The organism is bacterium (assembly GCA_008933615.1).
Classification (GTDB): Bacteria; CLD3; CLD3; order SB21; family SB21; genus SB21.
In genome coordinates this window covers 1-54,087 of record WBUR01000030.1, presented here as the reverse complement: position 1 = coordinate 54,087, position 54,087 = coordinate 1, and the positions used below count along the sequence as shown (strand labels likewise).

The 54,087-nt window shown below is 45.3% G+C and carries 45 protein-coding genes; 16 read left to right on the top strand and 29 right to left on the bottom strand.

The genetic code is table 11. The features are described from left to right. Nucleotides 1-178 precede the first annotated feature (178 nt). From F9K33_11835 to F9K33_11785, 11 genes are all read right to left on the bottom strand, one after another. The gene (locus F9K33_11835; protein ID KAB2878835.1) at nt 179-841 is read right to left on the bottom strand and encodes an ABC transporter ATP-binding protein; all 663 of its coding nucleotides are present in this window, start codon (nt 839-841) and stop codon (nt 179-181) included. A 94-nt stretch (nt 842-935) separates the two neighbouring features. After that, on the bottom strand, nt 936-1,190 hold the full coding sequence (locus F9K33_11830) for a hypothetical protein (protein KAB2878834.1): 255 nt from the start codon (nt 1,188-1,190) through the stop codon (nt 936-938). A gap of 52 nt (nt 1,191-1,242) precedes the next feature. Next, nucleotides 1,243-3,645 (bottom strand): FtsX-like permease family protein, encoded by a 2,403-nt coding sequence (locus F9K33_11825; GenBank protein KAB2878833.1) that lies wholly within the window; start codon nt 3,643-3,645, stop codon nt 1,243-1,245. Between the two features lie 66 nt (nt 3,646-3,711). Then, the gene (locus F9K33_11820) at nt 3,712-6,120 is read right to left on the bottom strand and encodes an FtsX-like permease family protein (protein KAB2878832.1); all 2,409 of its coding nucleotides are present in this window, start codon (nt 6,118-6,120) and stop codon (nt 3,712-3,714) included. Between the two features lie 57 nt (nt 6,121-6,177). Beyond that, the gene (locus tag F9K33_11815; GenBank protein ID KAB2878831.1) at nt 6,178-8,577 is read right to left on the bottom strand and encodes an FtsX-like permease family protein; all 2,400 of its coding nucleotides are present in this window, start codon (nt 8,575-8,577) and stop codon (nt 6,178-6,180) included. 50 nt (nt 8,578-8,627) lie between these two features. Beyond that, nucleotides 8,628-10,997: an FtsX-like permease family protein gene (locus F9K33_11810; protein KAB2878830.1), complete on the bottom strand. Its 2,370-nt coding sequence runs from the start codon at nt 10,995-10,997 to the stop codon at nt 8,628-8,630. A gap of 31 nt (nt 10,998-11,028) precedes the next feature. Further along, a complete protein-coding gene (locus F9K33_11805; protein KAB2878829.1) occupies nt 11,029-13,380 on the bottom strand; it encodes an FtsX-like permease family protein in 2,352 nt (783 codons plus the stop codon). A gap of 33 nt (nt 13,381-13,413) precedes the next feature. Continuing rightward, complete coding sequence (locus F9K33_11800; protein ID KAB2878828.1) at nt 13,414-15,810, bottom strand: FtsX-like permease family protein; 2,397 nt, start codon at nt 15,808-15,810, stop codon at nt 13,414-13,416. Nucleotides 15,811-15,825: 15 nt separating this feature from the next. Further along, nucleotides 15,826-16,515 carry an ABC transporter ATP-binding protein gene (locus F9K33_11795; GenBank protein KAB2878827.1) on the bottom strand — a complete coding sequence of 230 codons (690 nt, stop codon included), beginning with the start codon at nt 16,513-16,515 and terminating at the stop codon, nt 15,826-15,828. Between the two features lie 65 nt (nt 16,516-16,580). Further along, nucleotides 16,581-16,931: a four helix bundle protein gene (locus tag F9K33_11790; protein ID KAB2878837.1), complete on the bottom strand. Its 351-nt coding sequence runs from the start codon at nt 16,929-16,931 to the stop codon at nt 16,581-16,583. A 58-nt stretch (nt 16,932-16,989) separates the two neighbouring features. Continuing rightward, a complete protein-coding gene (locus tag F9K33_11785) occupies nt 16,990-18,243 on the bottom strand; it encodes an HlyD family efflux transporter periplasmic adaptor subunit (protein KAB2878826.1) in 1,254 nt (417 codons plus the stop codon). 181 nt (nt 18,244-18,424) lie between these two features. On the opposite strand from F9K33_11785, the gene F9K33_11780 reads away from it, so the two are divergent. The 3 genes from F9K33_11780 to F9K33_11770 are packed head-to-tail and all read left to right on the top strand — an operon-like array spanning nt 18,425 to nt 21,593. Further along, the gene (locus F9K33_11780) at nt 18,425-18,820 is read left to right on the top strand and encodes a CoA-binding protein (GenBank protein KAB2878825.1); all 396 of its coding nucleotides are present in this window, start codon (nt 18,425-18,427) and stop codon (nt 18,818-18,820) included. A 36-nt stretch (nt 18,821-18,856) separates the two neighbouring features. After that, the gene (locus tag F9K33_11775) at nt 18,857-20,233 is read left to right on the top strand and encodes a sigma-54-dependent Fis family transcriptional regulator (protein ID KAB2878824.1); all 1,377 of its coding nucleotides are present in this window, start codon (nt 18,857-18,859) and stop codon (nt 20,231-20,233) included. Further along, on the top strand, nt 20,223-21,593 hold the full coding sequence (locus F9K33_11770) for a HAMP domain-containing histidine kinase (GenBank protein KAB2878823.1): 1,371 nt from the start codon (nt 20,223-20,225) through the stop codon (nt 21,591-21,593). Before F9K33_11775 ends, F9K33_11770 begins: the two co-directional genes overlap by 11 nt. A gap of 16 nt (nt 21,594-21,609) precedes the next feature. Here the strand turns inward: F9K33_11770 and F9K33_11765 are convergent, their stop codons facing one another. The 6 genes from F9K33_11765 to F9K33_11740 all read right to left on the bottom strand — a co-directional run bounded on the left by F9K33_11765 (nt 21,610) and on the right by F9K33_11740 (nt 28,097). Beyond that, nucleotides 21,610-22,605, bottom strand: a complete 996-nt coding sequence (locus tag F9K33_11765) for an FAD:protein FMN transferase (protein KAB2878822.1) — start codon at nt 22,603-22,605, stop codon at nt 21,610-21,612. A gap of 29 nt (nt 22,606-22,634) precedes the next feature. Next, complete coding sequence (locus F9K33_11760; protein ID KAB2878821.1) at nt 22,635-23,189, bottom strand: hypothetical protein; 555 nt, start codon at nt 23,187-23,189, stop codon at nt 22,635-22,637. Between the two features lies 1 nt (nt 23,190). Next, nucleotides 23,191-23,760, bottom strand: a complete 570-nt coding sequence (locus tag F9K33_11755) for an FMN-binding protein (protein ID KAB2878820.1) — start codon at nt 23,758-23,760, stop codon at nt 23,191-23,193. After that, nucleotides 23,760-24,539 carry a transporter gene (locus F9K33_11750; GenBank protein ID KAB2878819.1) on the bottom strand — a complete coding sequence of 260 codons (780 nt, stop codon included), beginning with the start codon at nt 24,537-24,539 and terminating at the stop codon, nt 23,760-23,762. The genes F9K33_11755 and F9K33_11750 overlap by 1 nt, the downstream gene beginning before the upstream one ends. Before the next feature lie 428 nt (nt 24,540-24,967). Further along, nucleotides 24,968-26,248 (bottom strand): hypothetical protein, encoded by a 1,281-nt coding sequence (locus F9K33_11745; GenBank protein ID KAB2878818.1) that lies wholly within the window; start codon nt 26,246-26,248, stop codon nt 24,968-24,970. A 463-nt stretch (nt 26,249-26,711) separates the two neighbouring features. Next, a complete protein-coding gene (locus tag F9K33_11740) occupies nt 26,712-28,097 on the bottom strand; it encodes an aldehyde dehydrogenase (protein KAB2878817.1) in 1,386 nt (461 codons plus the stop codon). Nucleotides 28,098-28,152: 55 nt separating this feature from the next. On the opposite strand from F9K33_11740, the gene F9K33_11735 reads away from it, so the two are divergent. Beyond that, nucleotides 28,153-28,374, top strand: a complete 222-nt coding sequence (locus F9K33_11735; protein ID KAB2878816.1) for an AbrB/MazE/SpoVT family DNA-binding domain-containing protein — start codon at nt 28,153-28,155, stop codon at nt 28,372-28,374. Between the two features lie 58 nt (nt 28,375-28,432). Here the strand turns inward: F9K33_11735 and F9K33_11730 are convergent, their stop codons facing one another. Together F9K33_11730 and yedA are read right to left on the bottom strand one after the other, a co-directional pair. Further along, a complete protein-coding gene (locus F9K33_11730; protein KAB2878815.1) occupies nt 28,433-29,824 on the bottom strand; it encodes a M20/M25/M40 family metallo-hydrolase in 1,392 nt (463 codons plus the stop codon). 38 nt (nt 29,825-29,862) lie between these two features. Continuing rightward, on the bottom strand, nt 29,863-30,816 hold the full coding sequence (gene yedA, locus F9K33_11725; protein ID KAB2878814.1) for a drug/metabolite exporter YedA: 954 nt from the start codon (nt 30,814-30,816) through the stop codon (nt 29,863-29,865). A 201-nt stretch (nt 30,817-31,017) separates the two neighbouring features. Here yedA and F9K33_11720 point away from each other — a divergent pair, with 201 nt between their 5' ends. The 9 genes from F9K33_11720 to F9K33_11680 all read left to right on the top strand — a co-directional run bounded on the left by F9K33_11720 (nt 31,018) and on the right by F9K33_11680 (nt 40,512). Next, nucleotides 31,018-31,452, top strand: a complete 435-nt coding sequence (locus tag F9K33_11720; GenBank protein KAB2878813.1) for a hypothetical protein — start codon at nt 31,018-31,020, stop codon at nt 31,450-31,452. A gap of 174 nt (nt 31,453-31,626) precedes the next feature. Next, nucleotides 31,627-32,259 (top strand): (2Fe-2S)-binding protein, encoded by a 633-nt coding sequence (locus tag F9K33_11715; GenBank protein KAB2878812.1) that lies wholly within the window; start codon nt 31,627-31,629, stop codon nt 32,257-32,259. Between the two features lie 105 nt (nt 32,260-32,364). Then, a complete protein-coding gene (locus F9K33_11710) occupies nt 32,365-32,670 on the top strand; it encodes a hypothetical protein (protein KAB2878811.1) in 306 nt (101 codons plus the stop codon). 18 nt (nt 32,671-32,688) lie between these two features. Next, entirely contained in the window at nt 32,689-33,114 is a 426-nt protein-coding gene (locus F9K33_11705) for a hypothetical protein (GenBank protein ID KAB2878810.1), read from the top strand. A 30-nt stretch (nt 33,115-33,144) separates the two neighbouring features. Next, complete coding sequence (locus tag F9K33_11700; GenBank protein ID KAB2878809.1) at nt 33,145-35,427, top strand: xanthine dehydrogenase family protein molybdopterin-binding subunit; 2,283 nt, start codon at nt 33,145-33,147, stop codon at nt 35,425-35,427. A 5-nt stretch (nt 35,428-35,432) separates the two neighbouring features. After that, the gene (locus F9K33_11695) at nt 35,433-35,792 is read left to right on the top strand and encodes a cupin domain-containing protein (GenBank protein KAB2878836.1); all 360 of its coding nucleotides are present in this window, start codon (nt 35,433-35,435) and stop codon (nt 35,790-35,792) included. Nucleotides 35,793-35,801: 9 nt separating this feature from the next. Beyond that, nucleotides 35,802-36,794, top strand: a complete 993-nt coding sequence (locus tag F9K33_11690) for a xanthine dehydrogenase family protein subunit M (GenBank protein ID KAB2878808.1) — start codon at nt 35,802-35,804, stop codon at nt 36,792-36,794. 56 nt (nt 36,795-36,850) lie between these two features. Then, on the top strand, nt 36,851-37,072 hold the full coding sequence (locus tag F9K33_11685) for a hypothetical protein (GenBank protein ID KAB2878807.1): 222 nt from the start codon (nt 36,851-36,853) through the stop codon (nt 37,070-37,072). A gap of 176 nt (nt 37,073-37,248) precedes the next feature. Beyond that, entirely contained in the window at nt 37,249-40,512 is a 3,264-nt protein-coding gene (locus F9K33_11680; GenBank protein ID KAB2878806.1) for a TonB-dependent receptor, read from the top strand. 89 nt (nt 40,513-40,601) lie between these two features. On the opposite strand, the gene F9K33_11675 is transcribed toward F9K33_11680, so the two are convergent. From F9K33_11675 to F9K33_11660, 4 genes are all read right to left on the bottom strand, one after another. Continuing rightward, entirely contained in the window at nt 40,602-41,216 is a 615-nt protein-coding gene (locus F9K33_11675) for a porin family protein (protein KAB2878805.1), read from the bottom strand. Between the two features lie 52 nt (nt 41,217-41,268). After that, nucleotides 41,269-42,438 carry a hypothetical protein gene (locus F9K33_11670; protein KAB2878804.1) on the bottom strand — a complete coding sequence of 390 codons (1,170 nt, stop codon included), beginning with the start codon at nt 42,436-42,438 and terminating at the stop codon, nt 41,269-41,271. Continuing rightward, nucleotides 42,363-42,809, bottom strand: a complete 447-nt coding sequence (locus tag F9K33_11665) for a hypothetical protein (GenBank protein KAB2878803.1) — start codon at nt 42,807-42,809, stop codon at nt 42,363-42,365. The genes F9K33_11670 and F9K33_11665 overlap by 76 nt, the downstream gene beginning before the upstream one ends. Nucleotides 42,810-43,117: 308 nt before the next feature. Next, nucleotides 43,118-44,320 carry an aminotransferase class I/II-fold pyridoxal phosphate-dependent enzyme gene (locus tag F9K33_11660; protein ID KAB2878802.1) on the bottom strand — a complete coding sequence of 401 codons (1,203 nt, stop codon included), beginning with the start codon at nt 44,318-44,320 and terminating at the stop codon, nt 43,118-43,120. A gap of 277 nt (nt 44,321-44,597) precedes the next feature. Between F9K33_11660 and acs the strand changes: the two genes are divergently transcribed. From acs to F9K33_11645, 3 genes are all read left to right on the top strand, one after another. Further along, nucleotides 44,598-46,508: an acetate--CoA ligase gene (gene acs, locus F9K33_11655; protein KAB2878801.1), complete on the top strand. Its 1,911-nt coding sequence runs from the start codon at nt 44,598-44,600 to the stop codon at nt 46,506-46,508. Nucleotides 46,509-46,657: 149 nt separating this feature from the next. After that, nucleotides 46,658-47,161 (top strand): hypothetical protein, encoded by a 504-nt coding sequence (locus F9K33_11650; protein ID KAB2878800.1) that lies wholly within the window; start codon nt 46,658-46,660, stop codon nt 47,159-47,161. A 74-nt stretch (nt 47,162-47,235) separates the two neighbouring features. Continuing rightward, the gene (locus F9K33_11645; protein ID KAB2878799.1) at nt 47,236-47,565 is read left to right on the top strand and encodes a hypothetical protein; all 330 of its coding nucleotides are present in this window, start codon (nt 47,236-47,238) and stop codon (nt 47,563-47,565) included. A gap of 42 nt (nt 47,566-47,607) precedes the next feature. Here F9K33_11645 and F9K33_11640 read toward each other — a convergent pair whose 3' ends face one another. The 6 genes from F9K33_11640 to F9K33_11615 form a co-directional block, all read right to left on the bottom strand. Further along, complete coding sequence (locus tag F9K33_11640; protein KAB2878798.1) at nt 47,608-49,089, bottom strand: peptide MFS transporter; 1,482 nt, start codon at nt 49,087-49,089, stop codon at nt 47,608-47,610. 139 nt (nt 49,090-49,228) lie between these two features. Further along, complete coding sequence (gene msrB / locus F9K33_11635) at nt 49,229-49,720, bottom strand: peptide-methionine (R)-S-oxide reductase MsrB (protein ID KAB2878797.1); 492 nt, start codon at nt 49,718-49,720, stop codon at nt 49,229-49,231. Nucleotides 49,721-49,777: 57 nt separating this feature from the next. Next, nucleotides 49,778-51,832 (bottom strand): hypothetical protein, encoded by a 2,055-nt coding sequence (locus tag F9K33_11630; GenBank protein KAB2878796.1) that lies wholly within the window; start codon nt 51,830-51,832, stop codon nt 49,778-49,780. Further along, nucleotides 51,819-53,027, bottom strand: a complete 1,209-nt coding sequence (locus F9K33_11625) for a hypothetical protein (GenBank protein ID KAB2878795.1) — start codon at nt 53,025-53,027, stop codon at nt 51,819-51,821. Before F9K33_11625 ends, F9K33_11630 begins: the two co-directional genes overlap by 14 nt. A gap of 13 nt (nt 53,028-53,040) precedes the next feature. Beyond that, entirely contained in the window at nt 53,041-53,565 is a 525-nt protein-coding gene (locus tag F9K33_11620; protein KAB2878794.1) for an SRPBCC family protein, read from the bottom strand. A gap of 40 nt (nt 53,566-53,605) precedes the next feature. Then, entirely contained in the window at nt 53,606-54,073 is a 468-nt protein-coding gene (locus F9K33_11615; GenBank protein KAB2878793.1) for a GNAT family N-acetyltransferase, read from the bottom strand. Nucleotides 54,074-54,087: the final 14 nt, after the last annotated feature.

Here is a 54,087-nt window from a genome sequence, read left to right as displayed (position 1 = left end):
AAAAGTGTTGTCCTTTAAAACTTAAATTTGAGGTTTGTGTTTCCATGATAAGTTCTCCATTTTAAATTTAGAAGAAACTTATCAAAACACCGACTCATTAACATAAGGTCTCAGACTGAAGGGTTCTTTTCCATTTGTGAGCCAACCCGATAAGCAACGTTAAAATAAGGATAACTTATTACGCCTGTACCCAACCATCTAAAAGATGAACAATCTTGTTGCCGTACGAAGCGTTCTTTTCCGAATGCGTGACCTGAATAATGGTTGTTCCTTCGTTGTTAAGTTTTTTGAATAGGTTCATGATCTCCTCACCTTGTTCTGAATTCAAATTTCCCGTCGGTTCGTCTGCAAGAATAAGCTTCGGCCTTCCAATGATGGCGCGCGCGATACCTACAACTTGTTGCTGTCCGCCGGACAATTGATTGGGAAACAGATCTTTTTTTCCGACAATATTAAAACGATCTAATATATCCGAAACCATACCTTTTCGCTCCGACGCGCTGATTTTTTTGTATAATAGCGGCGTCTCAATGTTTTCATACACCGTTAATTCATCTATCAAATGGTAGCTTTGAAAAACGAAACCGATGTATTCTTTGTGAATCTCGGTTTTTTGTTTTTCTGATAATTTATGTACGTGCTCATTGAGAAAATGGTATTCTCCGTTGGTCGGCTCATCTAACATTCCTAAAATATGTAACAGCGTAGATTTACCTGAACCGGATGGCCCCATAATGGAAACAAACTCACCTTGTTTAATATCCAATGTAATCCCTCGAAGAACATACGTCTTCACAAATCCGGTTGAATAGGATTTTTCGATCTTGTTAAGTCGAATCATGTAAACATTCCTTATCAATTTTGTAATGTTTTCAATTCAATTACAAGCGCCGTTCCAACAGAAATTATTATAGCTTGTGTTGTTTACAAAGGCCTTATTCTTGTTTAAAAATTACCTGCACCGATTTTTCCGTTGCCGCGCCAATTTGAGATAACTTCCAATTCTCGTCATAATGCGCAAGGTGCTCTTTCAGACACAATGCCCGATCGGAGTAATGCGGTTCGCAATCCTCCCAAGCAAACATTTCTACACGATAGTGATACACGCGCGTTTCGCCGTTAACTCTCGCCTCGATCTCTATCAGATCATGCGGCTTTACATCCGGAATATTGATAACGATCTCTGCCATAACGACTCCTTCAGTTAATAGTTAGATTCTATTTTATACTCCTAATCAATCATTACTCATACTTCAGCGCTTCCACGGGATTGGCAGAAGCGGCTTTCGTCGCCTGAAAACTGACTGTGAAAAATGCCAGCACAACTGCAATAAGTCCGGCTAATGGAAAAATCCAGATGGCCATGTCCGTTCGATATGGAAAGTCCTGTAACCATACGGTGAGTACATAATAGGCCAGGGGCATCGCTATAATCATTGCAAGTACAACAAGCTTAATAAAATCCTTACAGATCAGAACGACGATATTTGAAACCGTTGCCCCCGTGACTTTTCGTATACCAATTTCTTTTGTTCTTTGCTGAGCAGTAAAAGATATCAATCCTAATAACCCCAAACATGCGACGAAGATGGCGAGGCCTGTAAAAACGAACAATATCGTGTTGAATCGGTCGTCCGCACGATACAATTTATCAAAATCCTCGTTTAAAAAATTATATTCAAAAACCCTGCCCGGAAGAACCGATTGAAACAGTGTTTTGATCCGTTCTACCGTACTGTGATAATTATCTGTGGAGACCTTGATCGACAGATATTCAGCGTTGTGACCATTGGCCATAACAGCAATAAACGATTCAATCTCATTCTGGAGCGACATAAAATGAAAATCCTTCAGCACGCCAATGATTCTTCCTTTCTTCCTTTGCCATTGCAGAGGCTGGCCAATGGCTTGAGCCGGTGATGTAAAACCGAGGCGCGATACCGCCGATTCGTTGATTACAAAAGCCTCATTTTCGTCCGTGGTAAATTGCCTATCAAACCATCGCCCTTCCGTCAACTTAAGATCGTATAGTTTCAAATAATCATAATCGACCGACAAAAAACGCATGTCGTTCCACGGCGCCTTGTCATCCCATCCCAAACGAACGACGTTGTTGCCCATCTCTTTACCGGGAACCTTGGAGGCCAGACTGGTCTTTATCACCTCGGGCATTTTTTCGAGTTCGTTTTGAAGTGTTTGATAGGATGAAAGAACCGATCGGTCGTCGTGCATCGGAATCACTACAACCTGATCTTTCGCGAACCCCAATTCTGCATGGCGCATGAACTGGATCTGCCGGTGAACAAGCAATATTCCAGCAATCAAACCGATCGACACGGCGAACTGAAACGTGACGAGGCTTTTTCGAAGAAGCGCGCCTTTGGATGAACTGCGGAAGCTTTTGAGTATGGAGAGCGGGGCAAATGACGAAAGGAACAGAGCGGGATACATACCGGCTCCCACGCCAGTAATAATCACGATCAGCAGGATCGTCGTCATCGCCATTGGATTCTGGATTATATTCAGAGTCAATTTTTTATCGGTGAGATCGTTTAACCACGGTAAACTCAGTTCCGAAAAAATCAGGCACAGAATCAAAGCAAAAAAAGTGATCACGACCGACTCGGTTAGGAATTGCCGAATGAGTTGGGATCTGAAAGCGCCAACGACTTTTCGAACACCTACTTCCTTGGCGCGAATGAGCGAACGCGCCGTCGAAAGATTCATGAAATTAATACACGCGATCATCAGGATGAGCACACCGATTCCGAAAAAAGTATAGACATAAATGCGCTTGCCGTTAGACGAAAATTCATTTCTCAGATGAGAATCAAGATGTATGTTTCTTAGATTGATCAGCGAATATTCCTGTGTGTAACCCGACATCTCTTCCTGCTTCGGAATATAACGATGAGAAATCCCCTTCATTTTTTCAGCGAAAGAACCAATATCGGTCTTCGGCTTCAGCAGGACGAAGGTGTAGGTGTTGAAGTTCCACCAACCATCCATGCGAAAGTGCAAACTCCGTAACGTTGAAAAGGATGCGATGAAATCGTAGTGGAGATGGGAAGGTCTTACCGGATCTTTCAGTACGCCCATAATGGCAAATTGGATGGAATCTTTCGGAAGTACCAGCGTCTCACCAACAACATTTTCGCGGCCAAAATATTTCAAAGCCATTGCTTTGGATACAACCATGGTGTGTGGAGCGTTCAGCGCCGAGTGGGCTTCGCCATAGGCCAAAGGAAGTGTAAATACTTCCAAGAGAGTGGAGTCAGCAAATACTACGGTCTCATAAAAGTTTTCAGAACTATTCGGTTTCTGAATAACGTTGTCATGCTCAGGGCGTATTCGTACCACCGATTGGATTTCTGGATAATCCGGAGCAATGGCCGGAGCGACGCCCGGGCCTGTCACCGCATACGATTCGGAACCGCCATTCTTTGGAAGGAAATATTTACAATTAAGCCGGTAGATCCGGTCTGCATTGGTATGCTGATCCTCATAACTCAGTTCGTCCCAAACATACATCACGATCAGCAGACAAGCGGTCATTCCGACGGCCAATCCCAAAATATTAATTAGGGAGTATGTTCGGTGTTTGATCAAATTGCGTACAGCGATCTTCAGGTAATTTTTTAACATAATCCTCCGTGAATCGTTATTGGTAATGACTAACTATTCATTCGCTCTTAAGGGCACTTTTTTTATCTACTCATATTTCAAAGCTTCTACAGGATTTGCCGTCGCGGCTTTGACGGCTTGGAATCCTACCGTACTCAATGCGATTACAAGCGCTACCATTGAAGCCAAAACAAATGTGAAGTAATTCATTTCAATATGATATGCGAACAAACTTAACCATCGGTGCATAGCGAAATAAGAAATACACCACGCAATAAGACTCGCAACAATAATAAATTTCATAAACTCTTTGGAAATCATCACAGTAATATTACCTACAGATGCTCCATGCACTTTACGAATACCGATCTCTTTTGTTCGCAACTCTGTCATAAATGCGGCCAAACCAAGCAATCCCATACATGCGATAAAAATAGATAAGCCCGCAAAAAACCCGAACACCTGCCCTAATTTTTCCTCGTTACGGTAAAGTTGATCAAAACGATCATCCACAAAAGCATATTCAAACGGATAGTCCGCACGATATTCCTGCCATATTGATTGTAAAAAACCAATCGTCGATGGAATGTCTTGCGGACGAATACGAATCGAGATCTTGTTCAATGACGATGTGGATATTCTCATGACAATGGGGGCAATCTCCTGATGCAATGATTCAAAGTGGAAATCTTTAACAACGCCGATAATGAAGCCTTCACGATCGGAATAGTTGAAGGGCTGCCCGACGGCATCTTGCGGAGATGTCCATCCCAGCATAGCCGCAGCCTTTTCATTGATGATGAAAGCTTTCATCGAATCGCTGGCCAATTGTTTTTGAAAATTCCTACCTGCGGCCATTTTCATCTCAAACGTCGGAATATAGTCATGATCCACATTGAGACTGGCGATTCGGAAATTAACGGCTTGCACTTTACCGTTTTTTATTATACTGGCACCTCCTGCATCTAACAAGCGGTCCGACGGAATTCGTTTTGCTGCGGAAACGCAGATTATGTTGGTATTTTGCAGCAACTTATTTTTGAAAGTTTCCAAGTCGGTCAACATGCTTTGGCCGCTGGGCAATACAACAATCTGCTCTTTATTAAAACCCATATCCTTGTCGTGAAGATAACTCAGTTGATTATATACAATACCCATGCTGATGATAAGAATTATAGAAATCGAGAATTGCAATATTACCAACGACGAACGAAGCCAACTTTTTGGATTTGAATTTTCTTTGACGTTTTTTAATACAAGTAATGTTTTGCTCTTTGCGAGAAAAAAAGCAGGGTAGCTGCCTGTCAGAATTCCGACGATGGCGGTAATACCTATTAGAGACAGAAAACTCCATAGATTATTTAAGTAATCAAGTTCGAGTGACCTGTTCACAAATCCATTGAAAAAAGGTAACGTTAATTCTACCAACAGGATTGCGACGGCCATGGCTATAAATGCCATGATCAGTGATTCGCCGACAAACTGACGCATGAGTTGTGCATACTGAGCTCCGAGCACTTTTCTCATGCCCACTTCTTTTGCCCGACGCATGGAGCGTGCCGTTGCTAAATTCACATAATTAATGCAAGCGATCAGCAATACAAATAATGCTACAGCAAGTAATATATAGATGTATGTAATGTCACTGTTTTCCCCGATCTCTGAATTCAAATGCGAATATAAATGAATATCCGTTACAGGCTGCATATGCAGGCGCGTAAATTGACTTGGCTTACGGCCTTGTTGCTCGGGCATATGCCGGTCCAAGAATTCCGGAAATTTGCTCTCCATACGATCCGGAGACTCGCCGTCTTTTAGAACAACATAGGTGGAAAAATTATTGCTGCCCCATGTTTCAAGAAAGTTTGAAGGAGCTAAATTTTTTAGTGATACAAACGAGGCGAGAAAATCAAAATGAAAATGCGAATTCAAGGGCGTGTCTTCAATTACTCCGGTAACCTTAAACGCAACTTCCCGCTCATAGGTTATCGACTGCCCCATTGGGTTTTGATCACCGAAATATTTATTAGCCATCGACCTCGTCACTATGACCGAATTCGGTTCCTTCAAGGCCGTCACTGCATCGCCATCAATCCATTGGGCCGTAAACACATCAAAGAAATGCTCATCCGCCCACATGAAACCGGGCTCATTGAAAAACTGATTATCCCGGCTGATTAGGCTTCCCCGATCCGGTATTATTTGCGTCACATGTTCAAATTCCGGAAAATTTTCACGGAATAGCGGAGCAAATTTTGGCGCTATAGGCCCCAATGTAAGGCTCGTCGCGCTATCGGGGTTCATAAATTCCCGCCATACACGGTACATGCGTCCCGCATTTTTATGATACCCGTCATAACTTGATTCAAACATGACGTACATGATTATGAGCATGCAACAAGCCATCCCAACAGCCAGGCCCATAATGTTGATCGAAGAATACAGTTTGTGTTTGAATAAATTTCGTAAAGCTATCTTAAAATAGTTTTTGAACATCAACGACTCCTTTGTTGCTTACAACAATTGGCTACCAAAGACATAATCCGTTTATATTTATTCATACTTCAGCGCCTCGACCGGATTGGCTGAAGCCGCTTTAAATGCCTGCAGACTCACCGTTAACAACGCAATACAAAGTGCCGCTCCTCCAGCTATGACAAATACTCCCATCGTAATGTCGATGCGGTATGCGAAATTTTCCAGCCACGAGTTCATAAAATAATACGCCAACGGCCAGGCGATCAAATTGGATATCAAAACCCATTTCAAAAACTCTTTCGACAACAGTGCGACAATACCTGCGGCTGACGCGCCAAGAACTTTTCTAATTCCGATTTCCTTTGTTCGTTGCTCTGCCGTATAGGCCGCTAACCCCAACAGCCCTAAACACGCAATAAAAATGGCAAGGCCGGCGAAGATACTTATTATTTTCGAAACACGTTGTTCTGCGCGATAGAGTGCGTCAAAATCTTCATCAAGAAATGAATATACAAAAGGCTGTCCGGCCTGAAACTGATTCCAGATCTTTTCCACAGAAGCTACCGTACCGGCAATATTGTCCGGACGAATCCGAATTGCAGCAACAGATCCACGTCCTTCGGGCAGAATCACCAGCGGCTGAATCTCCTGGTGCAGAGACTGGAAATTGAAGTCTTTGACCACACCGATCACTTTGAGCGGCTTATCCTCGCTGAAACGGTAAATAAACTGCGCGAGCGGCTTGGTTAAACCAAGAACTTTCACCGCGGCTTCGTTGAGAATAACGGACGTGGAATCCGTGGCAAATTCATTGGAAAAATCACGTCCTTCGGAGATTTCCATCTTAAGTGTTTTAGCAATGTCGAAATCGGAACGCAGCGTCCACAGCAACCTTGGATCGTTCTGATGTCCTTCGGTATAAAAAGCGGAATTGCCGATGTCCTGCCCGGGTACACCGTTGGCCACAGTCACGTGTTCAACGCCATTCACGGTCATCAAGGCTTGTTTGAAGCTCTGACGCTGGTCGCGCATCAGCCAAATGTTGTCCACAACGAGTACATGTTCTTTGTCAAAACCCATTTTCTTATTCTGAACAAAATCTATCTGGCCCCTAATGACCAATGTTCCTATGATCAGAGCCACCGAAATGGAGAACTGCATTACCACCAGCGTACTACGCAGGATCCGGCCTTTGGCTCCGCCGGCCAGTTTGCCTTTGAGTACGGCGATCGGATCAAAAGCAGACAAATAAAAGGCAGGATAACTCCCCGCAAGGAGACCGACCAATAGAGCAACAAGCAGGAGCGCCAACAACACCAGCGGATTGGACACAAGATTGACCTCAAGCCCCTTGCCCGTGAGATCATTAAACGCCGGCAGAAAGAGTTCCGCTAATCCTATGGCGATCGCCGTTGCCAGCAGACTAATAAACACCGATTCTGTCAGGAACATATGCATCAGCTGACTCTTCATCGAACCGAGCGCCTTCCTCACGCCTACTTCTTTTGCGCGATTAGAGGAACGAGCCGTTGCAAGATTCATGAAATTGATGCAGGCTATCAAAAGTATAAAAACCGCTATGACAGAAAAGATGTATACATAAATAATATTTCCGTTGGGTTCTATCTCATTATTCAGTTGCGAGTGAAGATGGATCGAAGTAATCGGCTGAAAAACGTAATTATAGGCACCGCCGTTCTTGAACCACTCCTCCATGGTAATACCGACGATCTTTTTAAGCTGCGGGCCTGCATATTTCATGACCAAAGGCTGCATCTTGGACTGAAAATCATTATACATCCCGATATCTTTAAGTCTGACGTAAGTAATAATATTATTGGATAACCATTGGTCATCCTTGCTTTCGTCACGGGAATTGAATGAGGCAAGAAAGTCGAAATGCACATGGGACTGAGCAGGTACATTCTTAAAAACGCCCGTGATCTTGTAGTCATAGCGTCCGTCCGTTGTGATAACTTTACCCATCGGATCTTCATTACCGAAATACTTCTCCGCCATCCTCTCACTGAGGATCATTGAGTACGGCTCTGTCAAAGCATTTTCAGCGTTGCCTTTCACCAGGGGTATCGTAAAAACGCGGAACACCGACGCGTCGGCATGGAAGAATTTGTCCTCATTAAAGCTCTTGTCACCCAGGCGGGTCGTAAAGTTACCTGCTCTATAGAGACGTGCGCTCGCTTCGACTTCCGGAATTTCCCGTGCGAGCGCATCAGCCAAAGGTGCGCAGGTCGTCACAGCGTTGAGATTCTTTCCGTTTATCCGGGCCGAAATGCTGCCGCGATAAATACGATCGGCGCCTGTATGATATTGATCATAGTTCAATTCATCGACCACATAAGCCATGATCAACAGACATGCGGAAATGCCCACGGCGAGACCGAGTACGTTGATCGCGGAATAAGCTCGGTGCTTTAGTAAATTCCGGATTGCGATTTTTAAATAATTTTTGAACATGCTTTCACCTGTTTCTTCTAATACTATTTATAGCGAAATGATTTGATCCTTTATTCATACCGTAGGGAGTCAACCGGATTAGCCTGCGCTACTCTCAATACCCGCCCGCCGATGGTCACCAAACCGATACCAAGAACCACGACATTCGCCAGTATCAATGCGGTCACTTCTACATTCACATGATATTTATAAATACTATCCAAAAGAGCTTTGACCGCAAAATATCCGGCTACGTCAGCGATAACCGACGCAATAATTAACAAAAAGACAAAATCAGAATTCATCATTCCGACAATCTGACTGACGGATGCACCCAGAACTTTTCGTATGCCGATCTCTTTAGTTCGACGCACTATGTTGAGCGAGACCAAGGCAAATAATCCCATACCGGAAATAACAATGGCCATACACGCGACATAAAGAAAAACCAATTTGATCCCGTCGCTGATCGTCGAAGCACGGATAGTTGCCTCTTCCTGGTAGAATCCTTCAAACGGCATTTCCGGAAAAAGTCTTTTCCAATCGCTTTCAATGGAGGTCATGGCCGCCTTAAGATTCTTACTGTCCACCCGCACTATGGCGAATGAATACGTGTTTTCCTTGGCCATTTTGATGACAGTCGGCAAGATCGGCCGAAACGTCCCGCGATTATAAAAGTCGTCTACGACGCCAACCACGCGACAGGTAACCGAATCTATCGTTAAGGTTCTCCCGATGGGATCGTCCCATCCTTGTTCCGTGGCCATCATCCGGTTAATCACGACCGATTCCGAAAAATCAAGAGGTGTGGACTCGCTAAGAAAACGGCCTTGTACCAACTTAAAGCCGACGGTTTCAGCATAGCCGGGGCTTACGTATAGAAAATCTGCTTCTATATCTCGGCCTAAACCCTGAATGACTCTTCGCCACGATGAGAAAAAAATATGATTGCGTCCGGCAGAAACGTTTTCTATGAGCGGGTTTTGGCGAAGCGTGTTGGATAGTAGTGGGTACATAGAGCTTTTCTGCAAGGGCACACCTATAATCTTATCTTCATTGTACCCCTGATCTAGATTTTTTTGAAATTCAGCATTCTGCGAAAACACCAAACTGCCTACCACCGCGATCATGGACAATGCGAACTGCACCGTTAACATAACCTTCATCAAGCGGCTTGTGGTCATTTTAGATTGATTGCCCCTAAGAATTTGTGCCGGATTATAAGCGCTGATAACATAAGCGGGATAGAATCCACCGCCGAGAGCCGTTAATGTCAGGAGACCGGCGAGAAAAATTCCCAGCTTGAAATTCCATGCTTCGTCCATCGACAAACGTATGTCAGGAAATAGCGAATTCCAACCGGGAACGAGTAATTCAGCAATACCGAACGCCACACCAAGAGCAAGAAGGCACAACAAAATATTTTCCATTAGAAACTGTATAATCAACTGAGTGCGCGGACTACCCATAACTTTTCGAATACCGATTTCCTTCAACCGCCCGGCAGCTATTGCCAGTGATGTATTCATATAATTGAAACAAGCCATGATCAAAAGCATGATAGAAATGACGAAGATAGAGATTCTGGCCGATGGCGGCGGCGCATCCCGTAAGTCGTGACTGCGGAAATTCTCGCTGATCAACGCCAGATCTTTGAGCGGCGTCATGACCAGATGACTGATCGCAAATCTGGGGTTGGCAGATTTTACAAGATCTACGTATTTGTTCTCGGCGGCCTCAATGGCGCCGGCCACGTTGTCATCGGTGACTTCAATGAACGTCGACCCCGTAACGTGCGCCCAATTGTTAGGCTCGTCAATTCCAAGATCAACAAGGACCTCACCCGAGATCAGTATGTCAAAATCGAGACTCGAATTGCGAGGCACTTGTTTTAATATCGCGCCAACCACATGATCGCGCTTACGGTCGTTGTCATGGCTCAGCGTCAGTCTTTTTCCCATAGCGTGCTCATCGCCAAAATATTTGATCGCCACATCGCGGGTAATAATAATACTGTTTCGGTCTTTCAAGGCCGATTTATCTCCTTGCAAAAACTCGAATGTGAACATGTCGAAGAATCCGTCGTCGGCATAGTTCACTCTTTCATTGAATACTTTGTCCTCAAACTTCACCACAGAGACCTGACTTGCAAACCGTACGGCGCGCGTTACACCAGGAAAGTCCCTGACCAGCGCAGGCCCAAGAGGTAACGGAGAGATACCGAATAATTGATCTTGTCCGTTGATCGCCCTGGTGGATCCAACGTGATAAATTTGATTCACCTTTTGGTGAAACTGATCAAAATGGTATCCAAAGTCCCACGTAAGATATCCGACAATACACGCTCCGAGGGATACGCTAAGGCCAAAAAGATTAATGAACGTATACAAATTTTTCCGGTACAAATTCCGGAATGCGACAATAAAATAGTTTTTGATCATGTCATCTCCTGTTCTTTATAGCGATCACAGTTTACTCATATTTCAAGGCTTCTACCGGATTCGCCGTAGCCGCGCGAATCGCCCGGTAACTCACGGTCGCTATTGCAATGATCAAGGTAACCAAGCCCGTTAAAATGAATGTCCCTATATTAATGTCGATCCGGTATGCAAAATCCTGCAGCCATCGAGACATTAGAAGATAGGCAATCGGCCAACCAATGATATTGGCCAGTAATACGAGCTTTAGAAATTCCGTCGTTAGCGTCGACACGATCCTGGCGATTGAAGCTCCCAATACTTTACGAATACCAATTTCCTTGGTGCGTTGTTCTGTGGCAAAGGACGCTAACCCAAAAAGCCCCAAACAAGAAATGAAAACCGCTAAAATGGCAAATGAGTTGTAGATCTTAGATAGCTGTTGTTCGGAGCGATATAATTGGTCGATTTCTTCATCAACAAAATTGAACTCAAAAGGACTGCCCAAATTGACCGACGTCCAGTCATTTTCGATGGATTTAACCGTTGCCGCCATGTCATGGGATTGAATTTTCGCAAAAACATTGCGCACCGATCCGGAATTATAAATGAATACCAGAGGAATTATTTCTGATCGAACGGATTGATAATGGAAATCCTTTACTACGCCGACTATCGGATGCGTCTCGTCCCAGAACTTAAGGCTGGCAGACAACGGATCCATTAAATTCATAGCCTGCATTGCTTTTTCATTAATAATTACATTCACGGAATCCGTGGGAAATTCTTTTGAAAATTCCCGGCCATGAACAAGCTCCATGCGCATGGTCTTTAGATAGTCGTAATCGATAGCTGTTACTGTGGTCAATACTTTTTCATCTTCCCTCTGCCCTGGCCATTTGACATCCCAAGTGTTGGTTCCGAAACTGGAAATGGAATGATTAGAGGCCGAAACACTGAGTATACGCCTGTTCTGCAGCAGGCGTTCCTTAAAAGTAGAATAGGTATTCCTTGTCTCACCGCGAAGCGGAATACGGATCAATTGCTCTTTTTCATAGCCCAGGCTCTTATGTTGCATGAATTCCAACTGTTGATAGATGAAGGCGGCGCTAATGATAAGCGCGATAGACAAAGTAAATTGAACGGTAACGAGAATTCGACGAAGAAGTACGCCCTGCGTACTTTTCTGAAAACTTCCCTTCAGCACCTGTACCGGCCTATATCCGGACAGTACCAAAGCCGGATAGATTCCCGACAGGATACCGGTGATGATCACTATTGAAATCAACATGAGGCCTATGCCGGAATCAAAGAAATTCAGGGCAATGCTTTTTGCCGTTAAATCGTTAAAAAAAGGCAGAATGATTTCAATCAGAACCAGTGCGATGCCCATGCTGATCAGAGAAAGAAAAAACGCTTCACCCAGAAATTGTTTGATCAATTGAAACCGGTCTGCGCCGACCACTTTTCGTAAACCGACTTCGCGTGATCGTTTCAGCGAACGGGCCGTGGAAAGATTCGTAAAATTAATACATGCGATAAGCAGAATCAGCGCAGCGATCACGCCCAGGGTGTACACATAATTCATTCGCGTGGGTGTATGATTAAAATCCGTGCGCAGATAAATGTCGGTCATCGGTTGAAGGAACAATTCGGTTTTGGACTGATCGTTATGTTTCTTAATCACGTCGGCAATCTTTTCCGTGAACTGACGATAATCCGTGTTCGGATTCAGCATGACGTAAGTCCTGAGCCAGTTATTACCCCATGGCGTAAATTGGTCCGGAACATCCATCCGCAGCCGTTCCGCAGGTAAAACAAAATCAAACTGCAGATGCGATTGGCGCGGTATCTTTTCAAAAATACCGGTCACCACTAAATTGTATTTATCTACCCGGATCGATTTACCCATCGGATCTTCCGAGCCGAAGTATTTCTGTGCGAACTCTTTTGTAAGGATGATTGAGTTGGGATCCTTTAGCGCTACGTCCGACTGACCGGCCGTCAATGGAAATGAAAACATAGACAGAAATTCCGGATCCACGTATAGACCGTTGGATTCGTAGAAACGTTGATCTTTATAATCAAAAAGAAGTTTGTTGGGGGTGAACAGCACGCGCGTGGTTTTTTCGATCTCTGGAAATTCGCTTTTTAAAACGGCGGACAACGGCGCGGGCGTCTGTGGCGTCTGGAATGCATCCCCGCCGCCGTAGAATTGATTTTCGACCACGCGGAAGATCCGATTGCCGTTTTTATGAAAATGGTCGTAACTGAGTTCGTCCTGAATCCACATTACGATCAAAACGGTACACGCCAATCCGACCGCCAGGCCGGAAATATTTATGAAGGAATGGCCTTTCTGACGCAAGATGTTTCGCAACGCAATTTTAAAATAATTTTTTAACATAAATCGACTCCCTGTTTTATACTCGACTCACATCTATTCGTACTTTAGGACATCAACGGGATTCGCGGAAGCCGCTTTGATCGAACGGTATCCTACCGTTACTCCGGATATAATAATTGTTAGCATGACGGCTGTAAAAAACACTTCGGCGCCAATAGAAATCCGATACGCAAAATCTTCGAGCCACCCGTTCATGACCACATACGCCGCCGGTGCTGCAATGAGAAATGCGATCAGGATTAGAACTGCAAATTCTTTAGTGAACATCATTAAAATATCGGAAACAGATGCGCCCAGAACTTTTCGAACACCGATCTCTTTCGTACGCTGTACGGCCATGAATGAGACCAATCCGAATAATCCGAGACAACCGATACCGATAGCAATGGAAGCGAAAATTGTAAATAACCTTGAAATCTTTTGTTCGTCCTCATAAAATCCGGCGATCGATTCGTCCAGGAATTGGGACCGGTAGAGGAATTCAGGATACGTTGCCGCCCACGCCGCTTCGATCTTCGGCAGCAATATTTTGGCCCGTTTCATATCGATCTTGACGCCCATGATCCGGTAATCCTTGCTCCGCGGCGCCAATATGGTCGGATAGATGGATGCCCGCAACGATCCTGTATTAAAATCTTTCACAACACCAACGATCGGTTTGGGCTCGGAACCAAAGACATACACTATCTTTCCAACGGCATCTGCGGGATTGGTAAATCCTATTTTTTGGGCCATCGTTTCGTTGATCACCAATTCATGGATGCTGTCGCTGGCCGTGAAATTGCGTCCGGCAAGCATTTGAATACCGTAGGTTGGAATATAAAACTCATCCCCGCAGCGAACGTCGGCAAGGGCTTCGTAGGTTTTACCGGCCGGGCCGCGATAGATCATCATCGAAGTCCAGCGCATGCCCGAAGCAACCTGAGCAAATCCAAACGTTACATTCTGGACTCCGGTTTCTTTCATGATTTCGTTGCGAAGAGTCTGCATTTTGGATTTATCCTTAACGGGTATATTGGTCGTAATGATGGCATCTTTGATAAACCCCATATCCGTAGTCTGAAAAAGATCCATCTGACGAAACACGACGATCGTTCCGATGACGAGCGCCTGAGCGATCATGAATTGCAGAACGACAAGCCCTTTCCTTACCAGCAACCCGCCCGCTTTCGAGGATTGCCCCCCTTTGAGAACCGACACCGGGCTGTATCCCGCCATCATAAGTGCCGGATAAAACCCGGAACCCGCCGTGATCACGACCGCTAATCCGGCAAGAAAAAGAAGGATCAACGGATCATTGAATAAATTGAAGCGGATATTGAAGCTGAACGCATCGTTGACTAACGGCAGGATCATTTCTGTCATACCGATCGATAATACGATGGCCAAAAACGTAATGACAAAAGTCTCTCCCAGAAATTGTATCAGCAACTGAGCACGAAAAGCACCGAGAACTTTTCTAACGCCGATTTCTTTAGAGCGGGTGACCGCCTGTGCCGTTGCAAGATTGATAAAATTAATACACGCCGTCACGATCAGGAAAAAAGCGATGATCGAAAGCGCCCAGATACTGGTACGGCTGGTAACATGCGTATAATTACCCGCGTCGGGATCGAAATGCACATCGGATAATGATTGAACTTCATAGGAGCGTTCCTTGCGCTTGCGTTCATCCAGATGAGTTTTTGCAAACGCAGTCAATCGTTCGTTGAAGGACGCAGCGCTCCATATTTCCGGTACGAAGATGTACGTATTGATGAAACTCATCGTGGCGCCCCAATTCTCCATATTGGAAAAATAGCCCAACGCTTTTTGTGTGGAATATGAAATGAGTACGGTGAAAGGGAAGTCCGTATTAACCGGCGGATCGGTTACGACGCCGATCACTTTCAGGTCACATTCCGAATTCATGCGGATCGTTTTCCCGACCGGATTTTCATTTGGAAAAAATTTTTTTGCCGTACTTTCGCTGAGCGCAACCGTATAGGGTTCCTTCAAAAGAGACGGATGTCCGCGAAACCATGTCCGATCGAAGATATCGAAGAAATCGGGTTCAATATAAACCACTCCTTCGTTCTCTTGAAATTTGGAGGGCGTGTCTGTTCCGTTCGGAACGGCTATTAAAGCCTCTTTTACGTAATTGATCATGGTGGCTTTTAAATCGCTGAACTGTGAACGGATGGCAGCCGCAACAGGAAATTGAGATGCACCGCTTCGGTCGACCTCTCCATCGCGGGTCCAAACCGTATTCACACGATAAATACGGTCTTTCTTCGAATGAAAGCCGTCAAAGCTGAGTTCATGTTTTACCAGTAAGAAAATGATCAGCGCACAGGTTATGCCCAGCGATAATCCGGCGATATTTATCAGAGCAAAACTTTTGTTCCGCTCCAGCCTGCGAAATGCCGTTTTTAAATAATTCTTGATCATGAGTCGGTAACCCCTCTATATCTTCATAGCCTCTTTATAATTCTCGCTGACAATATGCCCGTCGAACAAGTGGATCATGCGGCTGGCGTATTCTGCGTGCGAAGGCGAGTGCGTGACCATTACGATCGTCGTACCGGCTTTATTCAGGTCGGTAAGTATTTTCATCACTTCTTCGCCGTTTGCGGAATCGAGATTTCCCGTAGGTTCGTCAGCCAAAATCAGTTTAGGATTTGCCACGACTGCACGCGATACGGCAACGCGCTGCTGTTGCCCTCCGGATAATTGCTGAGGAAAGTGATTCCGCCGGTGTGTAATCTGCATCCGGTCGAGCGCCGCGTCGACGCGTTTTTTTCTTTCCGATTCCGTCATGCCTAAGTATAACAGCGGCAATTCTACGTTTTCAAATACGGTCAACTCGTCGATCAGATTAAAACTCTGAAACACAAATCCGATATTGGATTTGCGTAAATTGGATCGTTGGCGCTCGGTATATTTTGACACCTCATGCCCGATAAAATGATATTCGCCGCCGGACGGATTATCCAGCAAACCGATCACATTGAGCAAAGTCGATTTGCCGCAGCCTGAAGGCCCCATGATAGCGGTAAATTCGCCTTCATTAATTTCAAAATTCACATTGTTCAACGCGGTGGTTTCCACTTCGTCGGTGGTGTACACTTTAACTAGGTTCTTTGACTTAATCATATAAGGACTCCTTTTTTACACAACCTAACCGCCAAACGTAAAACGTCAAACGGCAAACATTGCGTTTATTTAGTGTTTTGAATTAGATTTGACATTTTTGCAAACAAGTGATTCATTTTCTCCTGAATTACAGCCAATTCTTTCTCTGTCTCTGAGCAAAATTTTAATTGCAAACTGATTTCTAACTGCGTGTCAATTTCGACAAGTGAGGATCTGGATATTTCATAATATCTCCTTCTTTCCACAGCGGATTTTCTCGCCGCGCCTTCAGCAATGTTTGATGTAACAGAAACTGATGCTCGCCGAAGCTGGTTGGTTATGCCATATTTTTCGCTCTTAGGAAATTTCTCTGTCAGCCCATAAATATCCACAACCAGGAACAAACTTATTTTCCAAACATCTAACTGTGATTCAATGTTAGCATATTCACCTTTTCTCTACCGTTTGCCGTTTGCCATCTGCCGTTTCGCGTATTTACTTACTCAAAATCAGCTTATCCACATCACCATAACTATCATAGGATGAAGTAATAACTTCTTCACCCGGATATAGTCCTTCCATCACCTCAAACATTTGCGGATTCTGACGGCCCAACTTAACGCTCCGCTTGATGGCAAAATCGCCCGAAGGATCAACCACAAATACCCATTGCCCGCCGGTCTTCTGGTAAAATCCTCCGCGCGCCAGCAACAGCGCTTCCGCCTGATCTCCTAATTCCAAACGAATCTGCAGCGTCTGCCCGCGCCGAATATCTTTGGGCGCTTCGCCTTCGAACTCCATATCTACGTCAAATCTTCCACCAGTTACTTCCGGATATACTTTCTTGATGATCAGCTTGTACGTTTTCCCGGAGAGATCAAATTCTCCTGATTGACCGATCTGAATTCGCGCAATATAATGTTCATCAATTCCCGCTCGAACTTTAAATCCGTCTAGAACGTCGATCTGGCCTAACCGGTCGCCCGCGCGTTTTGACTCGCCTAATTCTGCATTACGCGACGTGAGCTGCCCCGACACCGGAGCCCTCAATGTAAGGCTCGCCATGTTTTCCTTGATGATGCCTAAATTATCCTGCATATGTGAGACGGAGAGTTCAAGTTGCTCCATTTGACTGGTACGCAGAATGGAATCTTGCCTTTGCGTATCAATCAATAAATCGCGACGCTTAAGCGCATACTGATAAGCATCCCTGGATTGTTCGTACTCCTGAGGAGAAACAAGGTTTTGTTTCATCAGACCGTCATTAATTTCGAAGGCGCGTTTTAATTTTGTAATCTCATAATCCAAATCGATCAGATCGCCGCGAACCTTTAGCTTGTTTTGTTCAAATGCCAATTTCGTATTGCGAAGATTATTGATCTGTTCAAATAGCTGTGCTTCACGGAACATGACATCCATTTGCAGATTGGTGTTGGTAAGCTTAAGTATCTGATCGCCCTGTTTCACCATAGCGCCTTGCTCAAGGTACAGTTTATCTACACGGCCGCCTTCCATTGCATCGAGATAAATTGTTTTGATGGGCATGATCGTACCTGTTACGGGAATGAATTCCTGAAAAGTTCCGCGCTGAACTTTCGAGATGGTGATCTTCTCTGTCTTTACATTCAATTTTGCCGATCGATCTGCAAATAAAAAATTGTAAAACAGCAATAATACTAAAAACGCGCCGCCGCCGACATACGCGATTTTCTTTTGAGGCCATTTCTTTTTTTCAATCTGTCTATCCATTGTTCTGTTTCTGCCCGTTTTAGTTTTGGAATACTTTTTTCTTATATAATTCCATAACAATACCTATGCCCATTGATATGTATTGATTTTTTTAAATTTATATATGAAATTGATACAACAGTATGTTCGTTATCGTTCATCTACTGTCCGTTTTCGAACACTCAAATAAGAGGAAGAATTTATGAAAGAAATAGAAGAACTGTTAAAAGACCCGGATGTAACCATTGCCATTGTCGGTGCAAACAATAACCCGTCAAAATTCGGTAATGTTATATACCGTGATTTGAAGCGAAAAGGTTACAAACTTTTTCCTGTGAATCCGTCATCGGACGAGATCGACGGCGATAAAGCGTTTGCAAATCTGGCACAACTACCGCAAAAACCGGCCATTGTTAATTTCGTCACTCCGCCAGCTGTCACGCTCAAAGTCTTAGAAGAGTGTTTGAAATTAGGTCTGACGAATGTCTGGCTGCAGCCCGGTTCAGAAAGCCCGGCTGTAATGACGTTTATCCAGGAAAAGAAATTTAACTATCTTGCGAATGCATGCATTATGGTGGAAAGCAGAATGAAACTGTAAACTCTATTAACAATCACAAACTGACTCAATCCTAACATGCTGCCCAAACAGACAAAAATTCTGATCATCGACGACGATACGGACGTGTTGCTGGCCGCAAAACTTTTTTTAAAACAGCACGTTGCACTTATTCATACCGAAACGAACCCGGAGTCAATCCCGACACTGCTCAAAAATGAAAGCTACGACGTAATCCTGCTGGATATGAATTTCACGCGAGACGTTAGCAGCGGTTCGGAAGGGTTTTACTGGCTTAATAAAATTTTGCAGACGGATCCCGGCGCCGTAGTGATTTTGATTACGGCCTACGGCGATGTGGAAATGGCCGTTCGAGCGATCAAAGAAGGCGCAATCGACTTTGTTGTAAAGCCGTGGCAAAATGAAAAACTCCTGGCGACGCTTTCTTCGGCTATGAATTTGCGCCGGTCGCGTTTAGAGATCATGCATCTGCGTGACCGCCAACAAGCGCTGAATGAGGATCTGGATCATCCCTTCGGTGAAATCATTGGCCATTCGTCTTCCATGCAAGCCGTATTTGCGCTTATCCAGAAAGTTGCCAAAACGGAGGCCAACGTTCTGATTCTTGGCGAGAACGGTACCGGAAAGGAATTGGTTGCGCGCGCCTTACACCGGGAATCTCTTCGCGCAAAAGAGTCGTTTATTACAGTGGATATGGGCGTGATCAGTGAAACGCTTTTTGAAAGCGAACTTTTCGGCCATGTGAAAGGCGCTTTTACCGATGCGAAAGAAGACCGGGCAGGGCGATTTGAAATCGCGTCAGGCGGAACTTTATTTCTCGACGAAATCGGAAATCTTTCCGTGTCGCTTCAGGCTAAACTTCTTAACGCCCTTCAGGAAAGACGTATTACGCGCGTCGGATCAAATAAGTCTGTCGATGTCGACATCCGCCTCATCAGCGCCACTAATATGCCGATCCATAATATGGCTAATCAGAAAACGTTCCGGCAGGATCTGCTGTACCGGATTAACACCGTCGAGATTCCGTTGCCGCCATTACGCGAACGTACGGAGGATATCCCGTTGCTCGCGGAACATTTCCTTTCGGTATACTCGAAAAAATATCAAAGAACGGCCGGTCGTTTTCACCCCCATGCTATCAAAAAACTCGAAAGATATAATTGGCCCGGTAACGTACGCGAACTGCAGCACACGATCGAACGCGCAATGATCATGTCCGACGCAGAATGCCTCGAAGCGGACGATTTCCTACTTACGTCTGCTCCCGTAAAAAATGAAGGGCTTGTCATTGACGATTATAATCTCGAAGAGATTGAAAAAGCATTGATCCGAAAAGCACTAAGCAAACACGGCGGTAATATCAGCCAGGCGGCAAAAGAACTTGGATTGACGCGAACTTCGCTCTATCGGCGATTGGAAAAATATGGTTTATAAAAACTTCAGACTCCAATGTACTCTGCGCGTAATCCTTCTTGGATTAACCATGTACGGATTTTTTTATGTTTTGTCACAAACCCATCTGTATGTTACGTCCGTCATTCTGGGCGTGATCATAATATTTGAGATCGTCACGCTGGTTCAATACGTCGAGAAAACCAACCGCGATCTTACCCGTTTTCTTGAATCGGTGAAACATGCCGATTTTTCGCAAACTTTTACGCCGCAGGGTTTCGGTACGTCCTTTGATGAACTTAAAGCGGCGTTCAAAGAAATTATTGATAAATTTCACCAGATTCGTTTTGAAAAAGAAGAACATTATAGTTATCTGCAGACCGTGGTGCATCACATCGGCATCGGCCTTATCGTATTCAAATCCGACGGCAATGTGGATATGATCAATGCTTCTGCAAAACGCTTACTGAAAATCGGCCCGCCGCATGATCTCACAGAATTGAAAAACATTCAAATGCTGGAGCCCCTATTGCCTGAATTATTTACAACGCTCACGCAATTGAAGCCTGGTCAAAGGTCGCTTATAAAGATTCAGATAAACAACGAATTGGTGCAATTGGCGGTGTACGTGGTGGACTTTCGTATGCGGGATCAGAAATTCACGCTGGCGTCCCTACAGAATATTCAAAACGAATTGGAAGAAAAGGAAATGGAAGCGTGGCAGAAATTGATCCGTGTGCTCACGCATGAGATCATGAATTCGATGACGCCGGTCACATCACTCGCATCCACGGCAAACGAACTTCTGGATAGTCTTGAATCTCAGAGTTCGCCAACTGCCGTTCGAACAGACGTCGTTCACGATATCCGAAGCGCATTACAAACTATTCAAAGTCGAAGCAAAGGATTGATGCATTTCGTTGATGCCTACCGAAACCTGACGCGAATTCCAACTCCCCATTTTACAATAATACTCATCAGTGAATTGTTTGCGCGAATTGAAAAACTTATGTACCAACAGGTGATCTCAAAAGGAATTCATTTTCAGGTTTCGATTGACCCTGAAACGCTTGAGGTTACTGCCGACCCGGAGTTGATCGAACAAATTCTCATCAATCTTCTTTTGAATGCGATGCAGGCCCTGGAAAATAAAACGGTGGCACGAATTGAACTAACGGCAGGATTGGATGAAAACGGGCGCGTCGTTATCAAAGTGATCGATAACGGCCCTGGAATTTCCGAAGAAGCTATTGATAAAATTTTTATTCCGTTTTTCACTACGAAACAAGAAGGCACCGGTATCGGATTAAGCCTGTCTCGCCAGATCATGCGCCTACATAAAGGCACCCTCAGCGTTACATCAAAACCAAAAACGGAAACGATATTTACATTACGATTCTGATTTTCGGAACCATCAGCTAAATATTATTGGAGACGAAAACTTTTGCATCTGACGTGACCGCAATGTAAGTCATCTCTGCAGGAACATTTCCATTACAAAAATATCCAGTCGAGTAAGCGTCTGCCTCCATTGCAGTCGAACAAACCGTGGTGAGACTCAAGAGCCTATCACAAGGATAACCGGTTTGCGGGTCCAGAATATGCCCGAATTTTTTGTCAAGGTGCGCCACAAACGATTCATAATTTCCCGACGTGGATACAGCGCGGTCTCGAATTGAAACAGTTTTAATTAAGTCGGATGGTTTTTGGGGATCTGGAATACTTATTACCCAACCGCTGCTTTCCGGCGGCGTTCCCGAAGCATAGATATCGCCGCTGTGATTAATTAGAAAATTTTCAATTCCTTCTGACTGTAATATTTTCGCAGCACGATCCACAGAATAACCGACGGCAATTCCCCCCAAATCTATGGCTGAGCCCTCGTTCGAAAGCCCTGCTGTGTTTCCCCGATCATTGATTACTAAATGATTAATTGAAATAGTCTCTATTGCGCGGTACAATTCCCTGTCACTAGGCATACGGGATATCGTTTTGGACTCATTGCGAAATCCCCACAAACGCATCATCGGCTCGATACAAATATTGAATGATCCGCCGGTTTTTTCATAGAATATTTTGGCACTACGCAGAATGTCAATGACGGATCGATCTACGGGCACTTCGTTCCTCCCTGCGGCTTTATTGATAAAACTCACATGGCTATCGGATCTATACACGCTCATCACCGAATCCAATCTCTGAAATTCTTCCTGCGCTTTCGTTATAGCCTGATGGATATTGCGAACAGAATCTCCATATGCGCTTATTTTGACAATCGTGCCCATGGTATAAAATGCACGCTCCACTAAAGCAGGCCGTGTTTGAGCTGAAAGATACGGTATGTTATTCAGGATTGTACCGCTGAACACAAAACATGCCGTTTGTTTAAGAAAATTTCGCCGGGAGTTATCCATTTCATGTCTTTCTATATCTTTTTATTATTCTACGGCTTTTGAGAATCCTCCGCAATCTCATTGGCATCATCCAAACCGGACGTGAGAATTTCTTTATCTTTTGACTCCGCGCATGAATGAAACAAGAAGAGCGTCAAAGAAATCAATAAAAAGATCAGGCTCGCTTGTAAAATCAGAAACGAACCTATTTTTAACCAGGCAAACTGAGGATGTACAAACCGCACCAGCCAGCCCGATCCTTCATCCAAAAACGCGGAGAGAAATGACAAAATAATAAAAGCAATTTTTTGGTTTTTTGTAAACGGAGAAAAAAGAACGAGATGCGTCAACATGAGAATAAGGATTGCCATCACGGGTAAATGCCCGTGCGTCACTTCCAGCATAGAGCCGTAGGTCCGAGCCGGATGGAACGTCTCCTCTGATCCGTTGTAATAGGCGATAACGGAATCCGGCGTAAGTCCCATCTTTGAAAAATAGATCATAAAATTTGTCACAACAAATCCGACGAGAAATAGCACGGTAAAACCCAGCGTAAGCCGCATGAGAGGATTTTGCTGGAAACCGCCTTTTTGCAGGTACTGCATATTACTTTCCCTTATTAATTAGAAATTCATGAATAATCATATACTTTCTTACACTCTCCGTGATCGCTTGTGCCGAAAGCGTCGCACCTGCCACATTGGGGATTCCACGTTTAGGATAAATGTCGTTTTGCAGAGTCTTGTTCTTGAATTGATCCATCCACTTTTTTGGCGGCAGATAATCTTCCGGTTCATAAAATGCCAGCATTTCAACCGCCTTCACTGATCCGTCCGAATTGAGTACGATCATGAATGTTGCCGGATGCGTTCGAACAGTTTGCGTTTCAAAAAATGCAACGCCTCGAATATTTCCTTCTTCACGGTATTCGTAATACGTCAGAATTTTAGAATCAACTTTAGCCCGTGCTTTATCTTGAATTTGCCGTACCTGATCGTCCGTGAGAAATATGTTTTTGCGGAATACATTTTGTTTGTTCGGAAAATGCAAATGCAGCGCTTCATCTTTTGTCATGTAAACTTGGGCGTGAGCCGGTGTGTAAGTCAGCAGCAGCAGTAAGCAAAAAACAGATCCGATACTGCCGGTAACTTTTCCGTATGGGTTTGGCAAACTCATTAAAATGGATGCTCAAGTGAGAGGTAAAAAAACGCACGTTTTGTTTTCTTTCCGCTGAGTTCCATCGGTACGCCCAATCCCGGAACAATCTGTAAAGAACCTAAATTGTGAGCATACCTAAACCCGGGAATGACTGTATAACTCGCCGAATTCTTTACTTGTCCGGCCATAATTTCGTCATCAAAAGTGGATACAAATTCTACCAATACATTAAAATTGCTTTTTACTAACCAGATTACACTGGCGCCTGCATTATAGCTCCACAGTGTCTCTTTTGTTGTTCCGGAAGATACACCGGGCATAATCGCCGCACCGGCATTGACATGAAGAACCCAAGAAGGACTGATGCGTTTGCTTAGAGGCAGATTGACTTGATATGCCGTTTTGCCTGAACCAAGCCCCTTCTTTTTGTCGCCGGTTGGCAAGATGACCGTGAGGCGCGGGGAAATGGCCGCCCACCGGGCATCATCCCATAACTGGTAACGATAGTTTACGGCAACGTCGCCAAATCCCACAACTGAATTACCGTTCAACCACGTATACGGTATGGAATAACTGAGTTGGTGGGTTTGAGTAAAAAGCGGCCATTCCTGTGTCAGAGCATATTCCCATTCTTTTAATTTTTTTGCATAACTTAAGTTTGAAATATGCTGTACTACGCGCGGTTCCTGATTGTAAGCTTCTTCAATCAGAAACGAATTATCAGAAATGACCGCATCCTGAGCCTGGAGGTGGAGCGTGCACATCATTAGAAATGCGATGAGTTTATTTAGTTTCATAAGGCCTTCAAGTTTGATTTTGTTTTGTATATTGTTGGTTTATCCTGTTTGGCTGAAAAAAAGTAAAATCGAATCATGCGCATATTTCGGCGGTCAATACCTGTCAAGTTTTCGAGAATCTGTTTGGTCAGATACATGTGTCATAGTAAGCGCTGCAGCTTTTAAAAAGTACCGCACTTCCCTGCGTTTAATCGTTTGATCCATCCGACGAAGTTCGGCCCACACCGGACAATGTTTGCAGGCTTTTTTCTTTTTATAATTTTTGCAGCAATCGTTATGCACGTGATCTATTCTTTAAAGGATAATTCAAGAATTACCTCGGAGACACGAAAAAAGAAAGTTATACGAAGACAAAAAATTATTCCTCATTTTGCTACTTCCTGCCTTGGTGTCATCATGCTTTAAAAATCTTGAATGTGAGTCCTCCATTAAAAAAGATAATTAATTGCCAAATTCCATTGATCATTCCCGGTTTTCTTTTCATTAGCGTTATTTCGGAAATCAAATTTAAAAGCCACATTCGGATGCGGTTTGTACGAAATGCCGACCGTCGTGATCATGCGTTCGGATTCAGGATCGCGCGACAGTCCGCTGGCAACATCGGCTTGGGTGTCAAACGATTCATATTGAATATACGGCGCAAGATAGTGAGCCGTCCCCGCTTTGATCAGCGGCATGACATCATAACCTGCAGCCACGTACCAGCCTTTCATCGTTTTGCCTATCGTTTTTCCGAACTCCTGATTGAATAGTTTAGTGCCGGTCAAGTTGTTTTGTACATACAAAGCGCGCGTTTCCAGGCCCTTCCACGACCATTCCGCGTGAGCGCTCAAAATTGTCACGTTCGGTTCCCACCCTTTTAGGGAGTCAACGATGGTTTGATTGGCATTGCCGGAATAGAAACTTGTTCCGAAAATCAGTCCGCGAACGCCCGAATATTCGAATTTTGCCGTAAGGGCAAAATGCTCAACATAGGCTTTTGAACCCAATTGTCGCCCGTCTCGGATACCGTCTTTAGCGGTAAAATTGGTTGCATCAAGGCCTTCGACCACATACGCCCGGTATTCGAGGCCTGAAAAGATCTCTCCGTATAAGCCGATTCCGTTGCCACGCCAGGTGGTAGGAATAATGCGCTGTTCAACCTGGGGACGCAGGGTCCCGAAAAAAGTCGAGGGTTCGTGTTTTTCATTGATAATACCCACCGGGATAAGCACCATACCCGCACGCAGATTGGCGTGTTTGTTAAACATCAGTTCGATATAACCGAATTCCATCCCAACTTCTCCGATAGGTTTTCCGCCGCGCTGCTTACCGGTATAGCCGTGTTCGAACTCGATTTCGGAATTAAAAAGGATTCGATCACTGAAGCGGTATCCGAAATACAGGATATTACGCAGGTAATCGAATTGATCCTGCGATGACGACATGGATTTATCGTCTCTTTTTCTTGAATAATTTTCATAAACCAATTCTCCGTAACCGGCAATGGAAACGCCTTGGTCAACCTGGTATACTTTGGCCGCCGCAGGGCCGAGGCCGCGGGACGATGCGTATTTGATCTCAGCAACTTTTCCAAGCTTCAACCTTTCGATCTCTTCAGTCAAGATGTCGATTTTTCTGTTCACTTCTTTTAGCGAATCTTGAATGGATTGAGCTTTGAGCGGTGCTGAGATTAGAGCAAGTAATAATAACGGTGTGACAACTCTCATAGTTCTCCTAAATATGATTGAGACAAATTCTCAACGGCAATTAAAAAAATAATGTTCAACAAGCCTTGAACATTTATTCATTTGAGATTTATTCTCAATACAAAGTTTAAAAATTATGCCCAGAATTGCTCGGAGCATTTTTGTTTTTATAATTGAGATTTATTCTCAATTATAATCCTAAAATAAAGCCCTTAACATCCAATGGCTTTATTGATTGAGATTAATTCTCAATAAATTTGACGGCACTATAATAAACAAAAAATGCCCGTTTGTCAAGATGTTTTATTTCTTTTGTTTAATTTGAACGTGGAATTTGTTAGAAGCAACTGCTTACTTCTCAAAGACAATTAGCATGCAAGCCTGTTTATGATCACTCTAAGCTGGAATTTCTACGAGCGCCAACCAATTTAAAAGCAATGAAAAAAATGCGAAAATCCATAACCCGTTATCGCAATAATTGCATTTAAGGCTTTAAAAAAAGCCGAAGCCACTTAAGCTTGTCCTTGTAAGGCGGATACTTGACCGGCAGATCAAGCCATGTCCCGCTGCGGGTGATGCTTTTCCGGTGTGAAAAAATTTCAAATCCGTTCTTCCCGTGATAGGCTCCCATCCCGCTGTATTCGATCCCGCCGAATGGAAGATTCGGATTGGCATAGTGAACGAGCGTATTATTGACGGCGCCATTGCCGAATTGCAATACCGTCACGAACCGTTTTTCGTGATCTTTATTCTTGGTAAAAACATACAGAGAAAGCGGGCACGGGTGACGCCTTACGATGGAAATCGCATGATCGATGGAATCGAATTCGATCACCGGCAGGATCGGCCCGAATATCTCTTCGGCCATCAAAGGGTGTTCCGGATCGGAGATCTCCATCAGAGTAGGCTGAATGAACAGTTTTTCTTTTTCCTTTTTCCCTCCATACAGGATCTTTCCGGTGACCAAAAGCTTCTCCAACCTCAAAAAATGCCGCTCGTCAATGATCCTGGCCATATCGATATCATTGGATGGATCGTTGCCGTAGGTTTCTTTAAGCGTCTTTAGCAAAAGCCCGGTGAATTCCGTTTTTACATTCTTGTGAACCAATACATAATCCGGTGAAATGCAGGTTTGGCCGGCATTGAAGAACTTGCCCCAAACGATCCGTTTCGCGGACACTTTGAGGTCACAACCTTCATCCACGATACACGGCGACTTGCCGCCCAATTCCAGTGTGACCGGAATGAGTTCTTTTGCCGCTTCGGACGCAATTTTTTTTGCTACAGGCACGCCGCCGGTATAAAAAATGTGATCAAAGCGGAACTTAGACATCATCATAGGAATTACGGTATGCCCTTCGCCCTGCACTACGGCAACATGTTCCGGCGAAAAACAGGCCGTGGCGATCTTCTCAACCACGGCCGCGCTTGCCGGGGAGAATTCCGACGGTTTTACTATCGCACAATTTCCGGCCGCGACCGCCGCGATCAGCGGATTGAGGCTCAGCTGCACGGGATAATTCCACGCGCCGATGATCAGCACCACGCCTTTCGGTTCATATTGAATATAACTCGAAGAAGGAAAATGCAGGATCGGCGTACCGACGCGTTGCGGTTTTACCCACGAGCGGATACGTTTGAGAGCAAAATTGATCTCGTCATACAGAAACCCGATCTCGCTGGCATAGGTCTCGAAAGCCGGCTTTCTGATATCTGCATCCAAGGCCTCAAAAATATCTTTTTCATGTTGGCGAATGGCATCCTTCAAACATTTGAGCATTTCAATGCGGTGTTCAACATTACGTGTGGCTCCGCTCAGAAAGAAGTTTTTTTGCCTTTCAATGGTGCTTTGGAATTCTATGGCATCCATAAATTAACTTGAATTTTAGTTTTGTAATGAGTAACAATGAAAAAATGAAGTACCAATGAAATCAATCGTTTTAAACCAGGGATACGTTACTATCCCGATGAAAATACGAAGAAAATTTGGAATTCAAAAGGGAACCGTCGTACATTTCTCAGAGATAGATGGAGAAATTAGAATAATTCCGATTACTCAGGAATGGATACAATCAAATGTCGGTTTCATGAATACAAAAGGGAAATTGCTAAAAGCTCTCATGAAAGAAAAAATGCGACAACGTTAACTGTAAAATTTTTCCACTGGCAGTCTCGTAAATTAAAAATTTAACATTTCCAATTCCCTTAAATCCCCTCTTCCGCCAACACATAGCTCATGATCGCCATTGCAACTGCTCCTGCTTCAAGTTCCCTTTCATTCACTTTATCAATCGTATCGAGATCAGAATGATGGTAATCAAAGTAGCGGTGCCAGTCAGGGCGCAAACCTATGGTCGGAACGCCCAGTTTTTTTAATTCTGAAATATCCGCACCGCCGTGACCCTTGACGATCTTGTCGGCTTCCAGTGGCGCCAACACGTACGCCCATTTTGCGATCTTCGGCAGCGCGAGGGAATCCGCGTCCACTGTGAAAGCTCGCGGCGAAAATCCGCCTGCGTCCGTTTCGATCGCGGCAATGTGTTTTTCATTCGGCCGTTCCATTTTTGCATACGCCTTGCCGCCGCGTAGACCGTTCTCCTCGTTCATAAAAAGCACCACGCGGATCGTGCGTTTCGGGCGCAATCCCTGCGCTTTGAGCAAACGGATCGCTTCGAGACACTGCACGACGCCGGCACCGTCGTCATGCGCGCCATGCCCTTTGTCCCAACTGTCAAGATGCCCGCCGATAAGTATGATCTCATTTGGTAAGGAGCTTCCGCGCAATTCCCCGACCACATTGGCCGATTCCACATCCGGCAGAATCTCACAATCCATTTTGATCCGGACTTTTACGAACGGTTCTTTTTTTAGTATTTCGCTCAAGGCCTCTGCGCCGACGGTCGAGATCGCGGCAGCCGGAATTTTCGGAATGGAATCAACGTAATTCATCGCGCCCGTATGCGGCACATCGTCCAACCGCGTTGTCATAGATCGAACAATCACGGCCGCCGCGCCCATTTTTCCCGCTTCCATGGCCCCTTTGGAACGCTGATCCACCGCGCCGCCGTAAGCTTCTCCAGGAAAAAACTTTGTCCGGTCCATCGGACGATTATAAAATACGATCTTGCCTTTCACCTTATCGCCGAGTGCGTGAAGTTCCTCAAACGATTGAACCTCCACCGCTTCTGCTGTGATGCCTTCTTTTGAAGTACATATACTTCCGCCCAGCGCGCAGATTGTCAACGACCGAATTGGCATACCGCCAAATTTCACAACCACCAATTCTTCCGTTTTCCCCCGAACCCAATGCGGAACTGTCACAGGCTCCAGCCGGACATTGTCAAATCCCAGTTCTTCCATCTTCTTCCTGCCCCACTCAACTGCCCGCGCCGCTTCGGGTGAACCGCTCAGGCGCGGCCCGATTTGAACCGACAGTTCATATAACATGTCGTAGGCCGGATAGTTCTTCATACCTTCAGCGATCATTTTTACAGTCAGGGAATCGTAGGGCGGTCTTTCAGCATAGTGATGGGTTTTCTGACAGGAAAATAATTGCAGGCTCACCGCCAGTAAAGCGACTAATTTTTTCAGGCGCATGGGTACCCTTCCTTTTTACTAAATAATTTACACAAGAGTCAAGTAGGTTCAATAGGTGTTTTTGTAGCAAAAAAAGATTTTCTCCATCCATTAAAATTTTTAGGCAAAGTAATGATAATCACGGAGCCGATAATTACTGCCGAGGCCAGGATTGTTCGCATAGAAAGTTCCTCGTTCGCCAGAAGCCACCCAAAAATAACCGCTACAACCGGATTAACGTAAGCGTATGTTGTCACCTTCGACGGAGTACTGACTTTGAGCAGCCAAATGTATGCGGAATAACCGATCAATGACCCGAACGCGGCCAAATACGCTAATGAAAAAAAAGAGCGTGCAGAAATATCACCTACGTTTAATCTGTTCCATTCTCCCGTTGCAAAGCCGAGAATAATCAGCAGAATTCCGCCGCCGATCATCTGCATAGACGTATTCAAAAATCCGGACGACGGAACTATCGCTTTCCGCGAGTAGAGCGAACCGAAAGACCATGACAGCGCGGCTATTAGTAATGCGATGGCGCCGATCGGGTCGATTCGTTCCCCGCCCGCCAGTTCTTCCGGCCCAATAAGAATCGCCAATCCAAACAAACCGAGAATAATTCCAATGAATTCACGAAAACCGGGACGTAAACTGTCTTTTTGAAGCCAGCTTAAAACCATGATCCATAGCGGAACGGTTGCCACCAAGAGCGCCGCTAATCCTGACGGGACATGTTGTTCCGCCCAGGTTACGCCCCCATTGCCGCCGAGCAGCATCAGCCCGCCGAGAATGAATGCGGAACGCCAGTGTGTTTTTGTTATTTCGGTTTTCTCACGCTGCCGCATGATAAAAAAAAGAAATACTCCGGCGGCAAGATGGCGCGATCCCGCCATAAAAAAAGGAGGAATTGTTTCCACGCCCCATCGAATGGCGAGATACGTCGAACCCCATATAAGATAAAGCGAGAGAAATGCCAAAACCACTTTAACGCGATGGCTCATTAATTGGTCCATGTTTGCCCTCGGAATTTAGCCGAATGTTTTCTAGAGATTGAACATAATCCCATATTTCCATTGAGTCAAGTTTCATTATTCAAAAAACATTCGGACAATTGAATATTTACTCTTTTTTTCTTAATTAATGAAAAATCGCGGTCACAATCCACCCGTTACTTGCTGAGATCCATATTTATGATTTCTTAACAAGGAGAAAAAATGAAAACTTTTTTCAAACTGATGGCGCTTGTTTTACTTCTCAACGTAATTCGTTACGTTGCCGGATTCCCCTTAGAAGCATGGCTTCTCTTTGACCGTATGGGAAGCGCAATGGAGAGATCGGCAACGTATTTCAATTCATCCTTTACTCTTTTCGATTGGGTCACAAGTTATTCTTATAATTTCGTTATGTGGTTTGCCTGCGTCTGGATTTTTCACATCGCGCACCCATCTATGGCGGGGCACGCTGTTATAAAAAGCCTGAAAATCTTCGGCATTCTCTTCCTGTTTTTCGCCAGCGTTAGCGCGATTTACATGAATCACTATAGCCACCCGAAGGATTTCTATTTATACAGCGTCGCCGACGGATTGATCGTTTTTGCATTGGTCGGTACAATAAACGGCCTTGTATACAAATATTTTTTTGAAAAATGAATTTTGCGTTTTGATTTTTTTGCCATATATTCTTCTTAATACCCTGTTAAAAAAAGTAACTTTTACGTTACGATTTTCGTAGAAACAACTCATCTTAAATATAGCGAATACCTGTTCGCGCATTTTGCTGTTTGTCAGACCCAATTATTTTGAACCCGTCAAAAGGATAAACGCATGAAAAAATCAAAAAAGAACAGTCCAGGAAATCCGGGCGGCATCACACGCCGTAAATTTCTAAAAGGCTTCGGCATGACGTCTATTGGTATAGCGGCGGGAAGCGAAGGACTGCTTGGAACAATTCAGGCTTCCTGTGCACCGGCACAGGGTACCATCGCAGGCCCGGATGCGCAGCAAATTTCATTGCGTGTGAACGGCAAGAACCATCGGGTGCTGGCCGAGCCCAGAACCACTCTGGTTGAGGTTTTGCGCGATCAACTTCATCTGACCGGAACGAAAACCGGCTGTGAACGCGGCGCGTGCGGAGCATGTACCGTAATTCTCGATGGCAAAACACAGACGTCCTGTATGACACTGGCGATGGATGCCGTTGGCGCAGAAATCGAGACGATCGAAGGTTTAGAAAATAGCGGCAAATACCATGCTCTACAGGAGGCATTCATCGAACATGACGCCATGCAATGCGGATTCTGCACGCCCGGCATGGTGATGAGCTGCAAAAACCTTTTGGATCATAATTCCAAACCAACATTAGATGATGTAAAATTAGCCACCAGCGGAAATCTTTGCCGGTGCGGAACTTATCAAAACGTATTTGATGCGGTGATGAAAACAGTTAAGCAAGGTTAACCCCAGATGCTTTTTTATTTTAGTCAGTTGGCCTTGATCGTTTTCGCCTTTTTCTTTGCCGGCTGTTCCGGCAGCAAAACCGTGTACCGCCATAACGAGGTGAACATGGATTCAATTAAAAAAGAATTCATCGAAAAAAAAAGAGCCGTGCAGCTTCGGTTTTTTGTTCAGAAGGATCTGATGTATGAAGAAACCGGATACATCATTTCCTCCCCTAAAGAAAACTATATCACATTTCAATATTATGAACATAAACAGAGAAAATTTGTTGATGTGGATCTGCCATTAAAAAATATCAGCGAAATCTCATTTAAAAAGGGCGCTTTTGAATTTGATCGGAGCGCAAAAATTGCCGGAACCGTCGCGATTGCCGTTTCCATAGTCATCGCGATAGGCATTTGGACGCAATAACAAACTGATGAGGACTGTATGAAAGCGATAACTTTTTTATATGTCATAGCGATTGGATGTCTTTCATTTCCTGCTTTGGCTCAGGAATCGTCCACCGTCCTTTACGATTATGCGCTTCTTAAAAGAGAGTACATCGGTAAAAATGAGATCTTCACGATTCAATACAGAAATGAAACCGGTAAGCCCCAACGGATTGACGGATATATCCGGGCTTCTGCCAACGACAATCAAATTATCGTGTATGTATTTAATTCTACTAACAGAAATTACGACCTAGTGGAAATTTCTCTCTCAAGCATTCAGTCTATTGTTCGTTCCGATTCACAAAAGACACCGGCCGCAGATAAACCCAGGATGTTTTCCAAAGGCAGCCTTTTGAAAGCGGTCGGCATCGTTCTAATCTCTGCAGGTTTAGCGCTGATTATTTTTCATGATAATTTATAATGTCTGTTTTACAGTTATAAAGGAGTTGCCATGTCCAAATCCGTAACGCTCAAAGTTGGCGTCGAAAAAAATCTGAGAGAGTTAAAAGCCGACATACCGGATAACACGCCGAAACCATGGGATGGCGGAGATGAACTTAAATTCATCGGAGGACGTTCTACTCGCACTGAGGGCAAGGACAAGGTAACAGGTCGAGCTAAATATACTTTCGATATTCAGTTGCCCGGCATGCTCCACGGATATTTTTTGCGGTCTCATTTCCCCGCGGGCGTGATCAGAAAGATCGATATATCCAAAGCGGAAAATTATCCGGGCGTTAAATCGGTGATACTCATCCAGGACAAACTGCCGATGATCATTCGCTTCGCCGGACAGGAGATCTGCGCCATCGCTGCGGAGACAGCGCATCAGGCGCACGAGGCGGCAAAACTAATATCGATAGAATATGATACACGTAAATTTGTTTTAACTGCCGAGCAAGCCAAGTCGCCCAAATCGCCGGTGGTTTTTGACTCCAGTGTAGAATCTAAAACATCCGAAGGCGATGCACCGGAGGATAGCGGAAATGTTTCCCAAAAAGGAAATATTCGCGGACCTAAAGTTAGCGGAAATTTATCCGCAGTCGAAAACGCGCTAAGGCAATCCGATGTTGTGATCGAAGCAACTTACCGCACGCAAGTACAGACGCATTCTGCAATGGAGACGCACGGCGTTGTCGCGAAGTGGGAAGGCGATCAGCTTACTGTTTGGGCTTCAACTCAGGGTGTATTCAGCGTGCAGAGCGAATTGGCAGGCGTGTTTCAAATTCCGCGAACCCAGGTACGCGTGCTGACGGAACACATGGGCGGCGGTTTCGGCGCTAAGTTCGGCGCGGGCATTTACGGTATTATGGCGGCAAAGTTAGCGAAAAAAACCCAAGCGCCTGTTCGTTTTATGCTTGACCGCAAGTCGGAACATCTTGCCGTAGGCAACCGGCCGGATTCTACGCAAACGGTCAAACTCGGGGCATCCCAAGACGGATCGCTTAAGGCTATTAAACTCGTTTCATACGGAACGGCCGGCGTGGGCACGGGTGCCGGCACGTCAGGGCCTGCGAAAAATATTTATTTCAAAACGGAACATATCTATACCGAAGAATCCGACATCTTCACCAATGCCGGACCCGGCGCGGCATTTCGTGCGCCCGGACATCCGCAAGGCGCTTTTGCGATGGAACAGGCGATCGATGAAATGGCCTACAAACTCAATATCGATCCGCTGGAATTTCGAAAGAAAAATACGTTGTATGATGAAGTTCGCCAAGCCGAATATGCGATCGGCGCAAAAAAATTCGGTTGGGACAAGCGTAAAAGCAAACCCGGAGCGGATTCCGGGCCGATCAAACGCGGCGTCGGCATAGCGAATTCTGTGTGGTATTATATTTACGGTACCGGGTTTCAAGCTTCTATTCAGGTCACCGGTGACGGCTCGGTGGAACTGACCAACGGCGTGCAGGATATTGGCGGTGGAATCAAGACTGTGGTCGCCATGGTGGTTGCGGAAGAACTCGGATTGAAACCGACCGATATTATTGTCAAGATCGGCGATTCGAATTACGGGCTCGGGCCGGCCAGCGGCGGCAGTCAGACAACGGCGGGCATTACTCCCGCAGTGCGCAATGCCGCTTACTTAGCAAAAATGAAAATGTTCGATATAGCCGCGCCGCTGCTGAAAACTACGGTTGATCAACTCGCGTTAGCTGACGGCAGGATATTCATTCAATCCGATACGACAAAGGGTCTGACGTGGAAACAAGTGGCGTCGAAAATAGTCGGCGAAAAATTTACCGTAACGGGCGAACGTTTTAAAGATCACCTCCAGGCCGGACCGTTCATCGCCGGCGTTCAGTTCGCCGACGTGGAAGTCGACACGGAAACCGGCGTCGTCAAAGTGAAACGTATCGTGGCGGTGCACGACTGCGGGCGTCCGATGAATCGTCTCACGTTAGAAAGTCAGATTAACGGCGGAATTATTCAGGGCGTCAGCTATGCGCTATTTGAAAACCGTTTGCTTGACGCCCAAACGGGCATCATGGTTAATCCTAACCTTGAACAGTACAAGATAGCCGGCTCCATGGATATTCCGGAAATTGAATCGGTCGTCATCGATGTCAATCGCGGGCAGTCCAGCACCGGCGCGATGGGCATCGGCGAACCGGCAACCATTCCAACGGCCGCCGCTATTGCCAATGCGGTCTTTCATGCAACGGGGGTGCGTGTGCGTGAACTCCCTATGACGCCGGCGGTGGTTTTTAAAGCGATAAAAGGAGCATGATCGTGATTGAAAAAGTAAATATTAACGAAAAATTTTCAATGTTCCAAGATCATTGGAGCCCGAAAATCGTGGGTGAGATCAATGATACGCACGTGAAATTAGCAAAGCTCAAAGGAGAATTTATCTGGCATCATCATGATAACGAAGATGAAATGTTTCTCGTGATCAAAGGAAAATTACTTATGAGATTGAGAGACCGTGATTTGCAGTTAAATGAAGGTGAATTTGTCATTATTCCCAAAGGCGTGGATCATTTGCCTGTTGCGGAAGAAGAAGTGCACCTGCTTCTGCTTGAACCCAAGACAACATTGAATACGGGTAATATTGAGTCAGAGCGGACGCTCCGCCAGCTTGAAAACATTTAGGAGAATCATATGAATAAATTCGAGTATGCCGTTCCCAAAAAAATTGACGAGGTTTTTACTTTTCTCAAAGAACCCGGCTCCCAAATCAAAGCCGGCGGTATCGACCTTTTGGATCTCATGAAAGAAGGGCTCACGCAGCCGCAACGCCTGGTGCATATCCGTTCCTTAGAGGATCTGCACTACATCACACAGGACGGACGCCGCGGAATCGTTATCGGGCCGACCGCCACACTCGACGAAATTTCAAGCAGCGATAAATTGCAGGATGCCTACAAAGCCTTGTCGCAGGCGGCCTTGGGGGCGGCAACGCCGCAGATCAGAAACGTAGCCACATTGGGCGGTAATTTATGCCAGCGTCCGCGCTGCTGGTATTTTAGAAGCGCCGATTTCGATTGTTCACGAAAAAACGGCAAGATCTGTTATGCATTCGACGGAGAAAACCAGTACCACGCGATTTTCGGTAATGATGAAGGATGCGTGATCGTTCATCCCTCCGCAACGGCTGTCGCGCTCATGGCCCTCGATGCGAAATTGAAAATAGCTTCTGAAAAGGCGGAACGTGAGATCCCGATCTCTGAATTTTATGTTATGCCTTCGGTAAATATGGCAAGCGAGCATATTTTGAAACAAGGCGAATTGATCACTGAGATCATTATTCCGCCACTGACGCCGGGCTGGACAAGTTATTATTATAAACAAAAAGAAAAACAGAGTTTTGACTGGCCGATCGCGGAAGTTGCCGTCGTCATGCATCTACATGAAGGAAAATGCACGGATTCTCGTATCGTTTTGGGAGCTGCTGCCCCGATCCCGTGGCGTATCCAAAAAGCCGAGGCGCTGCTGAAAGGAAATATAGTTACGAAAGAACTTGCGCAGCGAGCGGCCGAGGCGGCAATGAAAGACGCCGGTCCGCTTTCGAAGAACGAATATAAAGTTCAGGTTTTTAAAACTGTCATCGCGCGTACGATTTGTTGGGCGGCGGGAATTGATCCGTTAAAGTAAACATCTCAGTTCGTTTTTCTTTCTTGCTGTTTAGTTACCAATACACAGAGGCTATTATGGAAAATACAAACCAAACTCAATGCCGTCACTTGCGAACCAAAACCGCCTATATTCCTGAAGCGGATCGGCCGGATGCATGGCGAAGCGGCGAATCCGCCACCGCGCAGTACTGGTGTTTGTGCACGATGACCACCGCCGGCCCGGATAATCAATTCGCAGCGCCGGAGTCGTGCGGCAGTTCACGAAGCTGTTTTGTTTCAGTTGACCTTCCGATGTGAACAATGATCTTTTACGTATTTTTTTGTTGAGAATCATAAATCGGTATGTTATCTTGGTTACATCATATCATCTACCGTCACCCATGACGGCTGTTCTTTTGAACCATTTAATCCCATGCAATTCCCAGTTATCAAAAATATCTTAATTTCTAACCCTTAACCTAACGGAGGAACTTATGCGAATTCCCTTTCAAGTAGTTCGCGAATGGATATGGTTGACCTTAGCCGTATCCGTTCTGTTGCTTAGCAGCGGAAATAGAATACTCGCTCAAGGTGTCACGACCGGAAGCGTCAGCGGTTCCGTCATGGACGACAAAAATAATCCCCTTTACGGCGCTAACGTGACGGCCGTGCATGAAGCCAGCGGATCTTATTACGGAGCCGTAACGACGGCGAGCGGCGCTTTTACTATCTTGAATATGCGTATTGGCGGTCCCTATACCGTCAAAGTCACATTTATGGGTTTCAAGCCGCGTGAAGAAAAAGATATTCACATCAGCCTCGGCCAGACGGTTAAACTTTCTTTCCGACTCACCGAAGAAGCCATAGCGGGTGAGGACATCATAATAGTTGCCGAAAAAGATGAAGTCATGAACCGAGACCGTACGGGAGCAGCAACCCACATCAGCACGGCAGATCTAGCCCAAATGCCGTCAATTAAGCGTTCAACAACCGATCTTACACGTCTCGATCCGCGCAGCGACGGCAGTTTCAGTTTCGGCGGCCGTAACTGGCTCTTCAACAATTATTCGCTGGACGGGTCGTACTTCAACAATTCCTTCGGCCTCGACAATCCGGCGCCGGGCGGGCAAACCAATGCCGAACCGGTTTCTTTCGACGCCATCGAGGAGGTTCAGGTTTCCATAGCGCCCTTCGATGTTCGCGAAGGCGGATTTACGGGAGCCAATATTAACTCGGTGACTAAGAGCGGATCGAATGTCTTTACCGGATCGCTTTATAGCTATTATCGCGACAAAAATTTTATCGGCAATGAGATCAAAGACAAACAGGCCACTGCCAACCCTGACTTGTCGTTTATCCAGTCGGGGTTTACCCTGGGCGGCCCTGTGATCAAAGATAAATTATTTTTCTTCTTGAATGCCGAGATCGAACGTCGTACGGATCCGGGATCGAATTTCACCGCCAGCCGAAATGGCTCGAGCGGATTCGGAGTTTCACGCGTAGACGCAGCTATAATGGATCAAATCTCGCAAAGATTGTCTGATGAATATGGTTACGAAACGGGCAAATACGAAAAATTTGATCATAAGACCGGGAATGAAAAACTTCTATTCAAATTAGACTGGAACGCTCATGAAAACCACAAACTGAGTTTCCGTTATAACAGACTGAGAGCAAGTCAGGATAAACCGCCTCATCCATTTGTATTGTCGCCCGGCGGCCGAGGACCAAATGAAAGCAGTCTGCCATTTCAAAACTCCGGTTATGAGATGAATAACGGACTGAACTCTTTTGCCCTAGAGGCCAACAGCCACTTCTCCAAATATACCAATCGATTTTTTGCCAGCTACAGCCGCTTCCGCGATTTTCGTGATCCGTTCAGCAAACCATTTCCAACCATTGATATTGCGGAAAACGGTGTGACCTACACGACCGTCGGCCATGAACCATTTTCCATTCACAATATTCTTGATCAGGATGTTTGGCAGTTTACTAATAACTTCAGCTATTTTACAGGCAAACACGTAATGACTGCGGGAGTTAATTTTGAATATTTCGGATTCTTCAATTCATTCAATATCTTCAGGCACGGCGTTTTCTTCTTGCCGTATGGTTGGTTTCCGGGTACCGCGAGATTTAGCTCCGTTGCAGATTTTCTCGCGGCAACTGATCCTGGTAATCCCAGCCAGGCAGATTTCAATTCTTTCGTAGCGGGCGACGTACCTTATAAAGGCGAAGATATCAATGTGGGTCAGCTTGCCTTCTACATCCAGGACGAGTACAGCCTAACCGACAAACTGAAATTAACAGCCGGCCTGAGAGCGGATATCCCAATGTACTTCACGGAGCCCAAAGCTAATCCGTTTTCGACGGATTCGATAGTTGCCCGGGACGAGAATGATAAAGTAGAGGATGTTGACCAGGCCAGATTACCGGGCGCATCGCCTCTGTTTTCACCTCGTGTTGGATTCAACTATGATCTGAAGGGAGACCGGTCAACGCAATTCCGCGGCGGTACAGGCATTTTCACGGGACGGCTCCCGTTCGTTTGGATTGGAAATGTTATTTCTAATCCCGGCGCCAACCCCAATCTCCCTGGACAAGGCGCAGCAGTACCTGGAAAAGATTCCGGCGACGAGATCCTCACACAGTCGTTCGATGTTAACGCAATGGTTAAAGATTTTAAATGGCCACAGGTTTGGACAACAAACATAGCCGTTGACCACAAATTGCCCTGGGACGTTTTGGGTACATTGGAATTCATTTATAGCAAAGACATCAACGCGGTTTATATGAGAAATGCTGACCTCGCTTTACCCGTTCGCACGTTGGCAAGAGCCGGGGGAAGACCTTATTATGGCGGAGGAGGAGCCAACGAGCTTAATCCGGATGGCGGCGCCGGAATTTATATCATCGACAACTCGAGCAAGGGATACAGCTACAATATCACGGCACAGTTGAAGAAAGCATTTCCATTCGGCCTCAGCTCAGGCCTTGCCTATACCTTTATGGAATCAAAAAGCCTCATGAAGTCCACAGAAATAGCGAGCGTGTTGTGGGCTGAGAATCCCGTTCAAGGCGATCCCAACAAGCCGGGACTCAGTAATTCCGAATTTGGCCAAAGACATCGCATTGTGGGCTACGGAGCGTATCAGTACAAGTGGAATAATATGACCTCGACCAGTGTCGGCCTCTTCTTTGAAGTCGCCGAAGGCAATACATTCCTTGGTGCAGGCGGAAACCGATACTCTTTCCTCTACGCGGGCGATGTCAATGGCGACGGTTCGGGCACTAACGATCTGATATATATTCCATCCGATCAGTCAGAAATCACCTTCGATGACATACCGGGCGGAATGACGGCTGCGCAGCAATGGGAGGCTTTCGACGCTTTTATTGAGCAGGATGATTATTTGAGCAAGAATCGAGGGAAAATTGCAAAACGATTTGGCGCAGTTAATCCATGGTATAGCAATATCGACCTCAAAATAATGCAGGAGTTCAAATTCAAATCCCAAACGCGGGCTCATACCATGCAGGTCAGCTTCGATATTTTAAACTTGGGTAATTTCCTTAACTCGCACTTAGGCGTGCGTAAAGTTGCCAGCTCATCAGCGACTAACCCTCTGCAACTCACACGTTTTGATGGCGGCGGCGAACCGGTGTTCCAGTTCGTGGGACCGAAGAAAACATTCGTGAACGACCCGAGTATTCTCTCGCGGTGGCGAGTTCAGTTAGGCGTGCGGTATATGTTTTAACTGACCGTCACTTTAACTTCTGTTAGTGTAAAGAGCCATGTCGAAGGACATGGCTCTTTTTTTTGCTAGTATCGTCTTCTGTTTAAATTTTATTTAATCGAGCCCCAGCGATAAGAAATATTTACAACCACCGCTGTCATCGCCGGATTAAATTTCTTGCCCGACGAATTAATAAACGGCCTTTCTTTCCAATTAGCGCTGCCAAACGATGTCAACGCTTCCAGCGAGGCATAGATTTTTTCGGTTATTCTTTTATTCAGGCCAACGCCGCCGCCATAACTGAATCCGTTATAGTTCAATGTACCGGTCTTTTTATTTTCAGCCGAGCCGCTCGCTAAGTTCAGCGCAAGGTATCCGTAAGGTTCGAAAGAACCGCGCATGAATATGTATCTTGCTTGTACCCCTAAATTAAAGGCGGATAGATCAAACGTTACGTTGTCACCGTCTACATTATATTTTGGTGTCGTTTCGCTAAAACCATAGATCTGAAAACCAAGCGCCATATGTTCTTTCAGATGATACAGATACGAAATATTGATAGCAAGTTCCGGCGACGATTTTGCGTCTGGTGACAAATTGAATATACTCTTCTCGTATGACTTCGCCCAACCTAACCCGAAAAATAATTCATGCCGGAGTAGATCCTGCCCCTGAAGCGGGAGAACCCAACTAATTAAAGCAACAATTAATATAGTGATTTTCATATAAGCCTCCTCTTTAAGTCATAGAACAAACACTCTAGCGTGTTTACATATTCTAAATAAGAATTACTTGACCAATTTCCGGTATTTTTAATACCCCATTGATCCGACCCTCAGATTCTATTTGCTTCAGAAGACGAATTGGCTCGCTACGCGGTTCATCCGCAAGATCGAACGTTCCGTAATGCATCGGAATGAGTGTTTTCCCCTGCAGAGCGTGAAAGGCGCGAACGGCCTCTTCCGGATTAGTATGATTCGTTTTCATTACATATTCCGGTTTGTACGCGCCAATCGGTAAAATGCAATAATCGATGGAGGGGAATAATGCGGTGATCTGTGAAAAATGTTCTGCCGATGCGGTATCGCCGGCAAAATAAAAATACTTTCCTTTGTATTCTAACATAAAACTGCCCCACAAGATCTTATTACGATCCCACGGAACCCTTAAATACCAATGCTGCGCCGGTAGAAAATAAATCCGGAAGGTCTCATTATGTAACGGAAATTCCTGGTACCATCCCGCTTCATGAACCTGAATATTTTTGTTCATCGAACGGATCAAATCGCCCATTTTTAACGGCACAAGCGCAGTCATATTTTTGGAAGGCAATTCGGAGATCGTTGTTGAATCAAGATGGTCGTAATGGCCGTGCGAAATGAGCAAATAATCAACTAACAATTCGCTAATCGGAATGGGCAACGGTGTGAATCTTTTTTGAAATGCGGGACTGGTCAGGCACGGGTCCGTCAGCAGCAATTTCCCGCCCAAGTGAAACAAAAAAGCGGCGTGCCCCAGCCAAATGATGCAGTCTTCTTTGATGGAATTCAAATCGGATATATTATGAAGTGGAATCGAGTATTTTTCATTATCCTTTTCTTCTTTTTGTGGATTGGACGAGGTAAACCACTTCAAGATACTGCTAAAAGGCGCTCCGGATACGGACAAATTGGTATTAACAAACCGCCCGTCAATCATCGGGTTGCCTTTATACCCTTCCAGAATTGTCGGTAACGCTTCGTTACGTACAAAATTGACGGCGGGTTCAGACGTCGTTGCAGGCATTGCTCCTTTTCCGATCAGCAAGAGAGAAAAACTTTCCAGTCCGATAAGTTGCAAAAATTTTCTTCGCGTTGTGGACATAATTAATGTTAAGTTATCTTCGTTTTTCTTAACGTACTGAGAATCAAATAATTGGCCAGGGTAAGAATAAACGCAACAAAACATAAAAACAGTCCCGCAAGCCCCATGATAGAAAACCCTCCTGTCCACAATCCTGTTCTCTTTGTGAAATCAAAATAAGTTTCTCCGGCCAACACGTAGTCCAGAATCGTAAAAGCGGCAAAAAACAAATAGGAAAATATGAAATACCGGCCTTGGCCTGATTTCATAAAGACCACATTAGAAAAAAGCATTAATACTAAGAAACATGCTGGTACGGCGTACGTCAGAATAGAAGCGGATTCATGATAGACGAACTGCGCCGTTTCTATGCTTTCAAACGTTTCCAGAATGGAAAAAATACGGTAGAGTACACCGCTCAGCATCAGCGAAAAAACAATTGCCAATCCGTAATATACTTTTTCAATTTTTTGCATGGGCAATCTTTTGGTTTGACTCAACCCAAAAGGCCATTCTTTAATTTGCTTATCGGGTTTACTCACATTTCAGAAATTGATGAGCCAACATTTGGATTGTTTTTTAATACAATATTCGCAGGCTTATCCTTCGGCCTCACACAGCGTTAAAAATGTCATTCTCGTAAGAATCTTTTTAGAATGATGCAGTAATTATACTTGAAAAAGGATTCTTTCAGAATGACAATACTGAGAAGCTTATGAATGTACCCGAGACAGGATCATACCTGTTTATAAAAAAGGCTAAAGTAAGCAAACCCAAAAGGCCATTATTTAATTAATTTAAGTTTTTCAAGACAATTTTTAATACGCTCATAACTGCGGTGAATATCGTTGTCTAATCCGACAGACATTCTCACTAAACCTTTACTCAGGCCCATCTCCTGCTGTTCCTCCAAAGGAATTTCCGACGATGTGCTGCTTCCAGGTGCACTGAAAAGCGTCTTGAAATAACCCAGGCTTACCGCGAGATAACCGACTTTTTCTTCCTGCATCATCTCCATCAGTTTATTCGCATTTTCCTCCGTTACAGCGTCGATCGCAAGCATGCCGCCGAATCCATACGTTGAATTCATGATTTTTTTTAGTAACGCGTGCTGACGATGAGAATTGAGGCCGGGATAAAATATTTTTATGCCGAGCTTCTCAAGATTTTCCGCAAGGTAAAGCGCGTTGACCCCGTGTTTCTGAATTCGAATGTGCAGGCTGTGAAGATTTTTCAGAATACTTGCCGCGCGGTAACTGTCCAAAACCGGACCCATTAACATGCAGGTGCCGGAATTGATATCCGTTAACTGGTGGATGAATTCAGAACTTGAACAGATGCAACCGGCGACGCAATCGCTGGTGCCATTAATAAACTTGGTCAAACTGTGCACTACGACATGCGCACCGAGCCGGATCGGAGAGATCGTCATCGGGCTGAAGGTATTGTCAACAACCAGTTTCAAATTATGCGCATTGGCCAGTTTCGCAAGTTCGGGCAGATCGGCAACTTCGAGGAGCGGATTACTGACCGATTCCGTATAAAGGATTTTCGTCTTTGCTGAAACAACTTTTTTGATCGCATTCAAATCCTGCATATTTACAAAATGAACTTTGATGCCGAAGCGCGGAAGCACATTTTTGAATAACGCGTACGTGCCGCCGTACACCGTTCGGCTGGAGATGATTTCATCGCCGGATTGGCAAATTTGCAGAACGGTACTGCTGATAGCCGCCATGCCCGATGCAGTTACTTGCGCGGCTTCGGAATCTTCGATAAACGAAAGAGCCCGAGCGAGATCTTTATTGATCGGATTCCAGTGCCTCGAATACAGAAAACATCCTTCAATTTCGTGATCAAATACTTCTTTCATTTTTTCCGGCGTCATAAAGGTGAACGTCGATGAGTCTGTGATGGACGGATTGACGTCGCCAAATTCGCCGAAGACTAAATAGTCCTGCAATTTACTGCTGGGATCGTATATCATGGCTTTGCCCTCTCAAATTTTAATTAACTAATAAACCGTTGATCGTTTTTTATCTGTCAAATGTCCGTTTCACCAATAAAACAGCACAAAATCAATATTCATAAAAACGACTCAAAAAATTAGTAAGAATTCCTGCCTTATTCAAGCAAAGTTCACGCTGATCAACCAATTATTTCTTTAAAATACATTTTGATTTTTTGTTCAAAAATATCAACATTCAAAACCACGCGTCCAAAAACATCTTTCCATTTAACTATGTTCAAACGGGAGAAATAGTATGAGCGAATCGACAAAAAATTCTTCGATGAATTCAGAACTGCTTCACCCGTCTGCAGAAACCGTGGATGCAGCGCTCATCAAGGATTACGAGACGCTCTATCGACGCTCCATCACCGATCGTGAAGGTTTTTGGGCGGAGGAGGCAGCGAAACTCGAATGGTTTCAGAAATGGGATAAAGTCCTGGACGATTCCAAAAAACCTTTTTTCAAATGGTTCTCCGGCGGAAAGATCAACATTATCCAGAATGCTATCGACCGCCATTTAAAAACCTGGCGCCGAAATAAACTTGCCATTATTTGGGAAGGCGAACCCGGCGATGTAAAAACTTTTTCATACCATGCTCTTAACCGCGAAGTGTCAAAATTTGCAAACGTACTGAAAAGCATGGGCGTACGGAGAGGGGAGATCGTAACGATCTATATGCCTCAGATCCCGGAGTTACTTTTTGCCATGCTCGCGTGCGCCAAGATCGGCGCGGCGCACAGTGTTGTCTATGGCGGATTCAGCGTGGAAGCGCTCGCGGCGCGGATCGAAGACGCGAAAAGCCGCGTGGTCGTTACTGCCGACGGCGGGTGGCGGCGCGGCAAGATCAACGATCTTAAAGCCATCGCCAATGACGCCATTAAGCGCTCCCCAACCGTCGAAGTTTGCATTTGCGTGAAACGCACCGGTCATGACGCGTACATGGAGAATGACCGCGACTTCTGGTATCATGATCTTATGGGCTTGCCGATCGCTAATCCGAATTGTCCTACAGAAGTAATGGATTCCGAAGATATGTTATTCATACTCTACACGTCCGGCACGACGGGCAAGCCGAAAGGATTACTTCACACGCATGGCGGTTATGCCGTGTATACTTCTACGACGCATCGATATGTTTTTGATATAAAGGATGAAGACCGATGGTGGTGCGCAGCCGACCCGGGTTGGATCACGGGACACAGTTACATGGTTTATTCACCGCTGATCAACGGCGCCACGCTGATGATGTATGAAGGCGCGCCGAACCATCCTTATCCCAACCGATGGTGGCAGATCGTAGAAAAGTACGGCATTAATATTTTGTATACGTCGCCGACCGCCATTCGCGGCCTGATGCGCTTTGGAGAAGCATGGCCGAAAAGGCATGACCTCAGCAGTTTACGTCTGCTCGGTTCCGTCGGCGAACCCATCAATCCGGAAGCCTGGCGCTGGTATCATCGGGTGATCGGGCAGGAACGCTGTCCCATTATGGATACGTGGTGGCAGACGGAAACCGGCGGGTTCATGGTAACGCCTCTGCCTATTACACCTCTCAAACCCGGTTCTGCAACCAAACCGTTTTTCGGGATAGAGATCGGGGTTGTGGATGAGCACGGCAAAGAAGTCAAACGCGGCGAAGAAGGAAAACTCGTCATCAAAGCGCCGTGGCCCGGGATGGCGAGAACTATCTACGGCGATGCGGAACGTTACGTAGAAACGTATTGGAAAGAATATGAAAAACAAGGATGGTACAAGGCCGGCGATTCTGCGCGTATAGACGAGGACGGATATCTTTGGGTAATCGGCCGCATCGACGATGTGATCAAAGTGAGCGGATACCGGTTGGGCACGGCGGAAATCGAAAGCGCATTGGTAAGTCATCCGGCAGTGTCGGAAGCCGCGGCCATCGGACTTCCGCACGAGGTCAAAGGGAATGCGATTCATGCCTACGTCATTTTACGATCTAAATTTACGCCTAGTAAAGAACTCGAAGAAGAACTTAAGGAACAGGTTGTAAAAGAGATCGGCCCGATCGCGCGTCCGGAGGCAATTACTTTTATGGACGTTCTACCCAAAACACGCAGCGGCAAGATCATGCGGCGTTTACTCAAAGCCAGAGCGCAAGGGCTGAGCGAGGGAGATATTTCAACTTTGGAAGAATAGAACAAAATTCAAAAATGGAAAATGGAAAAGTCAAAATGACAAATCAAATATTAAAATTTACTATTCAAAATCTAAAATTTCTAATTTGTCGTTTTACTTTTAGATTTTTAATTTTTGATGTCTATTTAATGATCTAACGAAAGGATATTATGAAAGCGAGCCTGTTTGTTATGTTATCTGTAATGCTTTGGAGTATAAGTTGTGCCCCTCAACGGGTGACCTTGTCCAAAGGACCTACTTCAGAAGAGTTCTTTGGTTTTAAACAATTTGCTTTTGACCAGGAACTCAAAATCACCGCCAAAGATGGAAATATTTTTAACGTCAGCCATGTGGATATCACATTCGAAAACATTACCTGGTACGACAATAAAGTAAAAGAATCAAAATCCATACCTCTCAACACCATTACCCGCATCAGTGTGGTTAATCGCGGCGAAGGATCATTCAGAGGTTTAGCGTTCGGAACGATCGGCGGATTCGGTACCGGTATCGGACTTGCGCTGCAGGACGGCAGTACGCCCCTTGTTCCGCTGTCAGGATTTTGGGAATATATTTCCGGTCCCATCCTCGGCGCAGGAGTTGGTGCAGGAGTAGGAGCCGGTATTGGTTTCCTGACAGGCGTTCGGCGAACATATGACTTTGTAGAGAAGTAAAAAGATCTTATTTAGCTATTTTCGATGCGCAAAGTGTATTAGCTCATTTTTTTGCGCATCCCCGGAGTCAGCGTATGATCATTCAGAATATTCCATTCGACACCGTGGATTGGATCGCAGTTGAAGAAGAAAGACACGGCGGTGAGACGGGTTACGCTAACTGGAAAACCCGGCAGTTTGGCGACATTCGCGTGAGAGTCGTCACTTACTCACCCGGATATAAAGCCGACCACTGGTGCAAAAAGGGACACATCATATATTGTTTGGAAGGCGATATGACGACGGAACTCGAAGATGGCCGGCTTATCGAATTAAGACAGGGTATGTCCTACCAAGTCGAAGACGAAAATTATCCTCACCGATCGTGTACCAAAAACGGTGCGAAACTTTTTATCGTGGATTGATGTCCCTATCCTCGTATTCATTCGCTTTGGGAGAAACGTCTATTACATCGTTCTCGGTTTCATACTGATGGCCATCCCGCCCGCACCGATCAGCAACATGATCAACGCCTGAACCATCGTTTTGTAGGCCACTTCAGCGGCGCCAAAAACGGAATTATAGAAAAACCATCCTCCAATCACGATTAGCATTCCGTAAATCCCGATCATGACGAAACGCGCTTTACGATTTGTATCCGGCGAATCAACGGCGAAATATTTGTTATACCAGAGCAGGCCTGACATTGCAAGTAGGCCAAGTCCGGCGAAGATGAGCCAGAAGTTCCTAAGTTCATTTTCAATCCCTGTCTGCCCGACCAGCGGTTTCAAAAAATTTTCATACATCGCGCCGCCAAGATTAGAACCGATCAGGCTTCCTATCACACCGTACAGAAAGGCGTAACCCATGTAAACCGCTTTCCCTTCCACGGGCGCTACCAGCCCGACATAACTGTAGTATTTCGGATGTGCGGTCATTTCGCCAATGGAAAAAACTGCGATGCCGAGTACAAATACCCAGACATTGCCCGCATAAGCCAAACACACAAAACCGAGCACACCCAGCACAATGCCGCCCACCATGGTCAACAGCGGTTTGGCATTTCTTACAATTCTGCTGACAAAAACCTGCAGCAGAATGATTGTTCCGGCATTTACTACCGTGACGTGTTCCGCATCGAACTTCAGCGGGATACCGATTGAAGCAAACGCCTGATCGATCGGTGCCGTATCAACAAAATCGCGCAGGAACCATAACACGGAACCAAAATTCTGGAAATAGAGAATCCAAAATCCGGAGTAGATAAATATCATCAACATGAACCGTGCATCGCCGAGTACCCTTGCTGCTCCGCTTAACACGTCTTTTAAACTTTTTGTATTGGCCGGTTTCGCCGGATCTTTGAACAGGAATACGGTTGGGATCAACATCAGCGCGCAGTACAGCGCAGAAGCGGTGAAAACATAGCTCCAATCGAACCCTTTTAACACGCTGACAACCAGCGGCGCCAAGAATGCGCCCAAATTGATCATCCAATAATACACGCCGAAACCGAATCCTGAATTTTCTTCCGTCGTCGTGCGCGCTATGGTTCCGCTGATAATCGGCTTAAACAAACCCGATCCTGTTGCCATAATGAGCAACGCAACAAAAACGCCGCCGTATGCGCTCATGTGACCGCTGATAAAATAACCTGCCGCAAGAAATGAAAACGCCACTATCAGCATGCGGCGATAACCGTAGCGATCCGCCAGCGCTCCGCCCAATATCGGTATGATATACGTGCAGGCATAGATCAATCCTTGCAGAAACCCAACCGATTGTTCTGAAAAGCCCAACCCGCCTTCGTGGATGGAGTTAGTCAAATAAATGGCAAGCACGGAATTAAGGCCGTAATAGGCAGCGCGTTCAAAAAGTTCCATCACGTTGGCAAGCCAAAACACGCCCGGAAACGATTTCATCAAACTTTGTGATTTTTGCTCCGACATATATATTCCTTATTTGGAGTTATTTAAAATCTGATGAGACATTATGAATTTTTTTTTTGACTCGAAAGAGAAAAAGAAAAAATCCGCCTGGCGGGAACCAGACGGATTCATTTGTTCATGTAATTGGACTTAAAACGAATTATTCTTTCTTAAAGTCCAATGAAACGGAATTGATGCAATATCTCAATCCCGTCGGTTTCGGCCCGTCGTCAAACACGTGTCCCAAATGTCCGCCGCATCGCGCACATAGAATCTCGGTTCGTGCCATGCCCAAACTGTTATCTGTCTCCGATTCTATCCCGCCGGGAATGGGTTCATAAAAACTCGGCCAGCCGCTGCCTGATTCGAATTTCGTCTTTGAAGTAAACAATGGGTTATCGCACGCCGCGCAATAATATATTCCGTCTTCGTGATTCTGATAATACTTGCCTGTAAATGCGCGTTCCGTACCTTTTTCCCGCAGTACACGATACTGTTCGGGTGTGAGTTCTTTTTTCCACTCTTCATCGCTTTTCATAATTTTATCCTTCATGGGTTTGTCTTTTGATTTGGCATTCTGGGCAAACTCACTCTTGTTCGCACAAGACAGAAATAGTATCCCAAATAAAAATACAGCGAGGGTTTTACGCATATAAATCCTTCTATTGGTTAAGCGCTTGTAGCAAGGTCTAACGTCATTGACGTTTATTTATTCCATCGCCTGCAAAGCCGCTTCGATCGCATATTTGATATCTTTATTCGTCGACTTTGCCAGCAGAGCCTGCAGGGTAGGTTTAGCCGCCTGCGCATCTTTTCCGATGCGTCCGAGGATTACCGCAATCTTGTATTGCAGCCCGCCGTCGTGAATTGTTAAGGAGTTCAATTTTGCGATCAGAGCCGGAACGGCTCCTCTCCCTATGGATACTAATGCGTCAACCGCCTTATCGGGTATCATATACTCGCGGCTTTCGAGGCTCGCGATCATATAACTTATTGCCTTTGAGTCGTTAGTCCGCACATTACCTAAAACCACTAATGCTGATTCCTGCATCTGTGAAAGTTCGCCTTTATGATCCAAACTGCGTTTGTCCAAAATATTTACAAGTACCTTTTCAATGGGTTTCGGCCTTTCATTCATTTGAACAAGCAACTTCATCACGCGTAATTGTTCCTCCCAGTCATCGCCTGCCAGAATCGTTTGCGCCTCGGCCATGGTGGGAATCGTTCCAGGAACCGGCACATCGTATTTCACGCAGAAATTAATTCGGTCGGTCAACTGACTATTGTATGCAGTTAACGTCGCATATTCGGAGAATTTACTCCGGCAGGCCTGTACCAATGATTCCAAGTCTTTTTGCGGAAATTCCCGCATGATCTGCTTATTCGCCTCTTTGTTGTACGGGTTCGGTTCAAAGGAACGCGCAAAATCGTATAATTGTTCCGCCGATTTTTCATTCGTTTCCGAACGGTTAAATAGGTCGGCCAGCCATGTCAGAGTTTTCGTTTTCCGTTCCGAATCATCTTCACTTTTGTAAATCGCCGTCAACAGAGAATAAATACTCTTGGCCGTCTTGGCATCCATGGCCAAGCGGTCGGCATATTTTTCATAGCAGTAAATCAGCAGGCGGTTATCGTGTCGAACCTTGACGCCTTCGGTCATTTCAAAAAAAGCGGCAGTAAAAGTGACGGGCGTCGGTAGTCCGATGCGACCGGCTTGGGCCAGCTCAAAATATTCATCGATGCGGTCATAGCACTCGTTGAGATAAGCTGAGATATTCTGATGAGTTAACAAATAGCTGATGTAACTGGACAATGAGTAATTACCGACCTTCCGAAGAGTTTTTAAACCCAATTTCCATTCCTGCGAATCGATGACACTGTCCTTCACCAAATATCGAATGATCTCAATAGCCCGTTGGTCATTGGCAGGATACGGGATCGAATCCAACGCGGCCGTCAAAAATTTCTTGTACTCCGTATTTTCTATGTTATATCGCTTAAACGCATACATCAGATCAAAATGAAAGACGCCGCATTCCGTATCGAATGGAAATTTTATACCGTCACGAACCAAGGCTTGAATCTTATCGTCGCTGCTCAGATCGTTAAGGCGCGCTTTTACGGCTTTCGCTTTTTCCTTACAAAGGTCCAAATCGGATTTTCTGTTTTCGTTCGGCGCATTTTCATTGTTATTCGCGCCGGGAAACAGGCTCATCAGATCGTCGGTCAATTGGATCCTGCCGGAAACGCTCACCATGATCTCGCCCGTAACCACGTCGATCAGACGGCCGTTGACGTCAATATAACTTTTCAATTTAGTATAGGTCCCGGAAAATAAAGCGTCGATAGGAACAAGTTCGCCGATCTTGATCGCCGCATCTTTCTGCATCAGATCTGTCAGCATCAGGTCATTTTCTTTTAGCACCGCATCCAAACGCTTGCGCTCAAATAGTTTAAAGATCTTTTTGTTCGAACTGAGCGCGCTGATCAGAGATTCCGTTACATACTCCCCAAATTCATTCTTTGCATTTTCATTCCGATTTTGGCTCGGAACAAACGTCACCACAGCTAATCGTTTGGGCTTGTCGGTCGCATTGGATTCCTGCATTTTTTTAGCCAATTCAGAAATCACCGCATTAAAATCTTTCGGATCCTGTGATTCTGGTTCTGCAGAGTGGATCGAAACCGAAACAAATAAAAACAGCGCAAGGGCAAAAGTAAAGGAATGTAATTTCATGACCATAACCCGGTTAATTTTTTTCAAGCGTTTTTAATATTTCAATAGCATTCACATTTTTTGGATTTAGTTCCACCGCTTTTTTGTAATTGATCTTAGCGAGTTCTTTCTTGCCGCCGATCAGACAAGCCTCGCCAAGGCTGTCATATACGTTTGCGGATTGCGGATATGATTCCACATTCAGCTTAAATATTTCTATAGCCTCTGCCGTTTTGCCTGCCTGCATCAATTGATATCCCAGCATATTCAGTTGGCTTTCTTTGAAATTATACGTATCCGGTTGAGTCTTTTTTAAATGATGGTATTCATCAACCGCGGCCTGAATATCTTTTTCAAAAATAATTGCGGCCAGAATTTCCGAGATCGATGTTTTCGGCTCGCTGACGCCCAAGAGTTCAACGTCAAACAGGAGCGTTGCGTTGGGGGGAATGACTCCGCCGGCGCCTCGTTCGCCGTAGGCCAGTTGCGGCGGAATAATCAGGCGAAGTTGATCGCCTACCCGCATCAGGGCAATACCCTCATCCCACCCTTTGATGACCAGTCCCTGCCCGAGAATAAACTCAAAAGGTTCCCCGCGATCACGAGAGGAGTCAAACATTTTTCCATTCATCAAAAATCCTGAATAATGCACTTCGACCGACTTACCGGCTTGCGCAGGTTCGCCGCTGCCTCTTTTACCGACAACATATTTTAGCCCGCTGGAAGCGGTTATCGTATCGCCCTGCTTTTGTTTGGCCGCTTGAAGACTCGCCGCAAGCTGCTTCGCATCAAGCAGTGTATTCGCAGGTATTTTAGCGGCAACAATATTCGCGTCGCGCACGGAGAGTAATTCCACGTCAAACAACAATGTCGTATTTGGCGGTATCAAACCTGGAATGCCTTTTTTCCCGTAGGCTAATTGTGGCGGGATTATCAATTGAAACTGGTCGCCGACGCGCATCAGCGCCACGCCTTCCTCCCAGCCTTTAATCACCTGACCGCTGCCCAAAACGAAGCTGAACGGCTTTTCTCTGTCTTGCGTCTGATCAAAAACTTTGCCGTCAATGAAAAAGCCTTTGTACAATACGTCCGCTGCAAAACCAATTTTCGCGGGCTCCCCGCTCCCCTTTTTTGTAACGATGTATTTTAAACCGCTGGCCGTAGTCAGCGTATCCTGAGAGTGGCTTAAGGAGACGGTGAGAATTTGTAAAAACAAAAAAGAGACGGTGAAGACGGATTTCATAAAGCCTTTCTGACTATTGTTCTGCAGATTCAATGAGCGATTTTAGTTTATCAAAGTCTTTTGTGTTTCTTTCCATGATACCGGACCGGAATAGCGCCAACATAGTTTTATAAACTATGTTTTTTCCCGCTGTATCGTTAATGTACGTAATTTGCGTCTTTCCTTCTTTCCCGGCAAAACGAAATTCACCGGTTCCGTTCAAAAAATCATTTTCCATGCTAAAGGCAAATACTTCATTTTCTTTCATCGCGATCACTTCTTCGTCAACGACGACGTCCTTGTCTCCTTCGGCAAAAATAAGCCGGTATTTGCTTCCCACCTCACCGGGTTTTCCGCTCAGCGTTTCCATTTTTTTGAACCCCGTCATCCACTCCCCCATCAGCGTCACGTCCATGAAGCTCTTGAATGTTTGATCAACCGGTTTATTCACTTCAAACGTGATCTTGTAATCCAACCGCGGCATAAAAACGCCGATAAGTAAAAAGGATATGATACACGCGCCTAAAATAACGCCGGCTATTGAGAAAAAAGTTTTCATTTTTGTTCTCTCTAAGTAAATTGAAATAAATTTGAATCAACTACAGATAATGGCGCATGATCGGCCGCGTTTTCGACCTTCGCGCGGTTTCCGTAAAACCTGCTTTAAGAAAAGCGGAAGGAATACCCGTCCATGCAAAAGCCGCGGGAATATTATCGGCATAGGGTTCGGCGGGATATGCTTCAAGAATTTTAACTTTTTTCTTTTTGCAATACGCAATGACCGCTTTGAGCAATTCGGTTGACAATCCTTTACGGCGAAATTCTTTAGTAATAAAAAAACACGTGATCGACCACACCGGCTGATCATCGATGGGCGCGAGTACGCGCGATCCTTCGAGGCGAATAAACTCCGTCCGCGGCGCCACGGCGCACCAGCCGACCGGTGTGCCATTATAATAGGCCATGATGCCGGGTTCTTTTCCTCCGCTTACCATTTTCTTCATCGCTTTTTTGTTTCCGGCGCCTTTTTGCTTATCAAATTCGGATTTCTTTAATCGCCAGGTCATGCACCAGCAACCCC

Excerpts from the sequence above, each read along its gene's own strand:
- F9K33_11780 (KAB2878825.1), top strand. The coding sequence starts at position 18,425 with ATGAAAGAAATAGAAGAACTGTTAAAAGACCCGGATGTAACCATTGCC.
- F9K33_11660 (KAB2878802.1), bottom strand. The coding sequence starts at position 44,320 with ATGATATACGATCCCAGCAGTAAATTGCAGGACTATTTAGTCTTCGGC.
- F9K33_11800 (KAB2878828.1), bottom strand. The coding sequence starts at position 15,810 with ATGATCAAGAATTATTTAAAAACGGCATTTCGCAGGCTGGAGCGGAAC.
- F9K33_11620 (KAB2878794.1), bottom strand. The coding sequence starts at position 53,565 with ATGAAAACTTTTTTCTCAATAGCCGGCGTTATTTTAGGCGCGTGTATC.
- F9K33_11740 (KAB2878817.1), bottom strand. The coding sequence starts at position 28,097 with ATGGATGCCATAGAATTCCAAAGCACCATTGAAAGGCAAAAAAACTTC.
- F9K33_11625 (KAB2878795.1), bottom strand. The coding sequence starts at position 53,027 with ATGAAATCCGTCTTCACCGTCTCTTTTTTGTTTTTACAAATTCTCACC.
- F9K33_11715 (KAB2878812.1), top strand. The coding sequence starts at position 31,627 with ATGAAAAAATCAAAAAAGAACAGTCCAGGAAATCCGGGCGGCATCACA.
- F9K33_11805 (KAB2878829.1), bottom strand. The coding sequence starts at position 13,380 with ATGTTAAAAAATTATTTTAAAATTGCGTTGCGAAACATCTTGCGTCAG.
- F9K33_11830 (KAB2878834.1), bottom strand. The coding sequence starts at position 1,190 with ATGGCAGAGATCGTTATCAATATTCCGGATGTAAAGCCGCATGATCTG.
- F9K33_11785 (KAB2878826.1), bottom strand. The coding sequence starts at position 18,243 with ATGGATAGACAGATTGAAAAAAAGAAATGGCCTCAAAAGAAAATCGCG.
- F9K33_11795 (KAB2878827.1), bottom strand. The coding sequence starts at position 16,515 with ATGATTAAGTCAAAGAACCTAGTTAAAGTGTACACCACCGACGAAGTG.
- F9K33_11670 (KAB2878804.1), bottom strand. The coding sequence starts at position 42,438 with ATGTTTTGTTGCGTTTATTCTTACCCTGGCCAATTATTTGATTCTCAG.
- F9K33_11720 (KAB2878813.1), top strand. The coding sequence starts at position 31,018 with ATGAAAACTTTTTTCAAACTGATGGCGCTTGTTTTACTTCTCAACGTA.
- F9K33_11700 (KAB2878809.1), top strand. The coding sequence starts at position 33,145 with ATGTCCAAATCCGTAACGCTCAAAGTTGGCGTCGAAAAAAATCTGAGA.
- F9K33_11690 (KAB2878808.1), top strand. The coding sequence starts at position 35,802 with ATGAATAAATTCGAGTATGCCGTTCCCAAAAAAATTGACGAGGTTTTT.
- F9K33_11825 (KAB2878833.1), bottom strand. The coding sequence starts at position 3,645 with ATGTTAAAAAATTACCTGAAGATCGCTGTACGCAATTTGATCAAACAC.
- F9K33_11765 (KAB2878822.1), bottom strand. The coding sequence starts at position 22,605 with ATGGATAACTCCCGGCGAAATTTTCTTAAACAAACGGCATGTTTTGTG.
- F9K33_11705 (KAB2878810.1), top strand. The coding sequence starts at position 32,689 with ATGAAAGCGATAACTTTTTTATATGTCATAGCGATTGGATGTCTTTCA.
- F9K33_11685 (KAB2878807.1), top strand. The coding sequence starts at position 36,851 with ATGGAAAATACAAACCAAACTCAATGCCGTCACTTGCGAACCAAAACC.
- F9K33_11820 (KAB2878832.1), bottom strand. The coding sequence starts at position 6,120 with ATGTTCAAAAACTATTTTAAGATAGCTTTACGAAATTTATTCAAACAC.
- F9K33_11730 (KAB2878815.1), bottom strand. The coding sequence starts at position 29,824 with ATGCGCCTGAAAAAATTAGTCGCTTTACTGGCGGTGAGCCTGCAATTA.
- F9K33_11815 (KAB2878831.1), bottom strand. The coding sequence starts at position 8,577 with ATGTTCAAAAATTATTTAAAAATCGCAATCCGGAATTTACTAAAGCAC.
- F9K33_11745 (KAB2878818.1), bottom strand. The coding sequence starts at position 26,248 with ATGAGAGTTGTCACACCGTTATTATTACTTGCTCTAATCTCAGCACCG.
- F9K33_11665 (KAB2878803.1), bottom strand. The coding sequence starts at position 42,809 with ATGCAAAAAATTGAAAAAGTATATTACGGATTGGCAATTGTTTTTTCG.
- F9K33_11775 (KAB2878824.1), top strand. The coding sequence starts at position 18,857 with ATGCTGCCCAAACAGACAAAAATTCTGATCATCGACGACGATACGGAC.
- F9K33_11755 (KAB2878820.1), bottom strand. The coding sequence starts at position 23,760 with ATGAGTTTGCCAAACCCATACGGAAAAGTTACCGGCAGTATCGGATCT.
- F9K33_11650 (KAB2878800.1), top strand. The coding sequence starts at position 46,658 with ATGAAAGCGAGCCTGTTTGTTATGTTATCTGTAATGCTTTGGAGTATA.
- msrB (KAB2878797.1), bottom strand. The coding sequence starts at position 49,720 with ATGCGTAAAACCCTCGCTGTATTTTTATTTGGGATACTATTTCTGTCT.
- F9K33_11645 (KAB2878799.1), top strand. The coding sequence starts at position 47,236 with ATGATCATTCAGAATATTCCATTCGACACCGTGGATTGGATCGCAGTT.
- acs (KAB2878801.1), top strand. The coding sequence starts at position 44,598 with ATGAGCGAATCGACAAAAAATTCTTCGATGAATTCAGAACTGCTTCAC.
- F9K33_11710 (KAB2878811.1), top strand. The coding sequence starts at position 32,365 with ATGGATTCAATTAAAAAAGAATTCATCGAAAAAAAAAGAGCCGTGCAG.
- F9K33_11770 (KAB2878823.1), top strand. The coding sequence starts at position 20,223 with ATGGTTTATAAAAACTTCAGACTCCAATGTACTCTGCGCGTAATCCTT.
- F9K33_11735 (KAB2878816.1), top strand. The coding sequence starts at position 28,153 with ATGAAATCAATCGTTTTAAACCAGGGATACGTTACTATCCCGATGAAA.
- F9K33_11760 (KAB2878821.1), bottom strand. The coding sequence starts at position 23,189 with ATGCAGTACCTGCAAAAAGGCGGTTTCCAGCAAAATCCTCTCATGCGG.
- F9K33_11810 (KAB2878830.1), bottom strand. The coding sequence starts at position 10,997 with ATGATCAAAAACTATTTTATTGTCGCATTCCGGAATTTGTACCGGAAA.
- F9K33_11750 (KAB2878819.1), bottom strand. The coding sequence starts at position 24,539 with ATGAAACTAAATAAACTCATCGCATTTCTAATGATGTGCACGCTCCAC.
- F9K33_11615 (KAB2878793.1), bottom strand. The coding sequence starts at position 54,073 with ATGACCTGGCGATTAAAGAAATCCGAATTTGATAAGCAAAAAGGCGCC.
- F9K33_11835 (KAB2878835.1), bottom strand. The coding sequence starts at position 841 with ATGATTCGACTTAACAAGATCGAAAAATCCTATTCAACCGGATTTGTG.
- F9K33_11640 (KAB2878798.1), bottom strand. The coding sequence starts at position 49,089 with ATGTCGGAGCAAAAATCACAAAGTTTGATGAAATCGTTTCCGGGCGTG.
- yedA (KAB2878814.1), bottom strand. The coding sequence starts at position 30,816 with ATGGACCAATTAATGAGCCATCGCGTTAAAGTGGTTTTGGCATTTCTC.
- F9K33_11680 (KAB2878806.1), top strand. The coding sequence starts at position 37,249 with ATGCGAATTCCCTTTCAAGTAGTTCGCGAATGGATATGGTTGACCTTA.
- F9K33_11675 (KAB2878805.1), bottom strand. The coding sequence starts at position 41,216 with ATGAAAATCACTATATTAATTGTTGCTTTAATTAGTTGGGTTCTCCCG.